We start from the raw sequence: 57,461 nt of genomic DNA on the forward strand, positions 1-57,461 counted from the left end.
CCGCTCTCGGCCGCCATCGACGCCCGGGACCAGTGCGTCGCCCCGGCCGGCGTCCGCTCCAGCGTGGCCACCACGACCTGCTCGACCTGCTCGTCGGTGATCTTCCGCGGGGCACCCGGCCGTGGCTCGTCCGCCAAGCCCTCCAACCGCCGCTCGACGAACCGGCGCCGCCACTTACCCACCGTCTGCGGCCAGATCCCCAGCTCGGCGGCCACTTCCTGGTTCGTCTTGCCGTCCGCACAGCCCAACACGATCCGGCACCGCTGCGCCAGCGCCTGCGACGACTTGGCCCGCCGCGCCCAGCGCACCAGCGTCTCGCGCTCCTCATCGGTCAGCGTCACCTCGGCCACCGGCCGACCCTTGCGCACCATAAGCCCCAAACTACACTTCTTCAACGAATTTCAGGCGCAGGACACTAGGGCTCGACGAGCGGATACCGGTCGTCTGCTTCGACGCACGAGAAACCCAGGCCGCGATAGGAGTGCTCCGGTCTCTCGTCCAGTACCTCCTCCTCTCCGCCCCACCATCTCCCGCCGTCCCGTAGGGAGAGGCAGCAGCGCACCTGTCCAGGACGCCCCGCGTGGCGTTCGGCAGGGTCGGCGGCGCCGATGACCTGGGCGTGCAGCGATCTCGGGGGTCGTCCTCGGCCGCCCGGCGGATCGCCCGAAGTTCGGTAAATGCCCCGGCACTGTCCTGTCCTTGGCGCCTCTGACAGCGGAAAATCGTGATTCAACCCCGGCTTGTCAACGCTGTGGAGTGATCATGGATGTGATCAGTACTGCCGCGGTCCCGGCGGGAGCGGCCGCGGTATCGGTGCGCTGTCGTCACAGTTCGCTGGTGGCGCAGATCCATGCCTTCGTCCAAACGAACCTGGGCGACCGGAACCTGACCCCCGCATCGATCGCCGCGGCGCACCACATCTCCCTGCGCTACCTGCACAAGCTGTTCCAGCAAGAAGGGCACACCGTCGCCGCCTGGATACGCGAGCGCCGCCTGGAGCGATGCCGCCGTGACCTTGCCGACCCTCGGCTGGCCGCCCGCCCCATCCACGCGATCGCCGCACGATGGGGATTCACCAGCGCCGCGCATTTCAGCCAGGCATTCCGCAGCTCATACGGCCTTTCACCCCGCCAGTTCCGCCGGGAGTGCGCGACAGTGCCCGCAAGCTGACGACGTGTGGGCGGCGTTTTCGGTCGTTCGTGGCCTTCTGGGTTGCCAAGAGTTGGATAGGTTTACCTCAGGCCGGTCGCCTGATTCGTACGCCAGAGAAGGGTTCGCCCTGTGCAGGAGCAGACACGGCGGACGCAACTGCCCAGCAGGAGCGAGCCGCTCCGGCCCGGCGATCCGACCGCCATCGGGACGTACGCGCTGGTCGGACGGCTGGGCGAGGGCGGCATGGGTGCCGTCTACCTGGGCCGGGACGGCGGCGGGCGGTACGTCGCGATCAAGGTGATCCGCTCGGAGCTGGCGTCCGACAACGGCTTCCGGGCCCGCTTCCGGGACGAGGTGAGCAACGCCCAGCGGGTGGCCTCGTTCTGCACGGCGAAGGTGCTGGACCACGGCGAGGACGGCGGGCGCCCGTACCTGGTGACCGAGTACGTGGACGGCACCCCGCTGGACGAGTACATCGAGGCCGGCGGGCCGCTGCCGGACGGCACCCTGAACGGCGTCGCGGTGGGCGTGGCGGCGGCGCTGACCGCGATCCACGCGGCCGGGCTGGTCCACCGGGACCTCAAGCCGCCCAACGTGATGCTGTCGGTGTCGGGCCCGCGGGTGATCGACTTCGGTATCGCCCGGGCCGCCGACGCGGCGTCCGGCCACACCCAGGCGGGGTTCGTCGTCGGCACCCCGGGGTGGATGGCGCCCGAGCAGGTGCTGCAGGGCGAGGTGTCCACGGCGGCCGACGTCTTCGCGTGGGGGTGCCTGGTGGCCTTCGCCGGAACCGGACGCCACCCGCACGGCACGGGCACGGTCATGACGATGGCGGCCCGCGCCGAGAACGGCGAGCACGACCTGATGGGCCTGGCCGAGCCGCTGCGGGCGCTGGTCGAGCGCGCACTGAACCCCGACCCCGCGCACCGTCCGGAAGCCCAGGAGTTGCTGCTGGAACTGGTGTCCGGGGGCGCGGCGCCCCCGGAGTCGCCCAGCGCGGCCCAGGCCGCCGTCAACGCCGAGCTGACCCGGACCTGGCAGGCCGAGGCGCTGCCCCCGCCCTGGATCCCGCCGTCCCCGCCGCAGGGCGTCCGGGCGCCGACGCGGGCCTACGAACCGGCCCCGCCGCCGCCGCCCCCTCCGGGCCCGTGGGCGCAACCTCCGGTGGCGGCCCCGGCGCCCCCGCCGCGCCGGCGTGGCCGGGGCTGCCTGGGCTGCCTGATCGCCGTCCTGGTGGTGGCCGGGATGGCCGTCACCGCGGTGGTGGTGGCCTACCGCTACTTCCAGCCCGTCGACGGCCAGCAGAACAAGCCCGCCAAGGACGGCCAGTTCACCTTCGTGGCGTCGGGGGTCACCTGCGGTGTCTCCGTGCGCGGCATGCGGCCCCTGACCGGCAACAAGCTGTGCCGCGTCAAGATCACGGTGACCAACACCGGGACCAAGACCCGCACACTCTCCCGGAAGGAGCAGAAGCTCCTCGACACCGGTGAGGCGTCCTACACCCCCCGGGCGATGATCCAGGGCAACGTCGCCGATGTGCGCAACACCTCCTCGGCGAAGGTGATGTCTCCGGGGGCCAGGTTCTCCGGCCTGCTGATCTTCGATATCGGCACCTCGGTGCGGCCGGTCTCCGTGGTCCTCCACGACGCCGCCCTCAGCAAGGGCGTCCGCATCCCCGCCAAGCCCGCCTGAGCATCAGGGGGCGAACCCCCAGACCTCGCCGAGCCGTTCCGGACTCGGGAAGGCGGCCTCGGCCACCCGGATCGGGACCTCGTACCCGACCGCCACCGCCGCCAAGACGTCGCGTCCGTGGGCGGACAGCTTCTCCCCCAGGGCCAGCGACGGCGCGATGGCCGTGGCCCCGGGATGGAGGAACGTCGCCCGCTCGGAGCCGAGACCGGAGACGACGCCGTCCTGGATCCGGGATGCCGCCGTCCGCAGACCGCCCACGGCGTTGGCGATCCCGTCCAGGACGAGCCGTTTCAGGTGCTCGACCGTGGCGGCGTCGAGGTCCCGGTATCGCGTCGCGGCGACGAACCGGGCGATCTCTCCGGTCGCGTCGGTCACCGCCGGCCCCCGGCGAAGCGGTCGGGGGCCATGAACGCGATCTCCGGGACGGTCTCGCCGGTCGCGAGGCGCGCGACGGCGTCCCCGACGGCCGGGGCGAGCTTGAAGCCGCGTCCGGAGTAGCCTCCGGCGAGCACGACGTTCGGGATCCGCGGGTGGCGGCCGGTGATGCCGTGGCCGTCACTGGAGTAGAGGTCGGTGAAGCCGGCCGACCTCACGGGATGCGCATGCAGGCCCGTGACGTGGCGGGTCAGCAGTTCCGCCATGCTCGCGAGTTCGTCCGGTTCGTGGCGACGTTCGAAGGTGTCCGGGTCGTCGATGTCCGACGGCCTGATCCCGCACACCTTGACGGACGCGTGATCCGCGGTCGGAGCGCCATAGATGAAGTCGCTCCCGCTCCGGCGAGTGAAGACGGGGAACACCTCGGGCTCGAAGTCCGGAACGTACGCCGGAGCGAACCAGGACAGCAAGACCCTTTTCGGACGCAGGTGACGTGCCAGCTCCGGCGGCAGCCACGGCGGAGCCCACGAGCCCAGGGCGAGGATCGCGGTGCGGACCGTCCAGGTCGATCCCGCCGCCTCGATCACGACGCCGTCGCGCCGCGGCTCGACGCGCTCCACCCGGTGGTGGCGGAGGATCCGGGCGCCCAGCGACTCCGCCCGGTCCGCCGCCGCGACCACCGCCTGCTCGCTCCGGAGGAATCCCGCCTCGGGGTCGAAGTAGGCCATATCGTCCTCGGTGAGGACGTGCTGCGGGTACCGGTCGGCCATCTCCGCCCGCCCGAGGGGCAGCAGCTTCAGGCCGTGGGCCCTCGCCGACTCGGCGACCTGCCGCATCGACGGGTCCTCGCGGCGGCCGATGTTCAGGCCGCCGCACTGGACCAGGAGGTTGGTCGCCGACACCTCCGACAGCTCCCCCCACAACCCGAGGGCCTGCTTCAGCAGCGGGACGTAGTGGGCGCCTTCCATGTAGGCGAGGCGGAACAGCCGGGTGTTCCCGCCCGCGGCGCCCAGGTCGTGCCCGGGCGCGTACCGCTCGAACCCGATGGCCTCCACGCCCAGCTCGGCGAGCCGCCACAGGGCCATGCCGCCCATCGTCCCGACGCCGATGACCGCGACCTCAGCGTCCATGTCCACGCCCCTTCCGAAGATCACGCATCGTCGAGGACCCGTCCGCCGAGCATCACCAGCGCCACGTCGCGGACGGCCTCGACCTCCGCCGCCGGGTCGCCCCGGTAGGCCACGAGGTCGGCGGGACGCCCCTTGGCCAGCCGGCCGGCGGTGTCGGCGAGCCTGACCACCTCGGCGGCTGCGCCCGTCGCCGCGTGCAGCGCCTCGGCCGGCGACAGGCCGGCCTCGACCATCAGCCGCATCTCCTGGGCCACGGATCCGTGCGGGTTCCCCGGGGCGCCGGAGTCGGTGCCGACCGCGATCGTGACGCCGTTCTCGGCGGCGACGCGGCAGGCCGCCAGGGCCTTCGACCGGATCTCCGCGGCCTTGGCCGCGATGGGCGAGCCGGGCCGGTCCGCGTAGGCGCCGTGGATCGCGTCGAAGACGCACAGGGTCGGGACGAGGGCGACCCCCTGCTCCCGCATCCGCTCCGCGGTGGGCGCGTCCAGCAGCGATCCGTGCTCGATGCTGTCGACGCCCACGTCGAGCAGCATGCCGATCACCTCGGGCGAGTACGCGTGCGCCGCCACGCGGCACCCCGCCTTGTGCGCCTCCTCGACGGCGACCTCGACCTCGGCGCGCGACAGCTGGGGCTCCTCGGGCCGCTCGTGCTCCCCGTACACCCCGCCGGACGCGATGAGCTTGATGGCGCGGGCACCGCCCTTGATCTCGGACCGGACGGCGGCGCGCACCGCGTCCGGGCCATCGGCCTCGTGGCAGAGGGACCAGCCGTGACCGCCGGTCATGGCGATCGCGCGGCCGGACGGGACGACGCGCGGCCCCGGCACGTCCCCGTCCGCGATGGCCTGGGCCAGCGGCACGGAGAGGGCGCCGGTCGCCCCGAGGTCCCGGACGGTGGTCTCGCCCGCCCGCAGGTGCCGCATGGCGTGCGCGGCGGCGCGCAGGACCGTCCGCTCCGGTGTCTCCAGCGCGACCCGGTCCTGGGGAGCGGCGGAGGCGTCCCACACCAGGTGCGTGTGGGTGTCGATGAGCCCCGGCAGCAGCGTGCAGTCGCCGAGGTCGACGTCGACCGGCCGTCCCGCCGCGCCCGGTCCGGTCTCGACGCTCACGATCACGCCGTCCTCGACGGTGACGGCCACGGGCTCGTCGAGGACCTGAACGCCGTCGAACGCCCGCGCCGCCCGGAGGGTGGTCGCTCTCGCCGACCGGGAGACGGCGCTGGGCGAGACCCGCCTCGCCGCCGAGCTGGCGCGCACCGCGGGCCAGCTCCGGTTCTACGGTGATGTCGCCGTCGAGGGCTCCTACCTCGCGGTGACGGTCGACCGCGCGACGGCGGCCCGGCCGAGCCTGGCCCGCGTGCGGGTCCCGCTCGGCCCCGTCGCGGTGTTCGGCGCCAGCAACTTCCCGCTGGCCTTCGGCGTCCTGGGCAACGACACCGCCTCCGCCCTCGCGGCCGGGTGCCCCGTGGTGGTGAAGGGCCATCCGGCGCACCCCGCACTCAGCGCGCGGCTCGCCGATCTCGCCCTGCGCGCCCTGGAGCGGGCCGGTGCGCCGGACGGCGCCTTCGCACTCGTCACCGGCTTCGAGTCCGGAGTCATGCTGGTGCGCTCGCCCCACACGGCCGCGGTCGCGTTCACGGGGTCGCAGCAGGGTGGCCAGCACCTCTGGCGGCTGGCCAACGAGCGCGACGTCGTGATCCCCGTGTACGCCGAGATGGGCACCGTGAACCCGGTCGTCCTCACCCCCGTCGGCGTCGCGGGCACCGGCGAGGTCGCCGAAGGGTTCGTGAGCGCGTTCACCGGCGGCGCCGGCCAGTTCTGCACGAAGCCGGGGCTGCTCTTCGCGCCGTCCGGATCGGGGTTCGCCGCCGCCGCGGGACGTGCGCTGGAACGTTCCGCACCCCAGGCGTGGAGCCTGACCGAGCAGATCGCCTCCTCGGCCGCCGCCGGGACGGCCGACCTGGTCGAGGACGGGGCGACCGTCGTCGCCCGGGTGGCCGGTCCCGGCCGCGGCTGGTCGGTGGAGGCGACCCTGCTCTGCGCCCCGATCGGCGCGGTGCGTCCGAGCAGCCGCCTCCTTGAGGAGTGCTTCGGACCGGTCGCCCTGGTGGTGGAGTATCAGGACATGGCAGAGCTGCTTTCGGTACTGCCCGGCCTCCAGGGCGCCCTGGCGGCCGGGATCATGTCGGGCGGCGAGCAGGACCCCGACATCCCCTGCCTGCTCGACGCGCTCACCCCTCTGGTCGGGCGGGTCGTGGTGGACGGGTGGCCCACCGGCGTCGCCACCGCGTGGGGGCAGCAGCACGGCGGACCGTGGCCGGCCACCACGGCGCCGGCCTCCACCTCGATCGGCGCGGCGGCCCTCGACCGGTTCACCCGTCCCGTGACCTACCAGGGAACTCCCGAGAGGGCGCTGCCTCCGCCGTTGCGGCCGGACAACCCCTGGTCCGTGCCTCGGCGCGTGGACGGCGTTCTGGAGATGGGACGGCGGTGAGCCGCATCAGGAAGCGCGCGGCGGTCGTCGGCGGCGGCATCGTCGGGGTGTCGGTCGCCCGCCATCTCGCCCGGCGGGCCGACGACGTCGACGTCACCCTGTTCGAGAAGGAGGACCGGCTGGCCGCCCACCAGACCGGGCACAACAGCGGTGTCGTGCACGCCGGCCTCTACTACGAGCCCGGAAGCCTCAAGGCCACCCTGTGCCTGCGCGGAGTCGAGCTGCTGCGCGAGGCCGTGCGGGAACACGGCGTCCCCTACGAGGAGTGCGGCAAGATCGTCGTTGCGCTCGGCGAGCGGGAGCTGCCCCGCCTGGACGCCATCCACGCCCGCGCCGTCGCCAACGGCGTCCCCGGGGTCCGCCTGATCGGCGGTGACGAGATCACCGAGCTGGAGCCGCACGCCCGCGGGATCCGGGCGCTGCACTCGCCGCGCACCGCGATCGTCGACTACGTGGCGCTGACGGTCGCGCTGGCGGCGGACTTCCGCGCGGCCGGCGGCTCGGTCCGGCTGGGCGAGCGGGTGACCGGGCTGGAGCAGCGCGGGCGGGCGGTCCGCCTCACGGCGGGACAGGGCACCGAGGAGTTCGACCTCGTGATCGCGTGCGCGGGCCTCGCGTCCGACCGGCTGGCACGGGCGGCCGGGGAACCGGCCGAGCCGCGGATCGTGCCGTTCTACGGCGACTACTTCCTGCTGGACGCGAGCACGCGCCACCTCGTCAACGGGCTCATCTATCCCGTGCCCGACCCCCGGTATCCCTTCCTCGGGGTGCACCTCACCAAGCGGATCGACGGGGCCGTCATGCTCGGCCCGAACGCCTTCCTGTCGCTCGGCCGCGAGTCCTACGAGGGCGGGCGGCCCGTCCCCGCGGACGTGCGCGACGCCGTCGGGTTCCCGGGCTTCTGGAGGTTCGCGGCCCGCAACCTTCCGGCGGCCGTCCGCGAGGCGCGGACCGCCCTCAGCTCGCGGCAGTTCGTCGCCGAGGCGCGCAAGTACGTCCCCGCCCTCCCCTCCGGCGCCGTCGCCCGCGGGCCGCGGGGCATCCGCGCGCAGGCCATGGACGCCCGCGGCGGCCTGGTCGACGACTTCGTCATCTCGGGAACGGAGCACATCGTGCACGTGCGCAACGCGCCGTCCCCGGGCGCCACGTCGGCGCTCGCCATCGCCGAGCACATCGTGGGCGAAGCCCTCCGGCGCCGGTCCTGGTCGGGGACGGCGTAGGGCCTCCCGAAGGAGTAAGTGGTTATGTACTGTCGTACGGATGCCTGCCCGGCATCCGCACGGCCGATGCGGCGCGACGTCGGCCTCCGACCCGTCCGAGCACGGGCCCCCGGAGGAAGGGAACCGCTCATGCGCTCCGCGCCCGCATCCCGGTCCGACCAGCCGGTCAACGACACGATCAACCTGATCAGCGGTGAGTTCTGGGGCCGCGACCCGCACGCCGAGCTCCGCTGGATCAGGGACAACGCGCCCGTCTACTGGGACCCCAGCGCCGAGGTCTGGGGGATCTCGACCTATGCGGCGGTCAAGTACGTCTCCCGCCATCCCGAGCTGTTCTGCAACGGGCAGGGCATCCGCCCGGACAACGGCCCGCTGCCGATGATGATCGACATGGACGATCCCGAGCACAAGCTGCGGCGCAAGCTGGTCAGCGCCGGGTTCACGCCGCGGCGGGTCGCCAGCAGGCGCGCGTACCTCGAACGGATCTGCGACGAGATCATCGACCGGGTCTGCGAGCGCGGCGAATGCGACTTCGTCGCCGACCTGGCGGCCCAGCTCCCGCTGATCGTGATCGGCGACGCCCTCGGGTTCGCGGCGCGGGACCGCCAGACGCTGCTGGCCTGGTCCGACGACATGCTCAGGGCGCTGACCGGCGGCGACGACCCCGCGCTGCTCGCCCGGGCCGCCGAGGCGTTCGCCGGGTTCAACGAGTACGCCTCCGCCGTCGTGGCCGACCGCCGGGCCTGCCCCCGCGACGACCTCATCAGCGCGCTCACCCACGCGACCGTCGACGGGCAGCGGCTGGACCACGAGTCGCTGCTCCAGGAGTCCCTGCTGATCCTCATCGGCGGGGACGAGACGACCCGGCACGTCATCTCCGGCGGGATGTGGCAGCTGTTCCGGCACCCGGAGCAGCGCCGCGCGCTGACCGAGGACCCGTCCCTCATCCCCGCCGCCGTGGAGGAGATGCTGCGCTGGGTGTCCCCGATCAAGAACATGGCCCGCACCGCCACCCGCGACACGGTGCTCGACGGCCGCGCCGTCGCGGAGGGCGACACCCTCCTGCTGCTCTATCCGTCCGCCAACCGGGACCGCGCGGTGTTCACCGATCCCGACGCCTTCGACATCGCCCGGCATCCGAACGAGCACCTGGCCTTCGGCAACGGCCCGCACTTCTGCCTGGGCAACAGCCTGGCCCGCCTCGAACTGCAGGTCATGTTCGGCAGGCTCCTGGCCCGCCTGCCCGATCTGGAGCCGCTCGAAGCCGCCGAGCCCGCCCAGCGGCCCGCCAACTTCGTCTCCGGCTACGAATCCATGCCCGTCCGCTTCACGCCGACCCGCCGCGTGCCGACATGACCGCGGCCTGTTATCGCCGCAGGTGACGAGCCCGCACGCAATTCCATTGTTATCGGAGGTCGCCGCCGTTTTCGTGATGTGAAATGTACGATGATCCACGGTTCTCTTGTTGACAAGACAAGTCTGTACAGACAATGGATCGAGGCTGCGGCGTGGCTGACACCGGCGGAGTGGATCGGAATTCGGTGGACCTGGAGACCGGCCGGGCCCACGGCGCACGGATCTACGACTACATCCTCGGCGGCAAGGACCATTACGAGGCCGACCGCGCGGCGGGAGACGAGACGCTGAGAGTGTGGCCCGCACTCCGGGTGCACATGCAAGCCAACCGTTCGTTCATGCACCGCGTCGCACGCTATATGGCGGTCGAGAAGGGTATCCGGCAGTTTCTCGACATCGGCACCGGTATCCCGACCTCCCCCAATCTCCACGAGGTCGTCCAGGAGAAGGCGCCCGATTCCCGGGTCGTGTACGTCGACAACGACCCGATCGTCCTGATCCACGCGCGGGCGCTGATGCAGAGCACTCCCGCAGGCCGGACCGCCTACGTCCAGGCGGACATGCGCGAGCCGGAGCGCATCTTCGATGCCCCCGAGCTGCACTCCACCCTGGACCTCACCCAGCCGATCGGGCTGACCGTGATCGCCGTGGTCCACTTCATCGAGGACGACGACGAGGCGTACCGCGTCGTCCGCGACCTGGTGGACCGGCTCCCGTCGGGAAGCTGGGTCGGGCTCGCCATCGCCACCGACGACTTCGACCGCGACGTGCTGGCCGAGGTCCAGCGGACCTACCACGCGCACGGGGAGACCCTGCGCTGGCGCAGCCACGAGCAGGCCCTGCGCTTCTTCGACGGGCTGGATCTGGAGGAGCCCGGCGTGGTGCAGATCCACAAGTGGCGTCCCGACGGCACCCTGTCCCGGCCCATCTCGGACAAGGACATCGCCATGTACGGCGGAGTCGCGGTCAAGCACTGACCGGTCAGGCAACGTACCTCGAAGCGGCGCTGGTCCGGACCGCGCCCGAGCGTGACGCGTCAGGTGAACCAGCGTCTCCCCTCTCCGGCCAGGACGCGGCCGAACTGGAGTTCCGGGAAGTGCGCTCCGGCGCCGACGGTCGCCTCGTCCTCCAGCTCGCGGAACAGCCGCTCGCGGATCCGTTTCGCGAGCTCGGGGTCGACGTCGCCGATCGACTGCCAGGTGGGCTCGTCGAGCTGGACCGGGCAGATGATCGCGTCGCCGAGGAGCAGCGCGCGGCGGCCCCCGGAGGCGACGATGACGCTGAGATGCCCGGGCGTGTGCCCGGGTGTCATGGTCACCGTGACGCCGGGCGCGATGGTGGTGTCGTCGCCGACCGGCCGCAGGCGGTCGCCCTGCCCTTCGGACGCGGCGCGGAACCCGCGCCGGATGTGGTCGAACATCCACACGTCCGGGTCGGTGACGAAGTGGTCCCAGTCGCGGGCGCCGAACCAGACGGCGGCGCGGGTGAAGATCGGATCGGCGTTCCGGTCGAAGAGCCAGCCGCAGTGGTCGGAGTGCAGATGGGTGCACACGACGTCGGTGATGTCGGCGGGGCTGACGCCCACGGCGCGCAGGCCGAGCAGCAACTGGCCGCCGACGAGGAACCTGCGGGGGCCGTCGTCGCGCATCTCGGGGCCCATGCCGGCGTCGACGAGGATCGTCCGGTCACCGGTCCGCACGAGGAAGCACCCGATGGGCAGCCAGGCCATCGCGTCGCGGGAGAACAGGTCCTCGTGCCCTTCGGCGCGGACGTGCTCGCCGAAGTAGGCGGGCGAGGCGCGGAAGGTGCCGTCGGTCAGGGGATGGACGTCGATGTCACCGATCAGCATGGGATCCTCCGGACGCGGTCGGTCAGGCGGGTGCGGGCAGGTGGAGCAGCAGGTGCTCGGGGGCGATCGGCAGCTCGCGGACGCGGTGGCCGGTCGCGTGGTGGACGGCGTTGGCGATGGCCGCGGCCGAGCCCACCTGGCCGATCTCGCCGACGCCCTTGACGCCGAGCGGGCCGGTGACGCGGTCCTCGACCTCGATCAGCTCGATGTCAATGTCGGGCGCGTCGGCGTTCACCGGGACGAGGTAGTCGCCGAGGCTCGCGTTGGCCCAGCGGCCGAGGCCCGGGTCCATGCGGGTGCCTTCGAGCAGCGCCTGGCTCATGCCCCACAGCATGCCTCCCACGAGCTGGCCGCGGGCCGTCCTCGGGTTGAGGACGCGGCCGGGCGCGAACGCCCCCGCCATGCGCCGCACCCTGACCAGGCCGAGGTCGGCGTCGACCGCGACCTCGGCGAACTGGGCACCGAAGGTGAGCAGCCCGTACGGGGTGTCCAGCGGCGGCGGGTCCCAGCTGCCGAGGGCCTCGGTGTCGTTCATGAGGTGGCGGGACATCAGGTCGCCGTAGGTCTCGTGCGCCGCGGGGTCCCCGGCGAGCGTCATCCGCCCGCCGGTGACGGTGACGCGGCCCGGATCGGCGCCGTGCAGCGGCGACTCCGGGTCGCCGGCGGCCATGGCGATCATCTGGTCGCGGATCGCCGCCGCGGCGTCGTGCACCGCGGCGCCGACCATCATCGCGCCGTTGGACCCCACCGGGGACCCGGCGGTCGGCAGGTCGGTGTCGCCGAACTCCAGGCGCACGTCGTGCGGGTCGACGCCGAGCCCGTCGGCGGCGACCTGGGTCAGCACCGTGGTCATGCCGGTGCCGAACTCCTGGACGGCGGTGGACACGACGGCGGTGCAGTCGGAGTACAGGCGGGCGCGGGCCCGCTGGGTGCGCATGAAGAACGCCACGGGGTACCCGGCGGCGGCCATGCCGGTCCCGATCAGCAGATTCCCTTCGCGGCGGGTTCCGGGCGCGGGATCGCGTCCCGCCCAGCCGAACCGCTCCGCTCCCCGCCGCAGGCAGTCGGCGAAACCGCCGCTGGACCAGGGATGGCCGGTCTCGGGGTCGACGCCCGTGAGGTTGCGCAGCCGCAGCTCGACCGGGTCGACGCCGAGCCGGGCGGCGAGCTCGTCCATCGCGCATTCGAGGCTGAACACCCCGGCGGCCTCGCCCGGCCCGCGGGTGAACGTGGGCGTCATCGTGTTGCCGCGCACCAGCCGGTGCGCGCCCTCGAAGGCCGGGCAGGCGTACAGCCGGGAGGACACGCCGAACGCGGGCTCGGCCCAGTCGTCGAACGGCGAGGTCACGGAGATCTTGCGGTGCGAGATCGCGGTGAGGGTGCCGTCGCGCCGCGCCCCGAGCCGGACGTGCTGCTCCTGCTCCTCGCGGTGCCCGCACGAGGTGAACATCTGCTCCCGCGGCACCACCAGGCGCACCGGCCGGCGCACGTGCCGGGCGGCCAGCGCGGTGAGGGCCACGTGCGGCCAGACCATCGCCTTGGACCCGAACGCGCCGCCCACGAACCGCGTCAGCACCCTGATCTTGGACGGGGACATGCCCAGGAGGGCGGCGACGGTCAGCTGCACGGCCTTGATGCCCTGGCAGGAGTCGTACAGCGTCAGGCGGTCGCCCTCCCAGACGGCCGTGGTGGTCAGCGCCTCCAGCGCGTTGTGGTGGTTGGCGGCGAACCGGAACTCGGCGTCGACGTGCACATCCGCCTCGGCCAGCCCGGCCTCGACGTCCCCGCGGCGCGACCGCGCGGGCAGGAAGCCACCGAAGATCATCTCCGGCTCGTAGGCGTCCGCGCGGCCCTGCTCGACGGTGGTCACCGACGGCGCCTCGGCGTAGGCGACCTCGACGAGCGCGGCGGCGTACTGGGCCTGCTCCAGCGTGCCGGCCACCACGATCGCCACCGGCTGGCCCGCGTAGTGCACCGTGTCGTCCTGCATCGGGAAGAAGGTCTCTCCCGGCGCCGGCCCGCCCATCAGTGACGGCACCAGCGGCACGTGGCCGACCTTCGGCAGGTCGTGGTGCGTCAGGACCGCGAGGACGCCGCCGGCGCGCTCCGCCGCAGCGGTGTCGATCGAGGTCACCCGGCCACTGGCCACGCGGGCGCCGACGATCCGGGCGTGCACCAGGCCGGGCGGCGAGATCTCCCCCGAGTACCGGGCGGTGCCGGTGACCTTCTCCGGGCCGTCGACGCGGACGGCCTCCTGCCCGATGGATGCGCTCATCGCTCGTCCCCGTCCGTGAGCACCGCCAGCGCGCGGACGATCGTCCGCCGCGCCAGCTCGACCTTGAAGGAGTTCAGGGGCCGCGGCACGGCCGCCGCCATCTCGTGCGCGGCGGCCTCGGCGAACGCCTCGGACGCCGCCGGCCCGCCGGTGAGGCTCCGCTCGGCCGCCCGCGCCCGCCACGGCTTGGTCGCGACCCCGCCGAGCGCCAGGCGGACCTCGGCGAGGATCCCGTCCCGGACGTCCACCGCCGCCGCGACGGAGACGAGCGCGAACTCGTACGACGCGCGGTCGCGGACCTTCAGGTAGACCGACCGGCGGGCCGTCGGCAGCGCGGGGACCTCGATCGAGGTGATCAGTTCGCCGTGCTCCAGCGGGTGCTCGCGCTCCGGTGTGCTTCCGGGAAGCAGGAAGAAGTCGTCGATCGCGATGGTCCGCTCGCCGGCCGGGCCCCGGGTGTGCACCACCGCGTCCAGGGCGACCAGCGCGACCGCCACGTCGGACGGGTGGGTGGCGATGCACGCGTCACTGGTGCCGAGCACGGCGTGCCCGCGGTGGATGCCGTCCATGGCCGCGCAGCCGCTGCCAGGATCGCGCTTGTTGCACGGCGAGACCGCGTCGCGGTAATAGCCGCACCGGACCCGCTGGCACAGGTTGCCGCCCATCGAGGCCATGTTCCGCAGTTGCGCCGAGGCGCCCAGCAGCAGCGCCTGGGAGACGACCGGGAACCGCTCCACCACCCCCGCCGCCTCGGCGACGTCGCTCATCCGCGCCAGCGCGCCGATGCGCAGGCCGCCGTCCGGCAGGTCCTCGACCCGGTGGAGCGGCAGGTCGTTGATGTCAACCAGCACGTCGGGGCGCAGCACGTTCTGCCGGACGAGGTCGACCTCCGTGGTGCCGCCGGCGAGGAACGCGCCGCCCGGGTTCTCCCGGACGGTCGCGATCGCCGCGCCGATGTCGGCCGCCCGCGCGTAGCCGAACGGCCTCACCGCCGCGCACCGTCCCCGGCGTCGCGGACCTCGCGGATCGCGGCCCTGATGTTCGGGTAGGCCGCGCATCGGCAGAGGTTGCCGCTCATCCACTCGGCGATCTCGGCGTCGTCGGCCGCGTGGCCCTCGTCCAGCAGCGCGACCGCGGACATGATCTGGCCCGGGGTGCAGTAGCCGCACTGGAACGCGTCGTGGGCGATGAAGGCGGTCTGCATGGGGTGCAGGCCGCCGCCGTCCGGGAGGCCCTCGATCGTGGTGACCTCCCGCCCCTGACAGGCGACCGCGAGCGTCAGGCAGGCCAGCACGCGCCGGCCGTCCACCCGGACCGTGCAGGCCCCGCAGGTGCCCTGGTCGCAGCCCTTCTTCGAGCCGGTCAGCGCGAGGTGCTCGCGCAGCGCGTCCAGCAGGCTCACGCGCGGCTCGATCCGCGCCTCGCGCGTGCGGCCGTTGACGGTGAGTGCGATCGTGCGGGCCTCGGACCGGCATTCCAGCGGCGGTGCGTCGACGTCCATCCTGGGCTTCCTCAAATGCTCTCGATTACTGTGCGTTATGAGTCATGCCCACTTCGTGTCCGACTTCACGCCGGGTTTCTCTCTATGTAGCCGGTGCCTCCCTATCTAATAGGCTTGGTGGTCGTCTGATCCTGCCGAGGTACATCACCGCCACCCGGTCCGCCATCGCGATCAGCAGCCGCTGCCGCATGCCGCCGGAGAACTGGTGCGGGTAGGCCGACATGCGCGCCCCGGGGTCGGGGATGCCGGCCCGTTCCATCAGCTCGGCGGCCTTGGCCGCCGCCTCGCGCCGGGCGGCGCGGTCCAGCGTCAGCACGTCCTTCCCGGCGAGACGGACCGTCCCGCCCGCGACGTGCGCGACCGGGTCGAGCAGCCCGGCGACCGCCCGCGCGGTCATGCTCTTGCCGCAGCCGGACTCGCCGAGCAGCGCGAGGGTCCGCCCGGACCGGACGGAGAAGCCGACGCCGTCGACGGCCCGCAGCGTGCCGTCGGGGGTGCGCGGAGGCCCTCGGCCCCGCCGGCTACCTGGTGAACATCGCCCGCGGCAGCGTCGTGGACGAGCCGGCCCTGGTCGACGCCCTGGTGAACCGCCGCATCGCGGGCGCGGCCCTGGACGTCTTCGCCGACGAGCCGAACGTCCCCGCGGAGCTGCTGCCGCTCGACAACGTCCTGCTGCTGCCGCACATCGCCAGCGCGACCGACGAGACGCGCGAGGCGATGGGCGACCTCGTCTTCCGGAACCTCCGGCGGTTCCCGTCGGACGGAACCCTGATCACACCCGTGTGAGGAAGCCGGCAACGTGCGCCTGCCACCGGCGCGCGGACTCCAGGATCGCGGTCATCTCGTGGGAGCCGTGCACGTGGCCGTCCCACTGGACGACCTCCGCCGGAACGCCCGCCTCGGTGAGGCGCCGCCCGTAGGCCGCGCCGTCGTCGCGCAGGATGTCGAACTCCGCCGTCATGATCAGCGCCGGCGGCAGCCCGGACAGGTCCCCGGCCAGCAGCGGGGAGGCGTACGGGTCCGTCCTGTCCTCGGGGTCGCAGTATCGCTCGATGTCGGCGGCGAGGTCGTCGCGGGTCAGCAGCGCCGCCTCGGCGGGCTCGTTCACCGACGGCTGCTTCAGGGTGAGGTCGAGCGCGGGAATCTCCAGGACCTGCGCGACCAGTGCCGGTCCGCCCTGGTCACGGGCCATGAGCGCCGTCGCGGCGGCCAGGTTCGCGCCCGAGGAGTCCCCGCCGATGGACAGGCGGGCGGCGTCCACGCCCAGCCGCCCGGCGTTGGCGGCCACCCACCGGAGGGCGTCCCGGCAGTCGTGGACGGGCACGGGAAAGCGGTGCTCAGGGGCCAGCCGGTGCGCGACGGAGACCACCGCGCATTGGGCGTCGGCCGCGAGACGGGCGCACACGGCGTCCCGGTGGTGGAGTTCACCGAGCCACCAGCCGCCTCCGTGGACGTAGACGTGGCCGGGCAGCACGCCGGCGAGGTCCGGCCGGTAAACGCGGACGGTGATGGTGCCGCCCTCGACGGGGACCTCGTGGTCGGCGCAGGTGACCGGCGGCATGGGCAGCGCCACCGCCTTGACCCGCTGGTCCATGCCGCGGTGGATGAACGCGCGCCGTTCGGCGACCGGCGTCGACGCGCCGGGCATGTGGGCGCGGGCCTGCGCGACCCGGTCGAGCATCGGGACGAGCTCGGGAAGGACGGGCATCGCGCACCTCACTCGTTACAGTGACTGTAATCTTCGCCCCACTGTACCCGGAAGGATCACGGGTCGAGGGGGCCGGCCGCGAAGTCGTCCAGCCCGTGCGCGAGGAGGGCGAACGCCTGCTCGGCGACCCGGACCACCTCGGGCCCGTACTCGTCCGGCGAACGGCCGGACAGCGCGCCGCGGCGGAACGCGTCGATCGCGGCGCGGTGCACGGACACCAGGGCGTCCGCGACGATCCGCGGCCGCAGGTCGCCGGGGGCACAGCGCCGGTCGGCGGCGATGACGGCGGCGAGCCGGTCGGCGTACCGGGCCAGGACGGCCTGCTCGCGGGCACGGAGCGTCTCGCTGTCCGCGACGAGCGCCGCCAGCGTCCGGTGCCGTGCCCGGGCGGCCGGGTCGGTGGGCATCACGGCGTACCGGGCCAGCAGGTGGTCGCGGACCGCGGCGAGGACCGAGCGGTCTCCCCGGTCTTGGACGGCCGCCACCAGCGCCGCCTCGAACCGGGTGTCGTGGCCGTAGACCAGGTCTTCCTTGGTCGCGAAGTGGTTGAAGACCGTCTTCTCGGTCACGCCCGCGGCGCGCGCGACCTCCGAGACGGGGACGGCGTGGAAGCCGTGCTCCGCGAACAGTTCCATCGCCGCGGCGGCGATCCGCTCCCTGGTCCGGCGCTTGCGTGCCGCCCGCGCCCCCTCCTCGGCCACGTCCGCCACCTCTCGGGTCTTCACTACAGGCACTGTAACCAGCCGCCACAGACCGGCGCCGCGCGGAGGAGCAAGGCTGCGGCGGCGCGGGCATCACGTCCGCGGCGGGACCGTCCGCGCCGAGGGCGACCTGGACTTCCGTGGGACGCTCGCCGTGGACGGGCAGGCCTCACCGAGCGCTACTGCGTCGTCCTGGAGACGCTGTCGTCCTCGCCGGAGCTCTCGGTCACCTCGGGGACGGCGCCGCGCTGAGCCGTGTCACAGAGGCGGGGCCCAGCCGGGAGCCACCCGGCGCAGGCTGCCGAGATTGCCGCTGAGGACGTCGGTGTGGGGGATCACGAAGTCGCCGTTGGGGTGCCATCCGGTGAACTGCACGCCCATCACCCGGCCCGGCAGGAAGGGGGCCGCGGGCCCGCTGTGCAGCGGGGCCTGCGGCAGGTTGTTCCGGTCGTAGTGCGGCGAGTAGCGGACCTCGGCGCCCCAGCCGGGCCTGGCCTCGTCCGTCCCGAAGACGACCCAGTGGTCGGTGAGGACCTGGGCGCCCAGGTCGGGCACGGCCCCGGTGTGGCAGTCGATCGCGGGCAGCGCGAACCGGTCGGGATCGTGTGGGGAATACCACATGAGCAGCGGGTTCGCCGCGAGCGCCTCCCGGTTGTCGAAACAGCACAGCGCCACGGCGTAGCCCGGGTACATGGCCGCGTAGAAGTCGAACAGCGGGCGGTTGGCCGGGATCCGCTTGGGCGGCGGGACCTGCTCCAGGGCGTCGGGGATCAGCGTCGGATCGGTGGCGAGCACGACGGTGTAGACGTCGTGGTCGAAGACCTGGACCGGCGGCGGCCCGGCCGGCTGCGGAGCCGCCCCGTAGGCGCCCCCCGGCGCCCGCGGGACGGGGCGGAGCGTGTCCACCATGTCCCGCAGGATGCGGGGGCACCCGCTCGTGTCGATGAAGTTCGCCTGCGTCATGCCCGCGGCGGGCAGATGCAGCAGCATCGCGTTCGGTCCGGGGGCGAGGTTCTGCGCGGTGTTCTGGTAGCCGAGGACGTGCACCCGCCCGTGCTCGCCATGGTTCCGCAGCCCGTGGTACAGGATCGTGCCGGTGAATCTGGCCGGCGCCGCCGCAACGCACATGCCGTCACCCTCCCACGAATCCATCCGCACCCGTGCAGGGCCGCCTCAGGGCCTCCGGATCGCCCACCGGCGGGGCGCTGAGGCCCAGTTCTAGCCCGCTGACCTGCGGCTGAGTGATTTGATGCGGTTTGCCTTTCTTTGGGGTTGCCTGTAGCTTCTCGCTCATCAAGGCGCCCGCCAGGCGCTTTCGACCAGCGTGTCCCTTGTGGCACGCGGGCCTCACCGGCACCGCCGGGAGGCCGGCGGCGCGATCCACGCGTCGCCTCGCGTCAGCCCGATGCGTCGCACGGGTCCCCCGACCCGTCCTCGCGCCGACCATGCGCACGCCGGAACGTGCAGGCGCCGAGAGCACGCCGGGACGAGACGCCCCATCGCGGCCCCGCCCCCGGGGCCGCCTCACCACACATCACATGCCGCTCTTTCGCACACGGGACGACAGGGTCCCGTGGACGGGCCCGAGCGCCCAAGGATCGCAGCGGCAACGCCGAGTCCGCCAACGCGCGGAGCCGGGGACCCAACCACGCACTGGGGTGAATCGACCTGCCCAGCAGGCCGTAGGGCGACTTCCACGCCCGAATCCGTCAGCTAACCCGGTAGGCGGCTTGGAAGCCAAGGAGCCCCCCTGTGACAGGCAAGCACAGCAAGTCCCGTGGCCCCCTGGGCCTGACCCCCCGCGCCGCCGGCGCCCTCGCCGGTCTCGCCGTCTTCGGCGGCGTGGCCGCGACGACGGCGCACGCGGCGGTGTCGCCCGCTTCGGGCGGCGACGACAAGGCGTCGGCCGTCACGGCCCACGTCGTGAAGGAGCCCACCGGGAAGAAGGCGGAGGCGAAGAAGGCCCCCGCGAAGAAGGCCGCCGCCGACTCCGCCGGCGGCGAGAAGATCGACGCCCGCTCGAAGGTGATCGCGCGGGCCAGGACGTGGCAGCCGCACTCCGACGACCGCGTCCCCTACAGCCAGGTCAGGACCCACGAGGGCTACCGGGCCGACTGCTCCGGCTTCGTCTCGATGGCGCTGGGGCTGCCCAAGCCGGGCCAGAACACCGTCGGCCTGACGTCGTCGAAGTTCACCAAGCGCATCAATATGTCCGAGCTCAAGAAGGGCGACCTCGTCATGGACGCGGAGGGGACGAACACCACCCGCCACGTCGTCATCTTCGAGAAGTGGGCGAACAGCAAGCACACGGCCTACTGGGCGTACGAGCAGCGCGGCCGGTACGGCACGGACTACCGGACGCGCGACTACGGCCTGGACGCGGGCAGCGAGTACAAGGCCTACCGTCCGACGAACCTCTGAAAGAACGCGAAACCACCCGGCCGGGCACCTCCCCCGGCCGGGTCTTCGCGTATGGGCGCGCCTGAACTTCGCGTCACGTCCAGGTGAGGCGTTCGCTGAGGAGCGCCTGTTGCGCGGGATTGGCGGTGAGCGCGAGGGCGCGGCGGTCGGCCGCGTGCGCTTCTCTCCGGCGGCCGAGGTCGCGCAGCAACTCGGCGCGGGTGGCGTGGTAGAGGTGGTGGCCGTCGAGGGCCTTCGCGAGCGGGGCGAGTTCGTCCAGCGCCGCCGCCGGGCCCTGGACGTACCGGACGGCGATGGCGCGGTGGAGGCGGACGACCGGCGTTCCCGTCATGTGAAGGAGCATGTCGTAGAGGACGAGGATCTGGTCCCAGTCGGTGTCGTCCCAGGTGGGAGCCTCGGCATGGCACGCGACGATCGCCGCCTGGACCTGGTACGGGCCGGGAGCGCGCATCGCGGCGGCGCGCTCGATCAGCCGTCCGGCCTCCTTGACCGCGTCGTGGTCCCACGTCGCGCGGTCCTGGTCGCGCAGGAGGACGAGGCGGCCGTCGTCGTCGAAGCGGGCGGCGGTGCGCGCCTGGTGGAGCCGGATGAGCGCGAGCAGGCCGAGGACCTCGGGCCGGCGCGGCATCAGCCAGGCGAGCTGCTCGGCGAGCCACCGCGCCTCGTCCGCCAGGTCGCGGGCGTGGCCGCGGTCGCCGCGGCTCGTCAGGTACCCCTCGTTGAACAGCAGGTACACCACGGCCAGCACCTGGCCGACCCGCTCGTCCAGCTCGTCCTGGGCCGGGATCCGGTACGGGATCCCCGCGTCGGTGATCTTGCGTTTGGCGCGGGTGATGCGCTGCCCGACGGTCGCCTCCGGGACGAGGAACGCGGCGGCGATCTGCCCGGCCGTCAGCCCGCACACCGTCCGCAGCGTCAGCGCGACCTGGGCCGCGACGGGCAGCGCCGGATGGCAGCAGGTGAAGATCAGCTTGAGCCGGTCGTCCGGCTCGCCCGGCACCGGCCACTGGAGCCGGGCCAGCTTGTCGCGGTAGGCGGCCTGGCGGCGCAGCAGGTCGATGCCGCGGCGGCGGGCCGTGGTGAGCAGCCAGGCGTCCGGATGCTCGGGGACGCCCTCCTCCGGCCAGCGCCGCAGCGCGGTCTCGACGGCGTCCTGCATGACGTCCTCCGCCGCGGCGAAGTCGCCGAGGACCCGGACCAGGCAGGCGGTGAGCCGGCCCGCGTGCTCGCGCAGCACGCGGGCCAGCTCGGCGTGCGCGGGCTCGGCGTGCGCCGGGTCCATCAGGTCAGCGGGCGGATCTCGATCAGCGGGCACGCGGGCCACGTGCGGGCGATGGCCAGCGCCTCGTCCAGATCGGCGACCTCCACCTCGGCGTATCCGCTGACGACCTCCTTGCCCTCGACGAACGGGCCGTCGGTGAGGACCGCCTCTCCCCCGTCCAGGAGCATGGTGGTCGCGGTGTGCGCGGGCTGGAGGTGCCCGTGGTGGGTGATCTTGTCGGAGTGCCGCGCGAACCATTCCGCGACCTGCTCGTAGGACGCCTGGCGCTCACCGTCGGTCATGCCGGCCAGTTCCTTGGCGAACTTCTCGGTCTCGACGAACATCAGCACGTACTTCATCGGTCTCCCCCTCAGGCGGCGGGCAGCGGAGCGTACAGGTCGACGCCGTTGCCGTCCGGGTCGAGGACGGTGGCGTACCGCATCCCCCAGAAGGCGTCCCACGGCTCCTTCGCACCGGTGTACCCGGCCGCGGTCAGCTCGGCGTACGCGGCGTCCACGTCCGCCGGGCTCGCCGCCTGGAAGGCGAGGAACGTCCGGGGCCCGCCGGACGGCGGCGTCCATCCGTCGACCGTGGGGCCGCGGAACTTCTCGGTGTCGAGCATCAGGTGCAGCCCTCCGGGCAGGTCGCAGTCCGCGTGGTCGGGGTAGGACGCGTCCACGGTGAGCTCCAGCCCGAGACGGCGGTAGAAGGCGACGGCGGCGTCCATGTCGGACACCACGATGTCGATCGTGTTCATCGTCAGATCCATGGCGTGCTCCTTTCAAGGGGTGTCACCCCCTAGACGATCGGGAGACACCCGGATCCGACATGCCTGGGAGAATCCCTCACAGCGGTCTCGGGCGCGGGCAGAATTCGGATGTGGCCAAGAGATGTTTCTGCGGTATCGGCGCACGGTACCGGGACTGCTGCGGACGGTTGCACCGGGGCGAGGCGTCCGCCGGAACCGCCGCCGAATTGATGCGGTCGCGGTTCAGCGCGTTCGCGGTCCAGGACGAGGCCTACCTGCTGAGCACCTGGCATCCGGCCACCCGCCCGGAGCGGATCGGGTTCGACGACGGGACGCGCTGGACGCGGCTGGAGATCGTCCGGGTAGAGGCGGGCGGACCGGACGACGACAGGGGCGTCGTCGAATTCCGCGCCCATTACCTGGCGGGCTCCGAGCCGGGAGAACTGCACGAGGTCAGCAGATTCGTCCGCCATGACGGCTTCTGGACCTACGTCAGGGGAAAAGTGATCTGACAATCCCCCGCGCGGGCAGGCCGGTTCGGTCGCGCGGGGGAGGAACGGCCTCCCCACCACTGCGAACGTTGTGGAAAGCGGACGACGGACGTCCGCGGAAAAGGGGATCCACATGTCGCGGAAAAGGCGTGTACTGATCGCCGGAGTCGCCCTGCTCGGGGCCGTGGGAGCGGTCGGGACCGGCAGTGCGATGGCGCAGGACAACGACGCGAGGACGCCCAAGGAAGCCCACGTGACGGGCGACGCGTGGGTGACGTTCCCGGGCGACAAGGAGTACCCGTACCGGCGCTTCGTCGTGGACGCGCACGGCGGGCCGTGGAAGTTCGTCGACGGGAAGATGGTCATGGGAGCCGCCCGCGGAACGATCAAGTTCGACCATTTCTCGCCGGACGAGCCCGGCGGCCCGTCCCAGCACCACTGGGGCGAGATCAAGGTCGACTACGTCATGGCGTCCGGGCCGGTCGCGGTCGTGTCCGGAATCCGGGTCTCGGGCGCCCACGAGGTCCCGCCGAACCAGAAACGCGCGAACCTGACCTTCTACCAGTCGCCGCGCGGGCACAAGTACGACCGGATGGGTTTCTCCTGGGGCGTCGTGTTCCCGCAGTGCCAGCAGATGGGCAGCGGGCCGGCACCGTTCAGCCCGGCCAGTTCCGGCCCGTTCGGTAAATGGCTGAAGGGGTACACGGTGAAGGACGCGCCGCTGGAGATCCCCTCCGGCGACTTCCAGCCGCCGGACTTGCCGGCCGACTGCTCGTTCGCCGACGAGTAGGCTCCGCCTACGTGGACGACCTGGACTGGGAGGCGCACCGCCCGGCGGTGTTCGGCGCCGCGTACCGGCTGCTCGGCAGCGTGGCCGAGGCCGAGGACGTCGTCCAGGACGTCTGGCTCCGCGCCTCGGCGGCCGACCGCTCGGCCGTCGCCGACCAGCGCGCGTGGCTGGTGACCATCGCGGCCCGGCTCGCGTACAACGTCCTGAAGTCGGCCCGCGTACGGCGCGAGCGGTACCCCGGGCCGTGGCTGCCGGAACCCCTCCCGACCGGCCCGGACGCGTCCGAACGCGTGATCGTGGACGACTCGGTCGGCACCGCTATGCTGCTGGTGATGGAGGAGCTGACACCGCCGGAGCGGGTCGCGTTCGTCCTGCACGACGTGTTCGAGGTCCCGTTCGCCCAGGTCGCGGAGGTGCTCGGCAACTCGGCGGCGGCCTCGCGCAAGCTCGCGTCCCGGGCCCGCAAGCGGGTCGCGGACGCCCGCGAGGAGCACCCGAGGTCGAGCCGCGCGGAGCGCGAACGCGTCCTCACCGCGTTCCGCGCGGCGACCGAGCGCGGCGACCTCGCGCGCCTCGTCCGACTCCTGCACCCGGACGCCGTCTACGTGGCGGACGGCGGCGGCAAGGTCGTCGCGTCCCGCCGCCCGGTCGTGGGAGCCGACCGCGTCGCCCGCCTGCTCGCCCACGTCACCACCCACTACCGGGTCGACCGCGTCGAGTTCATCGAGATCGGCGGCGAACCGGCCCTGGCCGCCCACCGCGACGGCCGCGTCATCTGGATCGACACCCTGGAGATCGCAGACGGCCGCATCACGAAGTACCACCGCGTCGCCAACCCCGAGAAGCTGACCCACCTCTGACCCAGAACACCACCTCCGCTCCCTTCGGCACATCCGCCCGCCCACCGTCCCCGCACCCAAAGGTCACGGCCACATCGGACGTGGACGGTGGCTGAGCTAAGGCCGTCCGTCCAGTCACATCTACAGGGCGTGTCTTGTCTTCCTGGCGCGAACCGAGATGAGGGAGACGGATATGTCGCATGTTGTGATCGTCGGCGGAGGTTTCGCCGGGGTGTGGAGCGCCGCCGCGGCGGCCCGGGTGCGGGGCTCGGAAGACCTGCGCATCACGCTGGTCGCGCCTGGGAAGGACCTCGTCCTGCGTCCCCGCCTCTACGAGCCTGAGCCCGCACGCGCGACGGTCGCGCTGAAGCGGATCCTGGAACCGGTGGGCGTCGAGCACGTCCGCGCGACGGTCCAGGACATCGATGTGGACGACCGCGTCGTGGTCGCCGACGGCCGCCCGATCGAGTACGACCGGCTCGTCCTCGCCGCGGGCAGCCGCCTGGTCCGGCCGGACATTCCGGGCGCCGAGCGGCTGTTCGACGTGGACACGCTGGAGGGCGCCCAGCGGCTCCGCGGGCACCTGCGCGGCCGGGACGGCTACACGGCCGTCGTGGTCGGCGCCGGTTTCGCCGGCCTGGAGGTCGCCACGGAACTCGCCGGGCGGGGCCGCGTCGTCCTCGTGGAGTTGGCCGGCGAGGTGGCCCCCGACCTCGGTTTCGGCCCGCGCCCGGCGATCGAGGTGGCGCTCGACCGGCTCGGCATCGAGCGGCGCCTGGGCACCACCGTGGCCGAAGTCCTGGACGGCGGCGCGGTGCTGGCCGACGGCTCCCGGATCCCGGCGGACGCCGTCGTGTGGACGGCGGGCCTGGAAGCGAGCCCGCTCACGTCCCACATCCCCGGCGAGCGCGACCGCCTGGGCCGCCTGAAGGTCGACGCGCACCTGCGCGCCCACCCGCACGTCTTCGCCGCCGGCGACGTCGCCGCCGCCCGCGCGGACCAGGACCACTGGACGGTGCAGAGCTGCCAGCACGCGACCCCGATGGGCAAGACGGCCGGGCACAACGCGGCGGCCGACCTGCTGGGCGTCCCGCTGGTCGACTTCGCCCCCGCCCCCTACGTCACCGACGTGGACCTGGGCGCCGCGGGCGCCGTCTACACCCGCGGATGGGACCGCCGTATCGCCCTGACCGGCGCGGAGGGCAAGTGGGTCAAGCGCTGGATCATGGACGTCATCCACCCGCCCCTGGACGACGCCCCCACGATCCTCGCCTACGCAGGCATGATCACGACCCCGGTGCCCTTCTGACACCACCGGACGCCCGCATGATCGGCACGGCGACCCCCGCTGGAGCGGGGGCCGCCGTGCCCTCAACGGCTAGGCGAAAGCCACGACGCAGCCCTGAGCCGCCACCCGCACCGGACCAGCAGGACGGCCAGCAGAGCGGGGGCGACGAAGACGGCGGCGCGCAGGGTGGTGAGGTCGGCGAGCGTCCCGAGGACGAGCGGGGCGACGCCGATCGCCACCCCGGACGCGAGCGCGCACCGCGCGGCGGCCCGCACCGGCTGGGACGGCCACGCGGCCAGCGCCTGCCCCAGGATCACCGGGTAGAGCAGCGCCACGCCGAGCCCGGTGACCAGCAGCCCGGCGACCGCGACCGGCGCCGGCGACGTCCAGAGGATCGCGAACCCGGCGATACCGACCAGCGCCGCGAACGCCAGCAGCCGGTCGGGCCGTCCCCCGAACCTCACCGCCGGCCCCGCCGCGGCCCGCCCGACCGCCATCCCCAGCACGAAGGCGGCCGACAATGTCGTCGCCGTCCCGGCCCCGGACTCCTTCACCGACCGGAGGAAGTCCGCCGCCCAGAACACCATGCAGAACTCGACCCCCACCGCCAGAACAAGATCAACCCACCGCGCCCAAAACCCCCGCGGAGGGGCGGGAGTGGCAGGCGTGTCGGGGGTGGTGGGGGTTGTGGAGGGGGCGGGGGTTCGGGTTAGGGAGAGGAGGGTGATGACGGCCAGGAGGGCTGGGGGGATGGCGAAGGCGGCGCGCCAGCCCAGGTCGTGGGCCAGGGTGACGCCGATGATGATCGGGGAGAGGACGGACGCGGCGCTGGAGACGGCGTTCGCCTGACCGATCTGGATCGTTCCATCGCCCTGGTGCGCGGCGCGCAGTGCCGCGGGGACCAGTTGGACGAGGCCCGCGCCGCCGAGGCCGAGGACGAGGGCGCCGGCTGCCGTTCCGAGGCGTCCGCCGCCGGTGGCCAGCAGGGCGGCGCCACCGACGAGGGCGGTCAACGCCGCGGGCAGGGCATACCGCCCGAGCCACACCGCCAGGCGGTGGCCCACCAAGCCGACCACGACGAGGCCGAGCGCGAAGGCCGAGGGGTAGAGGGCGGCCTCGGCTCGCGGCAGTCCGCGCTCCTCGCGCAACTCGGGCAGTACGGCACCGAGCGCGGTGAGCAGGTAGCCGAGGCACCCGAAGGTGGCATAAAGCGCGAGCGTTCCCCGTCCGGACGAGGCGGGGGCCCGCGCCGCAGCGGGCGCCCGGTCCGTGTCAGCAAAGTCCATTCACGCCTCCCGGAATATGCTCGTGCAACGAGGATAATCGCCAGGCGCGAGGATGTCACCATGCAGAAGACCGCGCACTCCGCACGCGCCCTGCGCAGCCAGGGGGCGCTGGCCGTGCTCCGGTACGTCCACGCGCACCCGTCCGCGACACGCGCGGACGCGGCACGCGCGCTGGGGTTGAGCAGCGGGTCGGCCACGGAGATCACCGGCCGGCTCAAGGCGTCCCGGCTGGTCGACGAGAGCACGTCCGCCCGAACCGGCGGACGCGGCCGCCCCTCCCCCGCGCTCACCGCCCACCCGGACGGCCCGCTGGTCTGCGTGGCCGACATCAGTCACGAGCGCTGGCGCGTGGCCTGCGTGGAACTCGGCGGCCGCGTCGTCACGGAGGAGGCGGACCGCCACTCCGGCTCCCCCGCGATCCTCGGAACGCTCGGAGACCGCGTGTCGGCCTTCCACGCCCGCTTCGGACGGCGGCTCCGCGCGGTGTCCGCGTGCGTGGCCGGGACGGTCAGCGGGACGACGGTCGTCCAGGCGTCCGGCATGGGGTGGCGCGACGTCGCCCTGGAGCCGCTCGGACTCTCCGGGGTCCCGCTGCTCGTCGGCAACGACGCCTCGCTCGCCGGGCTGGCCGAGGCCAGGCGCGGCGCGGGCGCAGGGGCGCGGGTCGTCCTGCACCTGACCGTCGAGGTCGGCATCGGCGGCATCCTCGTCGTGGACGAGCGCCCGGTGGACGGCGCGACCGGCGCGGGCGGCGAGTTCGGACACATGCCGTTCGGCGATCCCGCGCGCGAGTGCCCGTGCGGCGCCCGCGGCTGCTGGGACCTGGAGGTCGACGGCCGCGCCATGGCCCGGACGCTCGGCCGTCCCGCGCCGCGCGACCCCCGCACGGCGGCCGAGCAGGTCATCGCCGCCGCAGCCGCCGACCCGAAGTCCCGCACGGCCGTCGCGGCGGCGGCGCACGCGCTCGGACGGGGCATCGGCGCTCTCGTCAACGGCCTCGACCCCGACGTGGTCACGCTCTCCGGCCTCGCGACCGACCTGGCCGGAACAGCCCCCGTCGCCCTCGAAACCGGCTACAACACCGCCCTCATGCGCTACCGCCGGGAGACACCGCCCCCCGTCCGCCCGACGACCTTGGGCGCCCTGGGCCCCCTGACCGGCGCCGCCGACGCCGCATTCGACAGCATCCTCACCGAAGACGGCCTCGCCGCCTGGTCGAACGCCTAACCCCGGCGCCCCATCGGTGTGGGTGGCCTCCGGCGGCACAGCCGGGCGGCGGTGTGGTGCAGGTTCGCGGTCAGGACTGGTGCCATTCGGGGATGGCGCCTGCGGCGTGGAGGGTGTAGTCCGGGGCCGCTTCCAGTGCCTTCTCCTCGCCGCCCGGGGTGTAGGTGACGATCAGGCGGAGCGGGCGCCAGGTGGTGTTGTAGGTGGAGTGCCAGACGCCTTTAGGGATGTGGACGGCGTCGCCCTCGCCGATCGTGAACGGGTCTCCGTCGTCGACCATCTGGGCGGCCTCACCGGAGATCACGTAGATGACCTCCTCGGCGTTCGGGTGGTGGTGGCGCGCGTGGCCCTGGCCGGGGTTGACGATCACCTCGCCGAAGGTGCTGCCCGCGGCGGGCACGGTGGACGGGGTGACGAACCACTTGATGGACCCCCAGCCGAAGGTCATCGTGGTCACGTCGCCGGGTTCGACCAGCATTCAGAGCTCCAGGTTCTTGAAGGCGGCCACCTGCGCGGTGATGGCGCGCTCGGTGGGCAGCCGCTCGACGGAGGAGGCGCCGAAGAAGCCGGCGACCCCCTCGGTCCGTGACAGGACGTAGGCGGCGTCGTCCGGTTCGGCGATGGGTCCGCCGTGGCAGAGGACGAGGATGTCCGGGCGGGCGGCGGACGCGGCGTCGCGCATGGCCTGGACGCGTTCGACCGCCTCGTCCAGGGTCAGGGCGGTGCCGGCGCCGATGCTGCCCTTGGTGGTGAGGCCGACGTGCGGGACGAGGACGTCGGCGCCGGCCTCCGCCATCGCGCGCGCCTGGTCCTCGTCGAACACGTACGGGGCGGTGACGAGGCCGCGCTCGTGGGCGAGCCGCACCATCTCGACCTCCAGGTCGTACCCCATGCCGGTCTCTTCGAGGTTCTGCCGGAACACCCCGTCGTAGAGGCCGACGGTGGGGAAGTTCTGCACGCCGGAGAACCCCATGGCCTTGAGCTGGTCGAGGAAGACGGGCATCACCCGGAACGGGTCGGTGCCGCACACCCCGGCGAGGACGGGCGTGTCCTTCACGACCGGGAGGACCTCGGACGCCATCTCCACGACGATCTGGTTGGCGTCCCCGTACGGCAGGAGCCCGGCCAGCGACCCGCGCCCGGCCATCCGGTAGCGGCCCGAGTTGTAGATGATGATCAGGTCGACGCCGCCGGCCTCGGCGCACTTGGCCGACAGGCCGGTGCCCGCCCCGGCGCCGATGACGGGCTTCCCTTCGGCGACGGCGCTCCGCAGCCGGAACAGGACGGTCTCGCGGTTCACTGCGCCTCCTCCGTGATCATCTGGTGCAGCCGGTCGGCCATGGCGCAGCCGAACGCCGGATCGTTGATGTTCATGTCGAGCCTCTCCGTCTCCACGGCGCCGTCCATGGCCGCGAAGCAGGCCGCGTCCGCCTCCGGATCGTGGAAGGGCATCCCGGACGCGTCCAGCGCCGACACCCCGCCGAGCGGGAGGAAGAGCGCGGTCGGGCCGGTCGCCGCGGCCAGCTTGGACGCGACGCGCCGTCCCAGTTCGGCCATCTCCTCCGGGGTCGTGCGCATCAGGGTCACGGTCGGGTTGTGGACGTAGAGATTGCGTTCCTGGAAGCGTTCCGGGACGGTCTCGCGCGGCCCGAAGTTGACCATGTCGAGGGCTCCGGGCGCCACGACCTGCGGGACGCCGTGCTTGCCCGCCGCCGTCAGCCGGTCGGGCCCGGCGGACAGGACGCCGCCGACGAGGTCGTCGGCCAGCTCGGTGGTGGTCAGGTCCAGCACCCCGGCCAGGAGCCCGCTCTCGACGAGTCCTTCGAGGGCACGGCCTCCGGCGCCGGTCGCATGGAAGACGAGCACCTCGTAGCCCAGCTCGTCCAGCCGTTCGCGGGCCGCGTCCACCGCCGGCGTCGTCACCCCGAACATGGACGCCCCGATGAGGGGACGGTCGTCCCCGGAGCCCGACGGCGCGTACGCCTTCGCCATCCCGGCCGCGGCCGCCGCCGCGTTGCCGAGGATGAGCCGCGACACCCGGTTCACGCCCGCGATGTCGACGACGCTGTACATCAGCGTCACGTCCTTGCCGCCGACGTACGGGGTCACGTCCCCGGACGCCATCGTGGACACGATCAGCTTCGGCAGCCCGATCGGCAGGTCCCGGACGGCCCTCGCCGCGATCGACGAGCCGCCGCTGCCGCCGACCGCGAGCACCGCGTCCATCTGGTCCAGCCCCGCGAGGACGGCGGCGGCGCCCTCCCCCATGACCGTGACCGCGGCTCCGCGGTCGCGTGCGTCCCGCAGCGCGTCGAGCGTTGTGCCGCCGGCGCGTGCCACTTCCTCGGCGGTGACGTCGGCGGCCACGTCGGACGGCCCGGCCCCCGTGTCCACGAGCACGGTGTCGCATCCCAGCTCGCGCACCCGGTCGCGCAGCCATGCGTACTCCGCGCCCTTTGTGTCGAGTGTCCCCACCAGCACAACGGTCGCCACAGTGAAACTCCCGTCCCGAGCCGACTTACGGCACGAGATATGCCCCTGCCGATCACCGTCCAACCGGCCCGCCGATCCAGCGGTCCGGCCGTGATCGAATAAGGACATACCCCTTTCCTCGATCCTCCGCAGCACCGTCGACGACCGTCGTGATCCTGCTCGGTGCCGTCGCGGCCGGCGTCCACGGGCCCGGCAGCGCGCGGCGACATCGGCGTAGCCGCACGACCCGGCGCCGTGCCGGATCGTGCGGCCGGACGTCACCGGAGAGCGGTCGTGGAGGTGGGCAGGACCACCTGTCCCGTGACGAACTCGCTCCACAGGCCGAACCGCATCGGGGTGCCGGGACGCGCGGAGGTCTCGGCGAAGCCGATCGGGCGGCCGTGACGGTGGGTGGTGGCGCCGAAGGCGAGCCGGAACCGCGAGGTGCCGGCGCGGTCCTGCGGCGGGACGTCGGTGGGCGGCAGGATCTCGTCCAGCGTCCACCTGTAGGTGCCGCGGTAGGGGGTGGAGACCCGCTCGAACGTCTGCTCCAGGATGACGCCGGTTTCGGGGAGGACGACGAGAACCCCGGGCAGCGATCCGACCCTGGTGTTGAAGACCAGAACCGGCTGCTCGGTTCCGTCGAAGGACGTCCCGATGCCGCTGCCGACCTGGGAGCCTGACGGGCAGGCGTCCGGGCCGTCCTCGGTGATGACCGTGCGCGCGCACGTCGGGAACGCCTCGGGGTTGAAGGAGATCGAGCGGTCGAAGAGGAAGACGAACCGGCGGGCGCCCGCCGGGACGGTGCCCTCGGCGGTGCGGCTGCGGCGGTCGAAGGCGACCGTCACGCTGCGCCCCTCGCCCTTCGTCGCGGTCACCTGGAGCGAGTCCAGGTTGCGCGGTCCTGCCACGTCGGGCTCGTAGGGCCGCTGGGGGCCGCCGGGAGCGGGGTCGGGCGGGGTCGCGGCCGCGGCGGCGGGTGCCGCCGCTCCGGCCAGGACCGCGGCCACGATCCCGGCGCGAAGCAGGATTCTCATCGGACCTCCAAGATCATCGGTGTCGGTGACGCCAATAGATCAAGGAGGGTCGAAAGGCGGGATAAAGCCGCCGGTCGCCCCCGGCGTCAGGCCGGGACGGGCGCTTCGCTGATCACGCCGTCCTCCAGGTTCAGGACCCGGTCGGCCTCGGCCAGCAGGGCCTGGTCGTGGGTGGCCACCAGGACGGTCACGCCCTCGCTGGTGACGACCGCGCGGAGCAGCGGCATGACGGCGGCGGCGGTCTCGGAGTCGAGCTGCCCCGTGGGCTCGTCGGCGAGCAGCAGGCGGGGGCGGTTGGCGAGGGCGCGGGCGATGGCCACGCGCTGGCGCTGGCCGCCGGAGAGCTCGTAGGGGCGCTGGGCCGCGTGGTCGGCCAGGCCGACGAGGCCGAGCAGGACGCGGACGCGCTCGTCGCGTTCCGCCGGCGGCGTGCGGACGAGGCGCAGCGGGACCTCGACGTTCTCGGCGGCCGACAGGACGGGGATCAGGCCGTGCGACTGGAAGACGTACCCGATGTGGTCGCGGCGGAGGGCGAGCAGCTCGTCCTCGGGGAGGGCGCCGACGTCGCGGCCGCCGACGCGGACGGTGCCGCCGTCCGGGTGGTCGAGCCCGCCGATCAGGTTCAGCAGGGTCGTCTTGCCGGAGCCCGAACGGCCCTTGATCGCGACGAGCTCCCCCGCGCCGACGGCGAAGGACGCGCCGCGCAGCGCGGGGACCTCTATCTTCCCGGTGCGGTAGGTCCGGACGAGCCCTTCGGCGGCCACCATCGGGTCGGTCATTCTGCTTCCTCCCGGTCGGGCCAGACGCCGACGTGGTCGCTTTCCAGAGCGAGGCGGACGCGGTCGCGCATGTCGAGGGCCGAGGTGAAGGCGGTGGGGAGCTGGACGCGGCCGGCGCGGTCGAGGACGGCGTACTCCTCGGCGGTGCCGCCGCCGCGGCGGACCTCGACGCTGGTGCGGCCGTCCCGGATGCCGACCGTGCGGTCAACGCGCTCGGACACCTGCGTGTCGTGGGTGACCACGACGGTGGTGGTGCCGAGCTCCTCGTTGACGCGGCGGAGGGCGGCGAACACCCCGGCGGCGGTGACGGTGTCGAGCTCGCCGGTGGGCTCGTCGGCGAGCACGACCTGCGGCTCGTTGGCGACGGCGACGGCGATCGCGATGCGCTGCTGCTGGCCGCCGGACAGCTCGTCCGGGCGGCGGCCCGCGCAGTCGCCGACGTCCAGCATGCCGAGCAGCTCGGCGGCACGGGTGGCGCGGGCGCGCCGCGACCGGCCGGCGAACTTCATGGGCAGCTCGACGTTCTGCGCGGCGGTCAGGTACGGGAGCAGGTTGCGGGACGTCTGCTGCCAGATGAACCCGACCTGCTCGCGGCGGAACCTCAGCCGCTCCTTGGACGCCATGGTGAGCAGGTCGGACCCGGCGACGCGGGCGACGCCTGCGGTCGGCACGTCCAGGCCCGACAGGATGTTCAGCAGCGTCGACTTGCCCGAGCCGGACGCGCCCACGATGGCGACGAGCTCGCCGGGGTCGACGAGCAGGTCGAGGCCCTGGAGCGCGACGACCTCGACGCCGTCGGTCTTGTAGATGCGGACGAGGTTGTCGCAGACGATGTGGGCGCCCTCGCCGTAGACGGGCCCGCGCTCGGCGGCGCGGCGCTCCAGTTCGGCGAGGTCCGGCGTGTCGGTCATGAGTCCCCCGTTCTCAGGACGTTTCCGGGGTCGGTGTCGAAGGCGCGGTCGACGGCGACGGCAGCGGCGGCGGCGAGCAGCAGGGCGGCGAGCAGGCCGAGCAGCGCGGAGAGACCCGGGACGTGCGCGGTGACGGCGAAGCCGCCGGTGTAGGGGCCGAGGTCGACGACCGGGCCGGTGATGTCGGGCAGGAGCAGGCCGAGCACCCAGCCGGCGCCGACCGCGCACAGCAGGACGGGCGAGATCTCCACGAGCGCGAGGGTCCGGCTCTGCCGCCGGCTGAGCCCGAGGGCGCGCAGGTGCGCGACCGTCCGGCCGCGGGCGCGGGCGCCGACGACGAGGACGAGCAGGACGGCGAGCAGCCCGAGCACGCCGGCGATGAGCGCGCCGCTCTGGAACGTCTCGTGGACGACGGACACCAGCGGCAGCCGCGTCATGTCCCGCAGGACCCGGTCCCGCGTCTGGACGTCGCTTCCGGGGGCCGCCGCACGGAGAGCCGCGGCGTCCAGGTCGTCCCCGGCGACGAAGACCTGGGACGGGAACCCGGTCGCCCCGGCGACCATGTCGTACGGGACGAGCACGAACGCCGATCCGGTCTCCTGCCCGGGGAAGCGCTCGATCTGCCCGGACGGCGTGACGCGGATCGGGTCCATCCCGGCGCGGCCGAGCGTCACCGCACCCGGGCCCGTGGTGCGGGACGCGAGCGGCGACGCCAGCACCGAGCCCGAGCCGGGGATGCCGGGCACCTCGGGCGCGAGTTTCCGGTAGGCGTCCAGGTCGACGCCGACGATGGTGATCGGCGCGGGGTCCGAGGCGGTCGACGCGCGCGCGATGACGCGGACGCGGACGGCGCCGGTCACGCCGGGCACGTCGCGGATGCGGCGCAGGCCCGCGTCGTCCATCGCCGCGGCCTCGACGCGGGCGTCGGCACCCGTCCGGGCCCAGGACGCGCGCACCTGGCCGTCGCGCAGGGCGGTGTCGACGGTGGCGGCGAAGCCGGCGACGGTCGCCGCCAGCAGCAGGACGACCAGCGGCAGCGCGCCGACGAGGTTCTGCCGGGACGCGCGGGCGATGCCGAGGAACGCGACGGCGCCGCTGCGGCGCCGCAGGAGGGGCCCGGCCGCGCGGAGCAGGGACGGGTAGGCGCGCAGGACGAGGACGCCGAGCGCCGCGCCGAGCAGCACGGGGACGGCGGCGACGAGCGGGTCGGTCCCGGACGTCCCGCCGCGTTCCCGCAGCAGCACGACGCCGATCACCGCGAGCGCCACCAGCAGGACGTCCAGGACGAGCCGCCGCCGGGACGGGCGGGTGGCGACCAGGTCGTCGCGCCGGGTGGTGACGGAGCCGAGCGCGCCCCGCTCCCGCGCCACCATCGAGGCGGGCACGCCGAGCACGGCCGCGAGGAGCAGGACGATCGCGTACACCGAGCCGGCCTGCGGCGGTCCGGCGTCCAGGAGGCGTCCGGCCGCGTAGCCGAGCCCGGCGGGCGGGACGGCCGCGAGCGCGGTCAGCCCGCAGGCGGGCACGGCGAGCTGGCGCAGCGACGCCCCGCGCGCCCGCATCAGGCCGAGGACCGGGCGGAGCCGCCCGGCGAGCAGCCCGGCGGCGAGGAGCAGCAGCCCGGCGGCGACGGCGACGAGGCCGCCGAGGGCGAGGCCGAGGACGGACTGCGCGGTGTGGAGCCGGTCGGTGAACTCCTTCAGCCGGTTGTCCAGCGGGGTGGAGACCTCGCAGGGGAACAGGTCGGCGCGCCCCTCGACGGCGGAGCGGAAGGCGTCCAGGTCGGCCGCCATGCCCTCGGCCTGCGCGGCGCTGACCTGGCCGGCGCGGACCGGGAACCGCCATTCGTAGCTCAGTTTCCGGGTCGGGTCGTGCGTGAGGCGGGCGTAGGCGGCGGCGTCGATCAGCGCGGTTCCCGCGTCGGCCTCGATGGTGGTCTTGGGGACGAACTCGACGGTCGGGTGCAGGACCCGGGCCCTCGGCGCCCAGAAGGGGTCGCGGGGGTCGACCGGTACGAACAGGCCGGAGACGCGGACGGTCACGGTGTCGAGGACGATCCGGTCGCCGACCTTGTAGCCGAGCCGGTCGGCGTACTCCTTGGCGATCATGACCGCCATGTCGCCGCTCGCCTGCCCCTGCCTGTTGCGGACCGGCGTGCCCTGGACGACGCGGATCCGCCGCCACGTGCCCGGCTCCCAGCCGAGGTAGAGCAGCCGGGGCCGCCGGAACGTCCCCTCGACGGTGTTGGCGGAGGAGGTGACCGACGACTCCGGTTCGCCGGAGACGGTGCCCAGCGAGTGGGGCAGCAGCTGCTGCCAGGAGATGGCGTTGGCGCCGAGGGCGGCGTCGCTGGGCACGGCGGCGAAGGCGGTGCTGCCGCCCGCCTGCCCCCGCACCCGGATGTCGGCGGCGGGGCCGACCGCGGCGGCCGCGGCGCGGTCGTATCCGGCGGTCGTGCGGGACGGGACGGCGACGGCGAGCAGCGCGGACACGAACGTCAGCACGGCCAGCGCGGCGAGCGGCGCCCACTGCGCGCGGGCGAGGCGGATTCCGGCGCCCCTCATCGGTCCTCCCCTACGCGCAGGCCGGCGCCGGGGTCGCGGCGCCGCAGCGTCCGGACGACGGGCGCCAGGACGAGCCCGAGCACGGCGGCCACGGCCGCGAGCACGCCGAGCACCAGGGGCCACTGGACGACGAGGTCGGCGGGCGGGTACGGCTGCGCGGCCTGGACGCTGAGCACGATGTGCGGGACGACGAGCCGCGCCACGACCACCCCGAGGACCGTCCCGCCGAGCAGTCCCAGCACGACCAGGTAGGCCTGCTCGATGGCGAGCATCCCCGCGACCTGCCGGGGGTGGACGCCGAGCGCCCGCAGCACGGCGAACTCGCGGTGCCGTTCCCCGGCGGTGACGGCCGCGTTCACCACGAACGCGATGACGGCGAACGCCAGGGCCGCGCCGAAGCCGAGGATGAGGGCGCCCTGGAGGGCCGCGCCGAGCGGGGCGTCGCGGAGCCGGGAGCGGGTCCGGGCGCGGTCGGCGGCGACCTCGCCCCAGCCGGGGTGCCGGGCGAGCTCGCGGGCGGCCGGGCCCGTGCGCCCGGCGCGCGCCGACGCCCACCATTCCCGGGGCGTGATGCTCTCGCCGGCGGCGCCGAGCACGGAGATCCGGCTCTGCGTGAGCGTGGGCAGGTCGACCAGGACGCCGGGACGGCCGGCCGGCACGCTCGGCAGGGCCGGCACGATGCCCATGACCTTGATCGGCTGGTCGCCGTCCACGGTGCTGACGGTGAGGGTGCCGCCGACGCCGGTCTTGGCGCGTCCTGCCATCTCGCCGGTGACGACGCCGGGGACGGCCGGGAGAAGGTCGGTGTTCTGCGCGTCGTGCGACGGCGGGGTGGACGTGCCGAGGACGGCGTGCACGCCCGCTCCGGTCGCGAAACCGTAGATGCCCCGGTTCGGGTTCGGGGCCGGGGACGCGGGGAGCGCGAGCTCGGCCAGCGCGTCCCCCGGGTCCTTGACGCTCGGCTTGATCGGGTTCTCGGCGTTCGGGGAGTCGGCGAAGGCGTCCCAGCGGGTTCCGCCGGGCAGCGCGGCCTCTCCGGTGCCGTCGCCGCGCACGGCGAGCAGTTCAAGGTCGAGGGTGCCGGCGAACGTGTTGTCGTCGTAGAGGTAGTGGATGCTCCGGACGGACAGCGGGTAGGACGGCACGCCGCCGGGCCCGGCCAGCTCGGCGGTGTCGAGCGCGACGGTGTGCGCGTCGCCGTCCGCGTCGATCGACGGCAGGGTCACCCGCCGGGTCAGCCCGCGCCCGTCCACGAGGGTCACCGCGACCCGGTAGCCCTTGCCGGGCGGCGGCGTGTAGGCGGGCGGGACCTCGGGGGCGGGGCCGGTGTGGCGGAGCCGCAGGTCGAACAGCAGCCGGCCGGGCCTGCCGGGGACGGTCAGCGCGGGGGCGGCGGGGCGGGCCTTCGCCAGCTCGTCCAGCCGGAGGTCGTCGCGCAGGCCGGGCTGGACGCGCAGCAGGGGCCCGAGCCTTCCGGCGTCGACACCGAGCAGCGTCGCGGGTTCGGTGCCGAGGTCGGCGTCCGTGCGCAGCACCGGCGACGCGGCCGTCACGCCGGGCAGCCCCGCGAACCGCGCGCCCTGCCCGAGCGGTCCCGGGCCCGCCTCGCGGGTCGAGGGGGACAGCCGCAGGTCGGCGCCGCTCTGGAAGTCGGCCTGGTCGGCCTGCGAGCGGCGCCAGGTCGCCATCGTCGTCACCGACAGCACCCCGACGGCCATCGCCATGACGAGCAGCAGCACCGGCCCGGTGTACCGGAGCTGGCGCCGGCCGACCTGCCGGGTGCCGAGGACGGGCACGAGCCCGCGACCCCGGGTGGCGACCCGCTCGGCGGCGCGGGAGACCAGCGGCACCACCCGGAGCAGCAGCACCCCGCCGGCGAGCAGCGCCAGCGCCGGGCCGGAGACGATGAACGGGTCGATGCCGGACGTGCCGTCCCCGGCGCCCGCGCCGTCCGCCCCGTACCGGGTGAGCTGCCAGATCGCGAGCCCCGCGACGAGCAGGAGCGCGAGGTCGACGCCCGAGCCGCGCAGGCCGCCGCGCCCCTGCCGCCCGATCCCGGCCTGCGCCTCGACGAACGTGCGGTTCGCGCCGCGCAGCGTCGGGATGGTCAGGACGGCGGCGCAGGCGAGGGCGGTCAGCGCGGAGACGATCCACAGCGGCGCGGCGGGCCCGGCGTCCAGCCGCAGCCCGGACGCGTGGACGGCCGGCGCGTGCCCGGCGAGCCGCAGCAGGGGCCGCGCGAGCAGCGGGCCGAGCACCGCGGCGGGCAGGACGATCAGCAGGCCCTCGGCGAGGCCGAGCCGGGCGAGCTGCCGCATCCCGAGGCCGCGGGTCCGCAGCAGCGCGACCTCGCCGCGCCGGTGGTCGGCGAGCAGCCGGGCGACGAGCAGCCACGCGCAGCCCGCCAGCAGGACGAGCTGGATCACCGGGATGAGCATCGTGGACCGCGCCACCTGGAGGGCGGTGCGCAGCTGCCCGGTCAGCTCGGGCAGGTCCGTCGCGACGCTGAACTGGGCGCCGTCGCCGACCTCCTTGAAGGTGTCGGCCCCGCCGGCGACGCGGTCGCCGAGGGGGCCGAGGTCGCCGGGTGCGACGCCGCGCAGGTCCGGCATGACGGTGAAGCGCGCTTCGGAGCCGGTTCCGGTGAACCGGTCCGCGAACACCTCGGGGGACACCACGAACGGCCCGTAGGTCGTGTAGTCGAGCTTCTCGACGCCGGTCGTGACGAGCTTGTCGTCCTGCCAGAAGTAGTCCTGCGGGTTCGGGACCTCGAAGAGCCCGACGACGCGCACCTTCACGACCGACTTCTTGTCGACGCGCCCGTGGAGCGTGAGGACGTCGTCCGGCTCGGCGTGCATGGCGCGGGCGGCGGCCACGGGCAGGACGGCCTCGATCTCCCCGGAGCCGGCGCCGGGCCAGCGGCCCTCGGCGAGCCGGGCGTGCTGCTCGATCCCGGTGTAGGTCCCGAAGGCGGTGAGTTCGGGGTGGTCGCTCTTCTCCTGCCCGGGGAGCGTGTAGGAGTCGCTGCGCACGCTCATCGAGACCGCGAGCGGGACGTCCCGGTAGATCTGCTTCAGCGCCCGGTCGACCTGGCCCCGCACCTCGGCGAGGCCGTTCGGGGGGACCTGCGTGCCGAGGGTCGTCCCGACCGACGCGAACGTGGCGTCGGCGAGGGTGCGCCGGAGTCCCTCGCGCGTCACCGACCCGGTGTAGCCGACCAGGGCCGCGAGGACGGTCGTGGCGAACAGCGCGGTCGCGCACGCGGCGAGCACCAGCGTGCGATCGCCGGCCATCCGGCTCAGCACCAGCCCCCGTCGTCCCACGGCGGATCATGATCATTCAAGGGCGGGGGGATGACAAGGGGGTGTGACGACTTCTTGACCTTTCGCAACCTTCCTGCAATAAGGACAAATCGCCCAAATTCTCAGTGATCCTCCCCCGCGCGCAGCCCGCCGGCGGCATCGCGGCGGCGCAGCGCACCGGCCGCCGGCGGCAGCACCAGGCCGAGCACCGCCGCCACACCGGCGATCATGGCGAGCAGGACCGGCCACGGGAACGCCGTCACGACGGGCGGGTACGGCCGGGCCGCCCGCACGCCGAGCACGATGTGCGGGACGGCGAGCCGCGCCACGACCAGGCCGAGCACCGTCCCGCCCAGCAGGCCGAGCGCGACCAGGTACGCCTGCTCGATCGCCAGCATCCCCGCGACCTGCCGGGGGCGGACGCCGAGGACCCGCAGCACCCCGAACTCCCGCGCCCGTTCCCCGGCCGTGACCGCCGCGTTCACCACGAACGCGATGACGGCGAACGCCAGCGCCGTCCCGAAGCCGAGGACGAGCGCGCCCTGCAGACCCGCGCCGAGCGGCGCGTCGCGGAGCCGGGCGCGCGTCCCGGCGCGGTCGGCCGCGACCTCGCCCCAGCCCGGGTGCCGGTCCAGCGCCGCGGCGGCCGGCCCCGTGCGGCCGCCGCGCACAGATGCCCACCACTCGCCGGGCGTGATGGTCACGGGATCCGCCCCGGTCGCGGCGAGCCACCGCTCGGTCAGCGTCGGGAGGTCGACGAGGGCGCCCGGCTCGCCGGCGGGGACGCTCGGCAGCGCCGGGACGATGCCCACGATCTCGATCGGCTGGTCGCCACCCGCCGTGGACACGGTGACGGTGCCGCCGACGCCGGCCTTCGCGCGCCGGGCCATCGCGCTCGTGACGACGCCGGGCACCGGCGGCCGGAGGTCGGCGTTGCCCGCGGAGTGCCCCGGCGGCGTGGGCGCGGCGGCCATCGCATGGGCGACCGCGCCGGACAGGGTCGCCGGCGCCCCTTCGTAGGTCCTCCTGTACGGGGTCGCCGGGATGTTCAGCCGGAGCAGCCCGTCTCGCAGGGCCTGCGCGGCGGGTTCGGCCCCCGCCCAGTCATCGGACGACCGGCCGAACGCGTCCCAGCGCATGCCCCCGCGCGGCACCGCGTCCCCGTTCTCGCCGCTCACGCGCAGGAGGTCGAGGTCGAGCGGGCCCGCGATGGGATTGACGTCGTAGGCGTAGCCGATTCCCCGGAGCGAGAGCGGATGGGCGAGCACACCGCCCGCCCCCGCGAGGTCCGCGGCCTCGATCGTGAGGGTGTGCTCGCGGCCGTCGGCGGCGAGCGCGGGCAGCGTCACACGCTGGGCCAGCCCGCGGGCGTCCACGAGCGTGACCGCGAGCCGGAAGAGACTCCCGCCCGGCGAAGCCTGACCCTTGAGCGCCTCGGGGACCGGTCCGGCACGGCGTAACCGCACGCCGAAGCGCAGCCGCCTCGGGCGCCCCGGCACGGCCAGCGCCGGCACGGCGGGACGGGCCCTCGCCAGCTCGCCGAGCCGCAGGTCGCGGCGCAGGCCTTCCTGGACGCGCAGGATCGGGCCGAGCGTCCCGGCGTCCACGCCGAGGACGGTCGCCGTGCCGTCGCCGAGATCGGCGTCCATGCGCAGAACCGCGCTCGCGGCCGTGACGCCGGGCAGTGCCGCGAAACGCCCGCCCTGCCCGAGCGGCGCGGGGCCCTCGGCGGCGTCCGCGGCGGACAGCCGCAGGTCGGCGCCGCTCTGGAAGTCGGCCTGGTCGGTCTGCGACCGGCGCCAGGTCGCCATCGTCGTCACCGACAGCACCCCGACGGCCATCGCCATGGCGAGCAGCAGGACGGGGCCCGCGTACCGGAGCGGGCGGCGGCCGACCTGCCGGGTGCCGAGGACGGGCACGAGCCCGCGGCCCCGCGCGGCGGCCCGTTCGGCGATCCGCGAGGCGAGCGGGAGCAGCCGCAGCAGGAGGACGCCGCCGGCCAGCAGCGCCAGGGCGGGCCCCGAGACGATGAACGGGTCCACGCCGGCCGCCGCGTTCGCGCCGGTCGTGCCGTACCGGGCGAGCTGCCAGATCGCGAGCCCCGCGACGAGCAGCAGCGCGAGGTCGGCCCCCGACCCGAGCCCGCCGCCGCGCGGTGGCCGGCCGAGCCCGGTCTGCACCTCCACGAACGTGCGGCCGGCATCGCGCAGTGCCGGGACGACGAGGGCGGCCGCGCAGGCCAGGGCCGTCACCGCCGAGACGGCCCACAGCAGCGCGGGGGGCCCGGCGTCCAGCCGCAGCCCGGACGCCCTGACGGCGGGGGCGCGCCCGGCGAGCCGCAGCAGCGGTCCGGCCAGCAGCGGGCCCAGCACCGCGGCGGGCAGCACGATCAGCAGCCCCTCGGCGAGGCCGAGGCGGACGAACTGCCCCATCCCCATGCCGCGGGTCCGCAGCAGCGCCGCCTCCCCGCGCCGGTGGTCGGCGAGCAGCCGGGCGACGAGCAGCCACGCGCAGCCCGCCAGCAGCACGAGCTGGATCACCGGGATGAGCATCGTGGACCGGGCGACCAGGACCGCGTCGCGCAGCTGCCGCGTCAGCTCCGAAAGCTCCGTGACGACGGCGAACTGCGCCCCGCCGCCGCCGGCCCCGACCAGCGTGCCCTCGGCGGCGGCCACGCGGTCGCGGAGCCGTTCCAGTCCGTCGACGTCCAGCCGGCGCAGGTCCGGAAGGACGGTGAAGCGGGCTTCCACGCCGGTCCGGGTGAAACGTTCGGCGAACACCTCCGGGGGCACCACGAACGGCCCGTAGGTGGTGTAACCGAGCTTCTCGACGCCTGTCGTGATCAGCCGGTCGTCCCGCCAGAAGTAGCCGGACGGGTCGGGGACCTCGAAGAGCCCCACGACCCGCACGCTCACCACGGACTCACGGTCGACGCGCCCGCGCAGGGTGAGGACGTCGCCCACGTCCGCGTGGACGAAGTGGGCCGCGGTGACGGGCAGGGCCGCCTCGATCTCACCGCCGTCCGCGCGCGGCCAGCGCCCCCCGGCGAGCCGCGCGTGCCGGTCGATCCCCGTCCACGTCGCGAACACCGCCAGCTCGGGATGGTCGCCGCCCTCCTGACCGGGAAGCGTGTAGGTGCCGCTGCGCGCGCTCATCGACACCGAATGGGGTACGCCCTGGAAGATCTCCTCGACCCCGCGGCCGACCTGGCCGCGCACCTCGGTGAGGCGGCCGGCGGGCACGTGGGCGCCGATCGTCGTCCCCGTCGACTCGAACGCGGCGTCCGCCAGGGTGCGCCGCAGACCTTCGCGGGTCACCGATCCGGTGTAGCCCGCCAGCGCCGCGAGGACGGTCGCGGCGAAGAGCGCGGTCGCGCACGCGGCCAGGATCAGGGGCCGGTCGCCGGCCATCCGGCTGAGCACGAACCCGCGTCGCCCCACGGTCGCTCACGATCATCGACGGGCGGCGCGCACCGCAAGGGCCCGTGACGGCTTCTTGACCTTTCGCAACCGGCCCGAGATACGGACAGATCGCTTATCGGTCAGCCCAAACCGAGCGGCCTTCGGGTGGGACGGCTTCTGCGCGGCGCAGGATCTCCGCGGGGTCGAGGGCGGCTCCGGCGGCGAACGCGTCCGCTCCCGCCGCGTCCCCGATCCGCGCGGCGGCCCGGTCGATGTCGTCCTGTTCCACCGGCCCGGCCGGGACACCGGCCGCCTCCCGGACGGCCGCCGCCTTCCCCAGCGCCATCGCCGCCTCGCCCGGCCGGCCCGCCAGCGACAGCGCCCCGGCCAGCCCCTCCAGGGAGCCCGCGAGGTCGCGCGGGGCCTCCAGCCTGATCGCGACGGCCAGCGCGTCCCGCTGGTAGCGGACGGCGGACGCCGCGTCGCCGCGCGCCTCCGCCGCGAACCCGAGCGCGGTCTGGATCATCGACAGGTACAGCGGCGGGAACTCCTCGGGCGGCACCGCCGCCAGCATGGGCAGCAGCCGGTCCTCCGCGTCGGCCGGCCGGCCCTCGCAGCGCGCCGCCAGCCCCAGCCCGAGCTCGGCGAACGTCACGGCCTGCGCGAACCCCTGCTCGACGGCGACCCGGTGCGCCCGCCCGAACAGCCGGCGAGCAGACGCCGGGTCGCGGCGCAGGTAGGCGATCCAGCCGCGCCACGCCATCCGCATGGCGACGTCCGGCCACATCCGCAGCTCCTCGGCCATCCGCTGCCCCTCGTGCTGGAGCCGCTCGGCCCGGTCGTAGTCGCCGGTCAGCTCCGCCAGCCCGCCGAGCCACTCCACCGCCTGGAGCCGCCCCCACCGGTCGCCACTCCCGGTGAACAGCGCCTCGGACCGCTGGGCGTCGCGCTCCAGCGCGGCCGGGTCGCCGCGGGCGTGGGCGAACATGGCGCGCTGGGCCAGCGCCGCCGCCTCGCCCCAGCGGTCGCCCAGCGCCCGGAAGCCGTCCAGCGCCTCCTCCAGCTGGACGATGCTCGCCGTGACGTCGTCCACCTCGAACCGGGAGAACACCAGGAACCAGCGCGCCCAGGCCTTCAGGCCGGCGTCGCCCGTCGCGTCGGCGAGCCGGAGGGCCTCGTCGCGGCGCGCCGCCCAGTCGCCGGGGACGCCCTTCAGCACGGCCAGCCCCGCCTGCCACACCAGCGCCCTGGCCCGCGCGGCCGGCGACCCGCCGTCCCGCGCGAGCGCCGCCTCCAGCGACCGCAGCGCCTCGGTCAGCCTGCCGCGCAGGAACCAGTACCAGGCGAGCGCGTTGACCAGCCGCAGCGCGTCCTCGCCCGGGGCGGCGTCGAGCGCGGCCCGCAGGTTCGGCGACTCGATGTCGAGCCTGCGGAGTTCGGCCGCCTGATCCGCTCCTCTGAGCCGGGACTCCGCGCGCTCGGCGAGCTCCAGGTAGTGGCGGCGGTGCGCGGCCCGCGCCCGCTCGGCCTCGCCCGCCTCGGCGAGCCGCCCGGCCGCGTACGCGGCGACGGACTCCAGCAGCCGGTACCGGGGCCCCTCGCCGGGCCGCTCCGCCATCACGACCAGCGACCGGTCGACCAGCCGGACCAGCAGGTCGAGGACCTCCTCCTCGGGGACGTCCCCTCCCGCGCACACCGCCTCCGCCGACTCGGCCGCGCAGCCGTCGGCGTGCACCGCCAGCCGCCGCAGCACCGCCCGCTCCGGCCCGGTCAGCAGGTCCCAGCTCCAGTCGATCATCGCGGTGAGCGTCCGCTGCCGGGGCGGGGCGCCGCGGTGCCCGGACGACAGCAGCCGGAACCGGTCGTCGAGCCGCCGGACGAGCCCCTCCACCCCGAGCGTCCGCACCCGGGTCGCGGCCAGTTCCAGCGCGAGCGGGATGCCGTCCAGCCGCCGGCACAGCTCGCCGGCCGGACCGGCCGTCGCCGCGTCCAGCCGGAAGTCCCGCGACGCCGCCTCCGCCCGCGCCGCGAACAGCCGGACCGCGCTCGCCGCGGCCGGATCGTCGTCCCCGTCGCCGGGCACGTCCAGCGGCGGCACCGCCCACACCACCTCGCCGGGCAGCCCGAGCGGCTCCCGGCTCGTCGCGAGGACGCGCACGCCCGGCACCCGGCGCAGCAGCCGCTCCGCCAGCTCGGCGGCCTGCTCGACCACGTGCTCGCAGTTGTCCAGGACGAGCAGCAGCCGGCGGGCGCCGAGCGCCGCCGCGAGCCGGTCCAGCGCGGCCTCCGGCGCGCCGGGCGCGTCCCGGATGTCGAGGACCGCCGTGACGACCTCCGCCAGGTCGGGGACGGTCGAGCGCTCGAAGCCCGCCAGCTCCGCCATCCACACGCCGTCGGCGAACGCGTCCACGAGCCCGCCCGCCGTCTCGATCGCGAGGCGCGTCTTGCCGACCCCGCCCGGCCCGGTCAGCGTGACCAGCCGGTCGGTGCCGATCCGCGCCCGGATCTCCCGGACGGCGCCGTCCCGCCCGATCAGCTCCGTCGGCGGGACGGGCAGGTTCGACCGCCCGCGGGACGGGGCGGGCGCGTCCAGCCCCGGGTCCTGGCGCAGGACCGCCCGCTGGAGATCGGCGAGCTCGGCCCCCGGGTCGAGGCCCAGCTCATCGGCGAGCAGCGTCCGGTAGCCCTCGAAGCTCTCCAGCGCCTCGTTCTGCCGCCCCGCCCGGTAGAGCGCGCGCATGTGCGCGGCCCTCAGCCGCTCCCGCAGCGGGTGCTCCCCCACCGCGTCGCCGAGGTCGGCCGCCAGCGCGCCGTGCTCCCCCAGGTCGAGCCGGACCTCGGCGTGCTCCTCCAGCGCGGTCAGCCGCAGCTCCTCCAGCCGGGCGGCCGCCGCCCGGGTGAACGGCTCGTCCCGGAGGTCGGCGAACGCGGGGCCGCGCCACAGCCCGAGCGCCTCCGCGAGCAGCGCCGCCCTCTCCTTCGGCTCCTCCGCCCGGCGCGCGGCACCGACCAGGTCCTGGAACCGCCGGGCGTCCACGCGCTCGCCGTCCGCCCCGAGCAGGTATCCGGCCGGGCGCGACTCCACCAGCGCCCGGGCGCCCGGCTCCGCGTCCTCCAGCACCCGGCGCAGCTGCGACACCTTCGCCGACAGCGCGCCCATCGGATTGCCGGGCGGCGCATCGCCCCACAGGTCGTCGACCAGGCGGTCGGCGGGCACCGGGCGACCCTCGTGCGCCAGCAGGTCCGCCAGCAGGGCGCGCACCTTCAACCCGGGCACCGGGACGAGCCCGCCCTGGTCGGTCCAGACGGCGAGCGGCCCCAGCATCCCGAAGCGCATGCCGCGACCCTAATGCGCGCCGACCGGCGGACAGAAACCGTAAGGATCCCGTAAAGGGTGCCGCGCAGAGTGGGTCCCGGATCGCGAGACCGCGAACGATCCGACCACGGAGGACACCATGCGAAAGATCATCAGCTCGACGTACATCTCGCTCGACGGCGTCATCGAGAACCCGCAGAACTGGACGTCGGCCTACTTCCAGGACGAGGCCGCGGCCTACGCGCGGGAGCTGCTGTTCTCCTGCGGCGCGCTGCTGATGGGCCGCAGGACGTTCGACGGCTTCTCGCAGGCGTGGCCGGCGATGGAGGAGGCCACCGGCGACTTCGGCGTCCGGATGAACACCCTGCCCCACTACGTCGTCTCCGACACCCTGCGCAAGCCCGGCTGGGGCGACACGACCGCCATCCCGCGCGCGGACGCCGTCGCCGAGATCACCAAGCTGAAGGAGCAGGACGGTCAGGACATCCTGCAGTACGGCTTCGGCCCCGTCTCGCGGACGCTCGTCGAGCACGGCCTGCTGGACGAGCTGCGCCTGTGGATCCACCCGGTCGTCGTCGGCACCGGCGACCCGACGGAGCTGCTCATCCGCGAGGACTTCTCCGCGGCCTTCGAGCTGGCCGGCACGACGACGTTCGAGACCGGCGTCATCGTCGCGACCTACGTGCCCGCCAGGAAGGAGCCCGCGGCGGCACGCGGGGTCAGCTGAGCCGGGACAGGACGTCCCGCAGCATCGCGGGGGTCCGGGCCGGCCGCTCGGCCTGGACCCCGATGCGGTTCATGACGTCCCCGTACCGGGTGATGTCGGAGGGCCGGTCCGGGTAGAGGGCGCCGGTGAGCTGCTCCAGGTAGACCACGTCGGGCAGTTCGGGCTCGGCGAACCGCAGCAGCGTCACCGGCCCGCTCTCCGCCGCGTGGCCGCCGGAGGTGAACGGCAGGACCTGCACGGTGACGTGCGGCAGCTCCGCCATCTCGATCAGGTGCTCGATCTGGGCGCGCATGACCGCGGTGCCGCCGACCGTCCGGCGCAGCGCCGCCTCGTCCAGGATCGCCCACAGCCGCAGCGGGTCGGGGCGCTCGAAGACGCGGCGGCGGCGCGCCCGCAGCTCGGCCCGGCGGTCGATCTCCTCCTGCGGCGCCTCCGGGTACCGCGCGGCGATCAGGGCGCGGGCGTAGCCGGGGGCCTGCAGCAGCTCGGGGATCTCGTGGACGGCGTAGACGCGGACGAGCACCGCGCCCTGTTCGAGGCCGAGGTACGGCTCGAACCACCCGGGGACGATGTCGCCGTACTGCTGCCACCATCCCGGCGTGTTGGCGTGTTCGGCCAGATCCATGAGCGGCTCGCGAAGGTCGGGATCGGTCACGCCGTAGAGGGTCAGCAGGTCGGCGACGTCGCGCTCCTTGAACCCGACGCGCCCGAGCTCCATCCGGCTGATCTTGGAGTGGGAGCCGCGGATCTCGTAGCCGGCGGCCTCGGTGGAGATGCCTGCGGTCTCCCGGAACCGGCGCAGATGCGCGCCCACCACCATGCGCAGCACCGTCGGGCCCGCCGCCCGGAGGTCCGGGGCGAGGCGGGCCGGTTCGCGGGGTTCGGCGGGGCTCACGAGGCCTTGCGCCCCACGGCGCAGAACTCGTCGACGTCGTCCGGCTCCCCGGCGGGCTCGGGCTCGGCGCGCCACCGCGAGACCGGCACCACGCCGGGCTCCAGCAGCTCCAGCCCCGCGAAGAAGCCGCCGATCAGCTCGGGCGTGCGCAGGCGGTAGGGGGTGTCGCCGGCGCGGTTCCACAGGTCGATCGCGGTGCGGAACGCCTCGCCGGTGATGACGTCGGTGCCGTCCGCGACCACGAGGTGGCTGCCTGGCGGCAGCCCGCCGAGGAGGCGGCGGACGATGGCGCGCGCCTCGTCGTAGTCATCGACGTGCCCGAGGATGTTCAGCAGCATCAGCCCGACGGGCCGGTCGAGGTCGAGCGTGCGGGCGGCCCCGGCGAGGATGCGGCCGGGGTCGCGCAGGTCGGCGTCGATGTAGTCGGTGGCGCCCTGCCGGGTTCCGGTCAGCAGCGCGCGGGCGTGCGCGAGGACGAGCGGGTCGTTGTCGACGTAGACGATCCGGGCGTCGGGCGCGACGCGCTGCGCCACCTCGTGGGTGTTGTCGACGGTCGGCAGGCCGGTGCCGACGTCGAGGAACTGGCGGATGCCCGCCTCGCCGGCCAGGTACCGGACGACGCGGGAGAGGAAGGTCCGCGAGTGCTTGGCGATGTCGACGATCTGCGGGTAGACGGCGATGAACTGGTCGCCGGCGGCGCGGTCGGCGGGGTAGTTGTCCTTGCCGCCCAGCCAGTAGTTCCAGATGCGCGCGGAGTGCGGCACCGCGCCGTCGATCTCGGGGACGGGCGGAACGCCGGCACCCGGTGCCGGTTCTCCCACGGGACGCCTCCTTGACGCGCAAGAAACCTTCTTTCGGGGAAAAAGTTACTCGGCGGGAGCCCGCTTGCCCACCGGCCCGTCGCATCCCGTTCCGTCCTACTCCGCCCGGGTTTACTGAACTTCTCTGACAGACATGCTCCTGACCTGGCACGATCCGGTGCCGGCGAAGAAATCCCGAGAAAGTTCGGCCGGAATGTCGATCCGGTCACTCCTTCTTCGACGCGTCAGCGAGAGCCGGGAGGAGCCCGGCGGACCTGAGGAGGCAGACGATGCGGTTCCTGATGATGACGACGGACGCCGACGACACCCCGCCGGACGAGAAGATGCAGGCCGAGATGGGCCGGTTCATCGAGGAGATGTCCAAGGCCGGGGTCCTGCTCGCGACCGGCGGGCTGGAGCCGGGGGGCACCCGCATCACGTCGTCCGGCGGGAAGGTCACCGTCACCGACGGCCCGTTCACCGAGGCGAAGGAGAGCGTCGTCGGGTTCGCCCTGGTCGAGGTGCGGTCGCGCGAGGAGGCGATCGAGCTGTCCTCCCGGTTCTACTCGATCGTCGGGGACGGCGAGGGCGTCATCAAGCAGGTGTTCGGGCCGGGCGACCCGTTCCCCGGGGAGTGAGCGCCCGCTGAACTTGCGCGGCGGCCGGTGCGGGTGCTCTCATCGGCGGCGTGACGGCTTCGAGCAGGTCCGACGTGCACGCCCGCGTCGACGCGGTGTGGCGGCTGGAGGCCGCCCGCATCATCGCCGGCCTCGCCCGGATGGTGCACGACGTCGGGCTCGCCGAGGAACTCGCGCAGGACGCGCTGGTCGCCGCGCTCGAACAGTGGCCGGAGTCGGGCGTCCCGGACAACCCGGGCGCCTGGCTCATGGCCGTCGGCAAGCGCCGCGCCATCGACCGGATCCGGCGGACCCGGCGGCTGGAAGACAAGATCGAGGAGATCGGCCGCGATCTGGAGAGCCGGCCGGCGCCGGAGTTCGAGGTGCCCGACGACGAGCGCATCGAGGACGACGTACTCCGGCTGATCTTCACCGCCTGCCATCCGGTCCTGTCCACGCAGGCGCGGGTCGCGCTGACGCTGCGGATGCTCGGCGGCCTCACCACCGACGAGATCGCGCGCGCGTTCCTCGTCTCCGAGCCGACCGTGGCCCAGCGGATCGTCCGGGCGAAGCGGACGCTGTCGGAGGCGGGCGTGCCGTTCGAGGTCCCGGAGGGGCCGGACCGCGCCGCGCGGCTGTCGTCCGTCCTGGAGGTCATCTACCTGATCTTCAACGAGGGGTACGCGGCCACCGCCGGCGACGCCTGGGTGCGGGCCGATCTGTGCCGGGAGGCGCTGCGCCTCGGCCGCGTCCTCGCCGAGCTGGCCCCCGGCGAGCCCGAGGTGCACGGGCTGGTCGCGCTGATGGAGATCCAGGCGTCGCGGACCCGGGCGCGCACCGGGCCGTCCGGCGAGCCCGTCCCGATCCAGGAGCAGGACCGCGGGCGCTGGGACCGGCTCCTCATCCACCGCGGGTTCGCCGCCCTGCTCCGCGCGAAGGCCATCGGCGAGCCGCCGGGCCCCTACGTCCTGCAGGCCGCGATCGCCGCGAGCCACGCGCAGGCGGCCACCGCCGCGGACACCGACTGGACGCAGATCGCGTCCCTCTACGAGATCCTCGCGACCGTGGCGCCGTCCCCGGTCGTGGAGCTGAACCGCGCGGTCGCGGTCGGCATGGCGCACGGCCCGGAGAAGGGCCTGGAGATCGCCGACTCCCTGGTGGACGAGCCGCTGCTGCGCGACCACCACCTGCTGGCGAGCGTCCGCGGCGACCTGCTCGCCCGCCTCGGCCGGGCGGACGAGGCCCGCGCGCAGTTCGAGCGCGCCGCCGGGCTCACCCGCAACGCGCCCGAACGCCGGGTCCTGCTGAACCGGGCCGCCGCCCCTCAGTAGTCCTTCGGCCGGAACGAGCTGACGATCTCCCCGAAGTCCTGGAGGTCGACCGCCTCGCCACCGCCGCCGGCCGCCGCGTGCTCGCTGACCGCCAGGGCGCGGGACGGTCAGTCATGCGCCAAACTTGTATTGGCTACTGATGCCTCGGAGAGGAACCCCCGGTGATCGCACATTCGGACGTCCAGGCCGCGGCGGCGCGCGTCGCGGGCCGCATCCGTCGCACGCCGCTGATCGAGGTCGACCCGGCCCCGCTCGCGCCCGCCGGTCGGATGTGGCTGAAGCTCGAACTGGCGCAGCACACCGGGTCGTTCAAGGCGCGCGGCGCGTTCAACCACATCCTGGCCGCGCGGGACGAGGGGCGGCTGCCCGGCGTCGGCGTCGTCGCGGCCTCGGGCGGCAACGCCGGCCTGGCGTTCGCGTACGCGGCGACGGAGGTGGGCGTCCCCGCCGAGGTGTTCGTCCCGGAGACGGCGCCCGCGGTCAAGGTCGCCCGGCTGCGCGCCCTCGGCGCCGCGGTCGTCCAGGTCGGTACCCGGTACGCCGAGGCGCAGGACGCCGCGACCAAGCGGGCCGCCGACACCGGCGCCCTCTTCTGCCACGCCTACGACCTGCCCTGCGTGTGCGCCGGGCAGGGCACCCTCGGCGCCGAGGTCCTGGAGCAGACCGGCGGCGCGGTCGACACCGTGCTGCTGGCGGTCGGCGGCGGAGGGCTGATGGCGGGCGTCGCCGCCGCCCTCGAAGGGACGGCGCGCGTCGTCGGCGTGGAACCCGAGACCATCCCGACCCTGGAGCGCGCCCTGCACGCCGGGCGCCCGGTCGACGTGGACGTCTCCGGGATCGCCGCCGACTCCCTCGGCGCCACCCGGCTCGGCGACATCGCGTTCGCCGTCGCGTCCCGCACCGGGGTGCGGCCCGTCCTCGTCACCGACGAGGCCATCGTCGAGGCCCGCCGGTTCCTGTGGGCCGAGTACCGGCTGGTCGTCGAGCACGGCACCGCCGCCGCGGTCGCCGCGCTGCGCACCGGCGCCTACCGCCCGGCCCCGGGCGAACGGGTCGTGGTCGTCCTGTGCGGCGCGAACACCGACCCGTCCGACCTCGCCTAGTCCGTGAGCTGCGCGGCCAGGGCGCGGGCCTCGCGGACGGTGTTCGAGGACCCGGGGCGCGCGGCCAGCTCGCCGATCTCCGGGATCGCGCCGCGGGCGCCCGTCCAGCGCGCCGTCCTGAGCCCGAGCGCGATCAGCCTGTCGAGCCCGTGCACGGGGCGCTCCCCCGGCTCGGGGCACAGGACGGGCAGGGCGGCGGCGAGGATCCGCCACACGTCGGCGTAGGCGCCGCTCTCCACCGCGCGTTCGAGGGCGTCGGCGACCCTGACCGGCCGGACCTCACCGGCGCGTGCGAGCCGCCCGAGCCGTCTGCCGAGCCGGTCGGCGGGCAGGTCGCCGCGAGCGGCCAGGGACCCACCGACAGTCAGCGGGGGGCGTGCAGGGACTGGAGCGGCAGCAGGCGGAGAGGGCGCTCGGGGCCGGTCGACCAGGCGGCGGCCTGGGTGCCGCAGAGCGCCTCCACCACGTGCGCGCCCAGCGCGTTGTCGATCGGGTGCGGGACGGGCGTGCCGTTCGCGTTGAGCTGCTGGTACTTCATCAGGTTGAGGGCCAGCGAGATCTGCCGCGCGCCGCCCGCGGACGACAGCGACTGGGTTCCGGCGCCGAAGACGGCACCGTCGTGGCCCCAGAACGTCCCGCACGGCAGGTCGAGGGAGTACAGGCCGAGCCCGTAGTTCATCAGGACGTTGCCGTCGGCGTCCTTCACCGGGACGGTCCGCTTCATCTGCGCCAGCGTGTTCGTGCCGATGAGGCCGCCGGTGAGGAGCCTGCGGTAGAAGCGGTTGAGGTCGTCCATGGTGGAGACCAGCTCGCCGGCCGTCCACGCCCAGCTCATGTTGTAGGTGCTGTAGTCACGTGGTGGTTTCACGTGCTGGTACAGCGATTCGTACATCCGCGAGTGGGGTTCGGCGATCCACGGCGAGGACGGGAAGTAGGTGTGCTTCAGCCCGGCCTTGTTGATGACGTTCCGGGTGATGTACTTCTCCGCCTTGGTTCCGGTCGCCTTCTCCAGGAGCCGTCCGGCGATGATGTAGTTGGTGTTGGAGTACGACCAGCGCTCGCCCGGTTCACCGGTTCGCGGTGCCTGGAGTCCCCACGTGATGAGCTGCTCCGGCCGCACGTCGCGGAAGCGGAACTCGTCCAGGCTCGCGGGCGACAGCTCCGTGAACGACGGGAACGCCGTGCCGACGTAGTCGCCGATGCCGCTGGTGTGGTTGAGGAGCATCCGCACCGTGATCTGCTGGCCGAGCGGCCCCGGCACGAGGTCGGGCGCGTACCGGGCGATCGGAGCGTCGAGGCTGATGCGGCCCTTCTCGACCTGCTGGAGGATCGCCGTGGCGACGAACGACTTGGTGATGCTGCCGACCCGCTGCCGCATGGTCGAGGTGACCGGGCGGCCGGTGCGGACGTCCGCGACGCCGGACGCGCCGTCCCACGAGGTGTTGCCGTCCCGGGCTTCGGAGAAGACCCCGTACATGCCCGCGTCGTGGGTGGCGTCCAGCGTCGCGCGCAGCTTCGCCGGGTCGAACGGCATCGTCGACGGGCCGGGCGGCGTGGCGGGCGGCGTGGCGGCGACCGGGCCGGGCGCCGCTGTCGCGGGCGCCGGTGCCAGGGCGAGGGCCAGCGCGAGCGCGCCGCCGACCGCCGCTCCCCGCACCGCACGGGTGCCCGTGAGCCGCCCCAGCCGTCCCGACCGCCTCGCCATCGTCTCCCCGCCCGCCGAGTCCTTGAGAGATCATCTACTCTCTCACCCCGGCGGGGGAAAATCCGTCCGCAACCACGAAAAAGCGGTGAGCATCACCCGGGGGCGATGCGAGTACCGCCCCCGGGGTGACGGTCAGCTGAGCAGGTCGGCGAGGGTCTCCCTGCGGGACGGGTGGCGCAGCTTGTGCATGCCCTTCGACTCGATCTGCCGGATGCGCTCGCGCGTCACCCCGTAGACCTTGCCGACCTCCTCCAGGGTCTTGGGCTCGCCGCCGGACAGCCCGAACCGCAGCGAGATCACGCCCGCCTCGCGCTCGGTGAGCGTCTCCAGGACGGCGTCGAGGCGGCCGCGCAGCATCGAGGACGCGACGACGTCGGCGGGGTCGCCGCCGTCCGGGTCCTCGATGACGTCGCCGAGTTCGCCGTCGCCGTCCTCGCCGAGCGGGGTGTGCAGGGACAGCGGCTCGCGGGACTGCCGGCGCAGCCAGTCGACCTTCTCCGGCGTGACGTCCAGCTCGGCGGCCAGTTCCTCCGAGGTCGGCTCGCGGCCGAGGTCCTGCATCATCCGGCGCCGCACCCGCGTCATGCGGTTCAGCACCTCCACGACGTGGACGGGGATGCGGATCGTGCGGCTCTGGTCGGCGAGGGCGCGGCTGATCGCCTGCTTGATCCACCAGACGGCGTAGGTGGAGAACTTCAGGCCGCGGCGGTACTCGAACTTCTCCACGGCGCGGATCAGTCCGAGGTTGCCCTCCTGGACGAGGTCGTTCAGCGGCAGGCCGTGGCCCACGTAGCGCTTGGCCAGCGACACGACGAGGCGGAGGTTCGCCTCGACCATGTGCTCCTTGGCGCGGCGCCCGTCGGCGGCGATCCATTCCAGGTCCTGCTTGTCCTGGAGGCTCAGCTCGTCGCCCAGGGTCTCGAGGCGCTCTCGGGCGAACAGGCCGGCCTCGATGCGCTTGGCCAGGTCTACCTCCTGCTCGGCGGTGAGCAGCGCGGTGCGCCCGATGCGGGACAGGTAGTCCTTCATCGGGTCGACGAGGGTCACGGTGGCGCGGGGGGACGCGCTCGGCGCGTGGCTGGCGTTCAGGGCGGTGTCCTTTGCTCGTCCTGCCGGGAGGGAACGGGTCACCCGATCTCGGTACCCGCCTGCCCTGCGACATAAACTTAGGACGAGCCTAGAACTATGTCAACTATAAATTTAGGTCGAGCTGTGAAAGGATGGACGGCATGGGACTGCGGGAGATGAAGAAGCAGCAGACACGGCAGAACATCTCGAACCAGGCGACGCGCCTGTTCATGCGGCACGGCTTCGACCGCGTGACGATCGCCGACGTCGCCGCGGCGGCGCAGGTGGCGAAGATGACCGTCACCAACTACTTCCCGCGCAAGGAGGACCTGGCCCTCGACCTCCACGAGGAGTTCGTCTCGCTCCTCGCCCGCACGGTCGCCGGACGGGCGCCGAACGAGTCGGCGCTGGCGGCCCTCCGCCGGGCCTTCCTGGAGGCCGTCGCCAAGCACGACGCCGTGATCGGGTTCTCCGGCCCCGACTTCGCCCGCATGATCGTGGAGAGCCCGGCGCTGGTGGCGCGGCTCCGCGAGTTCCACGAGGAGCGCGAGGACGCCCTCGCCGCCGTCCTGGCCGAGGAGACGGGCGCCGGGCCGGACGACGTCCTCCCCCGCCTCGTCGCCGCGCAGCTCGGCGGGGTCCACCGCGTCCTGTTTCGGGAGATCCTCCGCCGCACCCTCGACGGCGAGACGAACGACGAGATCGCCGCCGCCCTGACCGAAGCCGCGAGGACGGCCTTCGACCTTCTGGAGCCGTCCCTGGGCGCCTACGCGATCCGCGGGTCGTAGCGCGATCCGCGAGCGCCCAGGGACGGTTCGCGGCTACTCCTGGATCACGAGGAGGAGGTCGCCCGCCTGGACCGGCGTGGCCTCCGGGACGGCCAGCCGCGCGACGGTGCCGCCCACGGGAGCGGTGATGGCGGCCTCCATCTTCATCGCCTCGATGGTGGCGACCACGTCTCCGGCCGCGACCTCCTCGCCCTTGGCCACGCGCAGCGTCACGGAGCCGTCGAAGGGCGCGGCGACGTGGCCGGGCTCCGCGGGGTCGGCGCGCTCGACCGGCGGCGCGTCCGACACGACGGACTTGTCGCGCACGGACAGGGTGCGGAGCTGCCCGTTCACCGTGCAGATGACCTGCCGGACGCCGGCCTCGTCAATGTCACCGACCGCCTCCAGCCCGGCGAGCACGCGCACACCGGGTTCGAGGTCGAACGCGACCTCGTGGCCCGTGCGCAGCCCGTAGAGGAACGGGCCGGTCGGCAGGAGTGACAGGTCGCCGTAGGCCGCGCGGGCTTCGCGGTAGTCCTTCGCGGGGCCAGGGAAGAGCAGACGGTCAAGGGTGTCGCGCACGTCCGGACCGTCCAGGGCCTTCTCCTCGGCTCCGTCCAGCTCGGCACGGGCGGGCGTGTACTGGCGTCCTGCGAGGGCCTTGGTGCGGAACGGCTCGGGCCAGCCGCCGGGAGGGTCGCCCAGCTCGCCGTTCAGGAACCCGATGACGCTGTCCGGGATGTCGTAGCGGTCGGGGTTCTCGGCGAAGTCGTCCGGGTCGGCTCCCGCGGCGACGAGGTGCAGGGCCAGGTCGCCGACGACCTTGCTGGACGGGGTGACCTTCACGAGCCGCCCGAGGATCGCGTCGGCCGCCGCGTACAGGCGCTCGACCTCCTCGAAGCGGTCGCCGAGGCCGAGCGCGACCGCCTGCTGCCGCAGGTTCGACAGCTGCCCGCCCGGGATCTCGTGCTGGTAGACGCGTCCGGTCGGCGACGGAAGGCCCATCTCGAACGGCGCGTAGAGCTTCCGGACGGCCTCCCAGTACGGCTCCATGACCGTCAGCGCGTCCAGGTCGATGCCGGTCGCATGGTCGGTGAAGTCGGTCGCGGCCACGATCGCCTGGAGCGGTGGCTGGCTCGTGGTGCCCGACAGCGGCGCCGCGGCACCGTCGACGGCGTCGACACCCGCTTCGATGGCGGCGATGTAGGTGCCGATCTGGCCGCCGGCCGAGTCGTGGGTGTGCAGGTGGACGGGCAGGTCGAACCGCTCGCGCAGTGCCTTCACCAGTGTGCGCGCGGCAGGGGCGCGAAGAAGGCCGGCCATGTCCTTGATGCACAGGATGTGGACGCCCGCTTGGACGAGTTCCTCTGCGAGCCGCAGATAGTAGTCGAGCGTGTAGAGCCGTTCGTCCGGGGACGACAGGTCGCCTGTGTAGCAGAGGGTTCCTTCGACCAGCGCGTGAGTCTGAAGCGCGGCGTCGATGGCCGGTCGCATGCGTTCCACGTCGTTCAGAGCGTCGAACACCCGGAAGATGTCGACGCCTGTACTGGCCGCCTCCTTCACGAAGGCGCGCGCCACCGAGTCGGGGTACGGGGTGTAGCCGACCGTGTTGCGCCCACGCAGAAGCATCTGGATGCACAGGTTGGGTGCGGCTTCCCGGATGGCGGCAAGCCTGTCCCAGGGCGACTCGCCCAGGAAGCGAAGGGCGACGTCGTACGTGGCGCCGCCCCAGGCCTCGACGGACAGCAACTCCGGCGTCATACGGGCCAGGTAGGGCGCGGCCGCCAGCAGGTCGTAGGTGCGTACTCGTGTGGCGAGGAGCGACTGATGCGCGTCCCGGAACGTCGTGTCGGTGACGGCCAGGGCGTTCTGGCTCCGGAGCCGCTCGGCGAACGCGCGCGGGCCGAGCGCCAGCAGCCGGTCGCGCGAGCCCTCCGGGTACGGGCCGTCCAGGTCGAGCGGCGGCAGCTTCGTCGCCGGGTCCAGGTCCGTGGGCGCCTCACCGTGCGGCTTGTTGACGGTGACGTCCGCCAGATACCGGACGAGCCGCGTGGCGCGGTCACCGCTGGAGCGTGCCGTGAGCAGGTCGGGATGGTCGGCGATGTAGGACGTCGTGACGCCGCCCGCACGGAAGTCGGACTCTTCCAGCAGCGCGCGCAGGAACGGGATGTTGGACGCGACACCGCGGATGCGGAACTCGGCGACGGCCCGGCGCGCCCGCCGCACGGCCTCCTCGAACGTCCGGCCGCGGCAGGTCAGCTTCACCAGCAGCGAGTCGAAGTGCGGCGAGACGATCGCGCCGCCGTAGGCCGTCCCGGTGTCGAGGCGCACCCCGGCGCCGCCCGGCGACCGGTAGGCCGAGATCTTTCCGGTGTCGGGGCGGAACCCGTTCGCGGGGTCCTCGGTCGTGATGCGGCACTGCACGGCGAAGCCGCTCACGCTCACCTGGTCCTGCGCGATGCCGAGGTCGCCGAGCGTCTCGCCGCCGGCGATGCGCAGCTGGCTCTGCACCAGGTCGACGCCGGTGACCTCCTCGGTCACGGTGTGCTCGACCTGGATGCGCGGGTTCATCTCGATGAACACGTGCTCGCCGCGGTCGTCCACGAGGAACTCGACCGTTCCCGCGTTCTCGTACCCGATTTCCCGGGCGAACCGGACCGCGTCGTCGCAGAGCCGCCGCGCCACGTCCGCGTCCAGCCGCGGCGCGGGCGCGATCTCCACGACCTTCTGGTGGCGGCGCTGCACCGAGCAGTCGCGCTCGCGCAGGTGGACGATGTTGCCGGTGCCGTCCGCGAGGATCTGCACCTCGATGTGGCGGGGACGGTCGACCGCCTGCTCCAGGAACACCGTCGGGTCGCCGAAC

General features: G+C 73.9%; 48 protein-coding genes, 2 pseudogenes and 1 riboswitch (1 of these 51 running past the window's edge). Of the genes and pseudogenes, 18 read left to right on the forward strand and 32 right to left on the reverse strand.

What is annotated here, in order from left to right:
• On the reverse strand, positions 1 to 371 hold a 371-nt coding region (locus ABGB11_RS37870), incomplete at its 3' end, for a helix-turn-helix domain-containing protein (RefSeq protein WP_347640324.1).
• A gap of 391 nt (positions 372 to 762) precedes the next feature.
• Here ABGB11_RS37870 and ABGB11_RS37875 point away from each other — a divergent pair.
• Entirely contained in the window at positions 763 to 1,170 is a 408-nt protein-coding gene (locus ABGB11_RS37875) for a helix-turn-helix domain-containing protein (protein WP_347640325.1), read from the forward strand.
• 111 nt (positions 1,171 to 1,281) lie between these two features.
• Positions 1,282 to 2,844: a serine/threonine-protein kinase gene (locus ABGB11_RS37880; protein WP_347640326.1), complete on the forward strand. Its 1,563-nt coding sequence runs from the start codon at positions 1,282 to 1,284 to the stop codon at positions 2,842 to 2,844.
• 3 nt (positions 2,845 to 2,847) lie between these two features.
• Here the strand turns inward: ABGB11_RS37880 and ABGB11_RS37885 are convergent, their stop codons facing one another.
• Genes ABGB11_RS37885 through ABGB11_RS37895 form a run of 3 tightly spaced genes read right to left on the reverse strand, consistent with a single transcriptional unit; the run spans position 2,848 to position 5,488 of the window.
• A complete protein-coding gene (locus ABGB11_RS37885; RefSeq protein WP_347640327.1) occupies positions 2,848 to 3,219 on the reverse strand; it encodes an MmgE/PrpD family protein in 372 nt (123 codons plus the stop codon).
• Entirely contained in the window at positions 3,216 to 4,349 is a 1,134-nt protein-coding gene (gene solA / locus ABGB11_RS37890) for an N-methyl-L-tryptophan oxidase (protein ID WP_347640328.1), read from the reverse strand. Before solA ends, ABGB11_RS37885 begins: the two co-directional genes overlap by 4 nt.
• Positions 4,350 to 4,369: 20 nt before the next feature.
• The gene (locus ABGB11_RS37895) at positions 4,370 to 5,488 is read right to left on the reverse strand and encodes an amidohydrolase family protein (RefSeq protein WP_347640329.1); all 1,119 of its coding nucleotides are present in this window, start codon (positions 5,486 to 5,488) and stop codon (positions 4,370 to 4,372) included.
• A 49-nt stretch (positions 5,489 to 5,537) separates the two neighbouring features.
• Between ABGB11_RS37895 and ABGB11_RS37900 the strand changes: the two genes are divergently transcribed.
• The 4 genes from ABGB11_RS37900 (at position 5,538) to ABGB11_RS37915 (ending at position 10,395) form a co-directional block, all read left to right on the forward strand.
• Entirely contained in the window at positions 5,538 to 6,842 is a 1,305-nt protein-coding gene (locus tag ABGB11_RS37900; protein ID WP_347640330.1) for an aldehyde dehydrogenase family protein, read from the forward strand.
• On the forward strand, positions 6,839 to 8,062 hold the full coding sequence (gene lhgO / locus ABGB11_RS37905) for an L-2-hydroxyglutarate oxidase (RefSeq protein WP_347640331.1): 1,224 nt from the start codon (positions 6,839 to 6,841) through the stop codon (positions 8,060 to 8,062). The genes ABGB11_RS37900 and lhgO overlap by 4 nt, the downstream gene beginning before the upstream one ends.
• A gap of 129 nt (positions 8,063 to 8,191) precedes the next feature.
• Positions 8,192 to 9,418 carry a cytochrome P450 gene (locus ABGB11_RS37910; protein ID WP_347640332.1) on the forward strand — a complete coding sequence of 409 codons (1,227 nt, stop codon included), beginning with the start codon at positions 8,192 to 8,194 and terminating at the stop codon, positions 9,416 to 9,418.
• 185 nt (positions 9,419 to 9,603) lie between these two features.
• A complete protein-coding gene (locus ABGB11_RS37915) occupies positions 9,604 to 10,395 on the forward strand; it encodes an SAM-dependent methyltransferase (RefSeq protein ID WP_347640333.1) in 792 nt (263 codons plus the stop codon).
• 59 nt (positions 10,396 to 10,454) lie between these two features.
• On the opposite strand, the gene ABGB11_RS37920 is transcribed toward ABGB11_RS37915, so the two are convergent.
• From ABGB11_RS37920 to ABGB11_RS37940, 5 genes are all read right to left on the reverse strand, one after another.
• Complete coding sequence (locus ABGB11_RS37920; RefSeq protein ID WP_347640334.1) at positions 10,455 to 11,267, reverse strand: MBL fold metallo-hydrolase; 813 nt, start codon at positions 11,265 to 11,267, stop codon at positions 10,455 to 10,457.
• Positions 11,268 to 11,289: 22 nt separating this feature from the next.
• On the reverse strand, positions 11,290 to 13,542 hold the full coding sequence (locus ABGB11_RS37925) for a xanthine dehydrogenase family protein molybdopterin-binding subunit (protein WP_347640335.1): 2,253 nt from the start codon (positions 13,540 to 13,542) through the stop codon (positions 11,290 to 11,292).
• Positions 13,539 to 14,531, reverse strand: a complete 993-nt coding sequence (locus tag ABGB11_RS37930) for a xanthine dehydrogenase family protein subunit M (RefSeq protein WP_347640336.1) — start codon at positions 14,529 to 14,531, stop codon at positions 13,539 to 13,541. Before ABGB11_RS37930 ends, ABGB11_RS37925 begins: the two co-directional genes overlap by 4 nt.
• The gene (locus ABGB11_RS37935) at positions 14,528 to 15,043 is read right to left on the reverse strand and encodes a (2Fe-2S)-binding protein (RefSeq protein ID WP_347640337.1); all 516 of its coding nucleotides are present in this window, start codon (positions 15,041 to 15,043) and stop codon (positions 14,528 to 14,530) included. The genes ABGB11_RS37930 and ABGB11_RS37935 overlap by 4 nt, the downstream gene beginning before the upstream one ends.
• A gap of 82 nt (positions 15,044 to 15,125) precedes the next feature.
• Positions 15,126 to 15,524: an ATP-binding cassette domain-containing protein gene (locus tag ABGB11_RS37940; protein ID WP_347640383.1), complete on the reverse strand. Its 399-nt coding sequence runs from the start codon at positions 15,522 to 15,524 to the stop codon at positions 15,126 to 15,128.
• A gap of 35 nt (positions 15,525 to 15,559) precedes the next feature.
• On the opposite strand from ABGB11_RS37940, the pseudogene ABGB11_RS37945 reads away from it, so the two are divergent.
• Positions 15,560 to 15,829, forward strand: a pseudogene (locus ABGB11_RS37945) (NAD(P)-dependent oxidoreductase); the annotation flags it as partial.
• On the opposite strand, the gene ABGB11_RS37950 reads toward ABGB11_RS37945, so the two are convergent.
• From ABGB11_RS37950 to ABGB11_RS37960, 3 genes are all read right to left on the reverse strand, one after another.
• Entirely contained in the window at positions 15,816 to 16,751 is a 936-nt protein-coding gene (locus ABGB11_RS37950) for an alpha/beta hydrolase (RefSeq protein WP_347640338.1), read from the reverse strand. The pseudogene ABGB11_RS37945 and the gene ABGB11_RS37950 overlap by 14 nt on opposite strands.
• A 56-nt stretch (positions 16,752 to 16,807) precedes the next feature.
• Positions 16,808 to 17,476, reverse strand: coding sequence for a helix-turn-helix domain-containing protein (locus ABGB11_RS37955; protein WP_347640339.1), 669 nt, complete (start codon positions 17,474 to 17,476; stop codon positions 16,808 to 16,810).
• 234 nt (positions 17,477 to 17,710) lie between these two features.
• Positions 17,711 to 18,580, reverse strand: a complete 870-nt coding sequence (locus tag ABGB11_RS37960; protein ID WP_347640340.1) for a hypothetical protein — start codon at positions 18,578 to 18,580, stop codon at positions 17,711 to 17,713.
• A 472-nt stretch (positions 18,581 to 19,052) separates the two neighbouring features.
• Positions 19,053 to 19,195: riboswitch (cyclic di-AMP (ydaO/yuaA leader) on the forward strand.
• 9 nt (positions 19,196 to 19,204) lie between these two features.
• Between ABGB11_RS37960 and ABGB11_RS37965 the strand changes: the two genes are divergently transcribed.
• Positions 19,205 to 19,873, forward strand: coding sequence for a hypothetical protein (locus tag ABGB11_RS37965; protein ID WP_347640341.1), 669 nt, complete (start codon positions 19,205 to 19,207; stop codon positions 19,871 to 19,873).
• A 73-nt stretch (positions 19,874 to 19,946) separates the two neighbouring features.
• Here ABGB11_RS37965 and ABGB11_RS37970 read toward each other — a convergent pair whose 3' ends face one another.
• Genes ABGB11_RS37970 through ABGB11_RS37980 form a run of 3 tightly spaced genes read right to left on the reverse strand, consistent with a single transcriptional unit; the run spans position 19,947 to position 21,903 of the window.
• Entirely contained in the window at positions 19,947 to 21,155 is a 1,209-nt protein-coding gene (locus ABGB11_RS37970; protein WP_347640342.1) for a DUF6596 domain-containing protein, read from the reverse strand.
• Positions 21,155 to 21,493, reverse strand: a complete 339-nt coding sequence (locus ABGB11_RS37975) for a YciI family protein (RefSeq protein ID WP_347640343.1) — start codon at positions 21,491 to 21,493, stop codon at positions 21,155 to 21,157. Before ABGB11_RS37975 ends, ABGB11_RS37970 begins: the two co-directional genes overlap by 1 nt.
• 11 nt (positions 21,494 to 21,504) lie before the next feature.
• Positions 21,505 to 21,903 carry a VOC family protein gene (locus ABGB11_RS37980; protein WP_347640344.1) on the reverse strand — a complete coding sequence of 133 codons (399 nt, stop codon included), beginning with the start codon at positions 21,901 to 21,903 and terminating at the stop codon, positions 21,505 to 21,507.
• 110 nt (positions 21,904 to 22,013) lie between these two features.
• On the opposite strand from ABGB11_RS37980, the gene ABGB11_RS37985 reads away from it, so the two are divergent.
• The 4 genes from ABGB11_RS37985 to ABGB11_RS38000 all read left to right on the forward strand — a co-directional run bounded on the left by ABGB11_RS37985 (position 22,014) and on the right by ABGB11_RS38000 (position 25,311).
• Positions 22,014 to 22,394: a YchJ family metal-binding protein gene (locus tag ABGB11_RS37985; protein ID WP_347640345.1), complete on the forward strand. Its 381-nt coding sequence runs from the start codon at positions 22,014 to 22,016 to the stop codon at positions 22,392 to 22,394.
• A 112-nt stretch (positions 22,395 to 22,506) separates the two neighbouring features.
• A complete protein-coding gene (locus ABGB11_RS37990; RefSeq protein ID WP_347640346.1) occupies positions 22,507 to 23,163 on the forward strand; it encodes a hypothetical protein in 657 nt (218 codons plus the stop codon).
• Positions 23,164 to 23,174: 11 nt separating this feature from the next.
• The gene (sigJ, locus tag ABGB11_RS37995) at positions 23,175 to 24,023 is read left to right on the forward strand and encodes an RNA polymerase sigma factor SigJ (RefSeq protein WP_347640347.1); all 849 of its coding nucleotides are present in this window, start codon (positions 23,175 to 23,177) and stop codon (positions 24,021 to 24,023) included.
• Between the two features lie 172 nt (positions 24,024 to 24,195).
• A complete protein-coding gene (locus tag ABGB11_RS38000) occupies positions 24,196 to 25,311 on the forward strand; it encodes an FAD-dependent oxidoreductase (RefSeq protein ID WP_347640348.1) in 1,116 nt (371 codons plus the stop codon).
• Between the two features lie 62 nt (positions 25,312 to 25,373).
• Here the strand turns inward: ABGB11_RS38000 and ABGB11_RS38005 are convergent, their stop codons facing one another.
• Positions 25,374 to 26,576, reverse strand: a complete 1,203-nt coding sequence (locus ABGB11_RS38005) for an MFS transporter (RefSeq protein ID WP_347640349.1) — start codon at positions 26,574 to 26,576, stop codon at positions 25,374 to 25,376.
• A 60-nt stretch (positions 26,577 to 26,636) separates the two neighbouring features.
• On the opposite strand from ABGB11_RS38005, the gene ABGB11_RS38010 reads away from it, so the two are divergent.
• Entirely contained in the window at positions 26,637 to 27,803 is a 1,167-nt protein-coding gene (locus ABGB11_RS38010; protein ID WP_347640350.1) for an ROK family transcriptional regulator, read from the forward strand.
• A 70-nt stretch (positions 27,804 to 27,873) separates the two neighbouring features.
• Here the strand turns inward: ABGB11_RS38010 and ABGB11_RS38015 are convergent, their stop codons facing one another.
• The 10 genes from ABGB11_RS38015 to ABGB11_RS38060 all read right to left on the reverse strand — a co-directional run bounded on the left by ABGB11_RS38015 (position 27,874) and on the right by ABGB11_RS38060 (position 45,606).
• Positions 27,874 to 28,281, reverse strand: a complete 408-nt coding sequence (locus tag ABGB11_RS38015) for a cupin domain-containing protein (protein ID WP_347640351.1) — start codon at positions 28,279 to 28,281, stop codon at positions 27,874 to 27,876.
• Positions 28,282 to 29,103: a phosphoenolpyruvate hydrolase family protein gene (locus tag ABGB11_RS38020; protein WP_347640352.1), complete on the reverse strand. Its 822-nt coding sequence runs from the start codon at positions 29,101 to 29,103 to the stop codon at positions 28,282 to 28,284.
• The gene (locus ABGB11_RS38025) at positions 29,100 to 30,296 is read right to left on the reverse strand and encodes a Tm-1-like ATP-binding domain-containing protein (protein WP_347640353.1); all 1,197 of its coding nucleotides are present in this window, start codon (positions 30,294 to 30,296) and stop codon (positions 29,100 to 29,102) included. Before ABGB11_RS38025 ends, ABGB11_RS38020 begins: the two co-directional genes overlap by 4 nt.
• Before the next feature lie 257 nt (positions 30,297 to 30,553).
• Positions 30,554 to 31,312, reverse strand: a complete 759-nt coding sequence (locus ABGB11_RS38030; protein ID WP_347640354.1) for a hypothetical protein — start codon at positions 31,310 to 31,312, stop codon at positions 30,554 to 30,556.
• Between the two features lie 86 nt (positions 31,313 to 31,398).
• Positions 31,399 to 32,091: an ABC transporter ATP-binding protein gene (locus ABGB11_RS38035; protein WP_347640355.1), complete on the reverse strand. Its 693-nt coding sequence runs from the start codon at positions 32,089 to 32,091 to the stop codon at positions 31,399 to 31,401.
• Positions 32,088 to 33,002, reverse strand: coding sequence for an ABC transporter ATP-binding protein (locus ABGB11_RS38040; RefSeq protein ID WP_347640356.1), 915 nt, complete (start codon positions 33,000 to 33,002; stop codon positions 32,088 to 32,090). The genes ABGB11_RS38035 and ABGB11_RS38040 overlap by 4 nt, the downstream gene beginning before the upstream one ends.
• The gene (cas5, locus tag ABGB11_RS38045) at positions 32,999 to 35,566 is read right to left on the reverse strand and encodes a CRISPR-associated protein Cas5 (protein ID WP_347640357.1); all 2,568 of its coding nucleotides are present in this window, start codon (positions 35,564 to 35,566) and stop codon (positions 32,999 to 33,001) included. Before cas5 ends, ABGB11_RS38040 begins: the two co-directional genes overlap by 4 nt.
• On the reverse strand, positions 35,563 to 38,889 hold the full coding sequence (locus ABGB11_RS38050; protein ID WP_347640358.1) for an FtsX-like permease family protein: 3,327 nt from the start codon (positions 38,887 to 38,889) through the stop codon (positions 35,563 to 35,565). Before ABGB11_RS38050 ends, cas5 begins: the two co-directional genes overlap by 4 nt.
• 101 nt (positions 38,890 to 38,990) lie before the next feature.
• Positions 38,991 to 42,308 carry an FtsX-like permease family protein gene (locus ABGB11_RS38055; protein ID WP_347640359.1) on the reverse strand — a complete coding sequence of 1,106 codons (3,318 nt, stop codon included), beginning with the start codon at positions 42,306 to 42,308 and terminating at the stop codon, positions 38,991 to 38,993.
• 94 nt (positions 42,309 to 42,402) lie between these two features.
• The gene (locus ABGB11_RS38060; protein WP_347640360.1) at positions 42,403 to 45,606 is read right to left on the reverse strand and encodes a BTAD domain-containing putative transcriptional regulator; all 3,204 of its coding nucleotides are present in this window, start codon (positions 45,604 to 45,606) and stop codon (positions 42,403 to 42,405) included.
• 118 nt (positions 45,607 to 45,724) lie between these two features.
• Between ABGB11_RS38060 and ABGB11_RS38065 the strand changes: the two genes are divergently transcribed.
• Positions 45,725 to 46,312, forward strand: coding sequence for a dihydrofolate reductase family protein (locus ABGB11_RS38065; RefSeq protein ID WP_347640361.1), 588 nt, complete (start codon positions 45,725 to 45,727; stop codon positions 46,310 to 46,312).
• Here ABGB11_RS38065 and ABGB11_RS38070 read toward each other — a convergent pair.
• Complete coding sequence (locus ABGB11_RS38070) at positions 46,305 to 47,207, reverse strand: helix-turn-helix transcriptional regulator (RefSeq protein ID WP_347640362.1); 903 nt, start codon at positions 47,205 to 47,207, stop codon at positions 46,305 to 46,307. The genes ABGB11_RS38065 and ABGB11_RS38070 overlap by 8 nt on opposite strands.
• Positions 47,204 to 48,028 (reverse strand): SAM-dependent methyltransferase, encoded by an 825-nt coding sequence (locus tag ABGB11_RS38075; protein WP_347640363.1) that lies wholly within the window; start codon positions 48,026 to 48,028, stop codon positions 47,204 to 47,206. The genes ABGB11_RS38070 and ABGB11_RS38075 overlap by 4 nt, the downstream gene beginning before the upstream one ends.
• 269 nt (positions 48,029 to 48,297) lie before the next feature.
• On the opposite strand from ABGB11_RS38075, the gene ABGB11_RS38080 reads away from it, so the two are divergent.
• From ABGB11_RS38080 to ABGB11_RS38090, 3 genes are all read left to right on the forward strand, one after another.
• A complete protein-coding gene (locus ABGB11_RS38080; protein ID WP_347640364.1) occupies positions 48,298 to 48,645 on the forward strand; it encodes a YciI family protein in 348 nt (115 codons plus the stop codon).
• A gap of 50 nt (positions 48,646 to 48,695) precedes the next feature.
• Positions 48,696 to 49,955 (forward strand): RNA polymerase sigma factor, encoded by a 1,260-nt coding sequence (locus ABGB11_RS38085; protein WP_347640365.1) that lies wholly within the window; start codon positions 48,696 to 48,698, stop codon positions 49,953 to 49,955.
• A gap of 161 nt (positions 49,956 to 50,116) precedes the next feature.
• Positions 50,117 to 51,058, forward strand: a complete 942-nt coding sequence (locus tag ABGB11_RS38090; RefSeq protein ID WP_347640366.1) for a threonine/serine dehydratase — start codon at positions 50,117 to 50,119, stop codon at positions 51,056 to 51,058.
• Here the strand turns inward: ABGB11_RS38090 and ABGB11_RS38095 are convergent.
• The 3 genes and pseudogenes from ABGB11_RS38095 to ABGB11_RS38105 form a co-directional block, all read right to left on the reverse strand.
• Entirely contained in the window at positions 51,055 to 51,297 is a 243-nt protein-coding gene (locus ABGB11_RS38095; RefSeq protein WP_347640367.1) for a hypothetical protein, read from the reverse strand. The two genes, ABGB11_RS38090 and ABGB11_RS38095, sit on opposite strands and share 4 nt — an antisense overlap.
• Positions 51,298 to 51,422: 125 nt before the next feature.
• Positions 51,423 to 52,763 carry a serine hydrolase domain-containing protein gene (locus ABGB11_RS38100; RefSeq protein WP_347640368.1) on the reverse strand — a complete coding sequence of 447 codons (1,341 nt, stop codon included), beginning with the start codon at positions 52,761 to 52,763 and terminating at the stop codon, positions 51,423 to 51,425.
• Between the two features lie 132 nt (positions 52,764 to 52,895).
• A pseudogene (locus ABGB11_RS38105) lies at positions 52,896 to 53,798 on the reverse strand (RNA polymerase sigma factor); the annotation flags it as partial.
• Positions 53,799 to 53,992: 194 nt separating this feature from the next.
• Here ABGB11_RS38105 and ABGB11_RS38110 point away from each other — a divergent pair.
• Complete coding sequence (locus ABGB11_RS38110; protein ID WP_347640369.1) at positions 53,993 to 54,619, forward strand: TetR family transcriptional regulator; 627 nt, start codon at positions 53,993 to 53,995, stop codon at positions 54,617 to 54,619.
• Positions 54,620 to 54,652: 33 nt separating this feature from the next.
• Here the strand turns inward: ABGB11_RS38110 and ABGB11_RS38115 are convergent, their stop codons facing one another.
• Positions 54,653 to 57,461: the 3' portion of a pyruvate carboxylase gene (locus ABGB11_RS38115; RefSeq protein ID WP_347640370.1), read on the reverse strand. Its footprint extends 566 nt past the window's final position; the window shows 2,809 of its 3,375 coding nt (coding positions 567-3,375); its start codon lies beyond the right edge, outside the window; the stop codon is at positions 54,653 to 54,655.

The organism is Actinomadura sp. B10D3 (genome assembly GCF_039871695.1).
Lineage (GTDB): Bacteria > Actinomycetota > Actinomycetes > Streptosporangiales > Streptosporangiaceae > Spirillospora > Spirillospora madurae.

Coding starts and splice junctions, on each gene's coding strand:
- ABGB11_RS37875 (WP_347640325.1), top strand. CDS start 763: ATGGATGTGATCAGTACTGCCGCGGTCCCGGCGGGAGCGGCCGCGGTA.
- solA (WP_347640328.1), bottom strand. CDS start 4,349: ATGGACGCTGAGGTCGCGGTCATCGGCGTCGGGACGATGGGCGGCATG.
- ABGB11_RS37910 (WP_347640332.1), top strand. CDS start 8,192: ATGCGCTCCGCGCCCGCATCCCGGTCCGACCAGCCGGTCAACGACACG.
- ABGB11_RS37920 (WP_347640334.1), bottom strand. CDS start 11,267: ATGCTGATCGGTGACATCGACGTCCATCCCCTGACCGACGGCACCTTC.
- ABGB11_RS37925 (WP_347640335.1), bottom strand. CDS start 13,542: ATGAGCGCATCCATCGGGCAGGAGGCCGTCCGCGTCGACGGCCCGGAG.
- ABGB11_RS37935 (WP_347640337.1), bottom strand. CDS start 15,043: ATGGACGTCGACGCACCGCCGCTGGAATGCCGGTCCGAGGCCCGCACG.
- ABGB11_RS37950 (WP_347640338.1), bottom strand. CDS start 16,751: ATGCCCGTCCTTCCCGAGCTCGTCCCGATGCTCGACCGGGTCGCGCAG.
- ABGB11_RS37960 (WP_347640340.1), bottom strand. CDS start 18,580: ATGTGCGTTGCGGCGGCGCCGGCCAGATTCACCGGCACGATCCTGTAC.
- ABGB11_RS37970 (WP_347640342.1), bottom strand. CDS start 21,155: ATGGACCCGGCGCACGCCGAGCCCGCGCACGCCGAGCTGGCCCGCGTG.
- ABGB11_RS37975 (WP_347640343.1), bottom strand. CDS start 21,493: ATGAAGTACGTGCTGATGTTCGTCGAGACCGAGAAGTTCGCCAAGGAA.
- ABGB11_RS37980 (WP_347640344.1), bottom strand. CDS start 21,903: ATGGATCTGACGATGAACACGATCGACATCGTGGTGTCCGACATGGAC.
- ABGB11_RS37990 (WP_347640346.1), top strand. CDS start 22,507: ATGTCGCGGAAAAGGCGTGTACTGATCGCCGGAGTCGCCCTGCTCGGG.
- ABGB11_RS38000 (WP_347640348.1), top strand. CDS start 24,196: ATGTCGCATGTTGTGATCGTCGGCGGAGGTTTCGCCGGGGTGTGGAGC.
- ABGB11_RS38005 (WP_347640349.1), bottom strand. CDS start 26,576: ATGGACTTTGCTGACACGGACCGGGCGCCCGCTGCGGCGCGGGCCCCC.
- ABGB11_RS38010 (WP_347640350.1), top strand. CDS start 26,637: ATGCAGAAGACCGCGCACTCCGCACGCGCCCTGCGCAGCCAGGGGGCG.
- ABGB11_RS38015 (WP_347640351.1), bottom strand. CDS start 28,281: ATGCTGGTCGAACCCGGCGACGTGACCACGATGACCTTCGGCTGGGGG.
- ABGB11_RS38030 (WP_347640354.1), bottom strand. CDS start 31,312: ATGAGAATCCTGCTTCGCGCCGGGATCGTGGCCGCGGTCCTGGCCGGA.
- ABGB11_RS38035 (WP_347640355.1), bottom strand. CDS start 32,091: ATGACCGACCCGATGGTGGCCGCCGAAGGGCTCGTCCGGACCTACCGC.
- ABGB11_RS38040 (WP_347640356.1), bottom strand. CDS start 33,002: ATGACCGACACGCCGGACCTCGCCGAACTGGAGCGCCGCGCCGCCGAG.
- cas5 (WP_347640357.1), bottom strand. CDS start 35,566: ATGAGGGGCGCCGGAATCCGCCTCGCCCGCGCGCAGTGGGCGCCGCTC.
- ABGB11_RS38060 (WP_347640360.1), bottom strand. CDS start 45,606: ATGCGCTTCGGGATGCTGGGGCCGCTCGCCGTCTGGACCGACCAGGGC.
- ABGB11_RS38065 (WP_347640361.1), top strand. CDS start 45,725: ATGCGAAAGATCATCAGCTCGACGTACATCTCGCTCGACGGCGTCATC.
- ABGB11_RS38080 (WP_347640364.1), top strand. CDS start 48,298: ATGCGGTTCCTGATGATGACGACGGACGCCGACGACACCCCGCCGGAC.
- ABGB11_RS38100 (WP_347640368.1), bottom strand. CDS start 52,763: ATGGCGAGGCGGTCGGGACGGCTGGGGCGGCTCACGGGCACCCGTGCG.
- ABGB11_RS38110 (WP_347640369.1), top strand. CDS start 53,993: ATGGGACTGCGGGAGATGAAGAAGCAGCAGACACGGCAGAACATCTCG.